Annotated in this window: 59 protein-coding genes, 1 other RNA gene and 1 pseudogene (2 of these 61 running past the window's edge); 24 read left to right on the top strand and 37 right to left on the bottom strand. The window is 48.6% G+C overall.

The window, feature by feature from the left end; all coding sequences use genetic code 11:
• The 4 genes in view from ASC40_RS08080 to mraZ are tightly spaced (each overlapping or abutting the next) and all read right to left on the bottom strand, a layout consistent with a single transcriptional unit that may run on beyond the window.
• Positions 1-1,308, bottom strand: partial view of a peptidoglycan D,D-transpeptidase FtsI family protein gene (locus ASC40_RS08080; protein WP_425415071.1) — the 5' portion only. Its footprint begins 435 nt before the window's first position; the window shows 1,308 of its 1,743 coding nt (coding positions 1-1,308); its start codon is at positions 1,306-1,308; the stop codon falls past the left edge of the window.
• Entirely contained in the window at positions 1,305-1,622 is a 318-nt protein-coding gene (gene ftsL, locus ASC40_RS08085) for a cell division protein FtsL (RefSeq protein WP_055439297.1), read from the bottom strand. The genes ASC40_RS08080 and ftsL overlap by 4 nt, the downstream gene beginning before the upstream one ends.
• Positions 1,612-2,562 (bottom strand): 16S rRNA (cytosine(1402)-N(4))-methyltransferase RsmH, encoded by a 951-nt coding sequence (rsmH, locus tag ASC40_RS08090; RefSeq protein WP_055439298.1) that lies wholly within the window; start codon positions 2,560-2,562, stop codon positions 1,612-1,614. Before rsmH ends, ftsL begins: the two co-directional genes overlap by 11 nt.
• Positions 2,562-3,020, bottom strand: a complete 459-nt coding sequence (gene mraZ, locus ASC40_RS08095) for a division/cell wall cluster transcriptional repressor MraZ (RefSeq protein ID WP_055439299.1) — start codon at positions 3,018-3,020, stop codon at positions 2,562-2,564. Before mraZ ends, rsmH begins: the two co-directional genes overlap by 1 nt.
• Before the next feature lie 526 nt (positions 3,021-3,546).
• Here mraZ and ASC40_RS12105 point away from each other — a divergent pair.
• Positions 3,547-5,358 (top strand): annotated as a pseudogene (locus ASC40_RS12105) (putative bifunctional diguanylate cyclase/phosphodiesterase); the annotation flags it as partial.
• A 95-nt stretch (positions 5,359-5,453) separates the two neighbouring features.
• On the opposite strand, the gene rnpB reads toward ASC40_RS12105, so the two are convergent.
• Positions 5,454-5,811: RNase P RNA component class A (rnpB, locus tag ASC40_RS08470), an RNA gene on the bottom strand.
• Positions 5,812-5,823: 12 nt separating this feature from the next.
• Positions 5,824-6,699: a 16S rRNA (cytidine(1402)-2'-O)-methyltransferase gene (gene rsmI / locus ASC40_RS08105; protein WP_055439301.1), complete on the bottom strand. Its 876-nt coding sequence runs from the start codon at positions 6,697-6,699 to the stop codon at positions 5,824-5,826.
• A 93-nt stretch (positions 6,700-6,792) separates the two neighbouring features.
• Between rsmI and ASC40_RS08110 the strand changes: the two genes are divergently transcribed.
• From ASC40_RS08110 to dolP, 4 genes are read left to right on the top strand one after another with little or no spacing between them, the layout of a single operon-like run.
• Positions 6,793-8,643: a penicillin-binding protein activator gene (locus tag ASC40_RS08110; RefSeq protein ID WP_055439302.1), complete on the top strand. Its 1,851-nt coding sequence runs from the start codon at positions 6,793-6,795 to the stop codon at positions 8,641-8,643.
• A gap of 38 nt (positions 8,644-8,681) precedes the next feature.
• Positions 8,682-9,032, top strand: coding sequence for a YraN family protein (locus tag ASC40_RS08115; protein WP_055439303.1), 351 nt, complete (start codon positions 8,682-8,684; stop codon positions 9,030-9,032).
• Between the two features lie 9 nt (positions 9,033-9,041).
• Positions 9,042-9,614: an SIS domain-containing protein gene (locus ASC40_RS08120; protein ID WP_055439304.1), complete on the top strand. Its 573-nt coding sequence runs from the start codon at positions 9,042-9,044 to the stop codon at positions 9,612-9,614.
• Entirely contained in the window at positions 9,611-10,189 is a 579-nt protein-coding gene (dolP, locus tag ASC40_RS08125; protein ID WP_055439305.1) for a division/outer membrane stress-associated lipid-binding lipoprotein, read from the top strand. Before ASC40_RS08120 ends, dolP begins: the two co-directional genes overlap by 4 nt.
• 17 nt (positions 10,190-10,206) lie before the next feature.
• Here dolP and ASC40_RS08130 read toward each other — a convergent pair whose 3' ends face one another.
• The 9 genes from ASC40_RS08130 to zapE all read right to left on the bottom strand — a co-directional run bounded on the left by ASC40_RS08130 (position 10,207) and on the right by zapE (position 17,885).
• Positions 10,207-10,647: a ClpXP protease specificity-enhancing factor gene (locus tag ASC40_RS08130; RefSeq protein ID WP_055439371.1), complete on the bottom strand. Its 441-nt coding sequence runs from the start codon at positions 10,645-10,647 to the stop codon at positions 10,207-10,209.
• An 11-nt stretch (positions 10,648-10,658) separates the two neighbouring features.
• The gene (gene sspA / locus ASC40_RS08135; RefSeq protein ID WP_055439306.1) at positions 10,659-11,288 is read right to left on the bottom strand and encodes a stringent starvation protein SspA; all 630 of its coding nucleotides are present in this window, start codon (positions 11,286-11,288) and stop codon (positions 10,659-10,661) included.
• Positions 11,289-11,303: 15 nt separating this feature from the next.
• Positions 11,304-12,050 carry a cytochrome c1 gene (locus ASC40_RS08140; protein ID WP_055439307.1) on the bottom strand — a complete coding sequence of 249 codons (747 nt, stop codon included), beginning with the start codon at positions 12,048-12,050 and terminating at the stop codon, positions 11,304-11,306.
• Positions 12,050-13,312, bottom strand: a complete 1,263-nt coding sequence (locus ASC40_RS08145; RefSeq protein WP_055439308.1) for a cytochrome b — start codon at positions 13,310-13,312, stop codon at positions 12,050-12,052. The genes ASC40_RS08140 and ASC40_RS08145 overlap by 1 nt, the downstream gene beginning before the upstream one ends.
• Complete coding sequence (gene petA, locus ASC40_RS08150) at positions 13,312-13,902, bottom strand: ubiquinol-cytochrome c reductase iron-sulfur subunit (RefSeq protein ID WP_055439309.1); 591 nt, start codon at positions 13,900-13,902, stop codon at positions 13,312-13,314. The genes ASC40_RS08145 and petA overlap by 1 nt, the downstream gene beginning before the upstream one ends.
• 205 nt (positions 13,903-14,107) lie before the next feature.
• Entirely contained in the window at positions 14,108-14,500 is a 393-nt protein-coding gene (rpsI, locus tag ASC40_RS08155; RefSeq protein ID WP_055439310.1) for a 30S ribosomal protein S9, read from the bottom strand.
• A 17-nt stretch (positions 14,501-14,517) separates the two neighbouring features.
• Positions 14,518-14,946: a 50S ribosomal protein L13 gene (gene rplM / locus ASC40_RS08160; RefSeq protein WP_055439311.1), complete on the bottom strand. Its 429-nt coding sequence runs from the start codon at positions 14,944-14,946 to the stop codon at positions 14,518-14,520.
• Between the two features lie 267 nt (positions 14,947-15,213).
• Entirely contained in the window at positions 15,214-16,767 is a 1,554-nt protein-coding gene (locus ASC40_RS08165; protein ID WP_055439312.1) for a Na/Pi cotransporter family protein, read from the bottom strand.
• Complete coding sequence (gene zapE, locus ASC40_RS08170) at positions 16,764-17,885, bottom strand: cell division protein ZapE (protein ID WP_055439313.1); 1,122 nt, start codon at positions 17,883-17,885, stop codon at positions 16,764-16,766. The genes ASC40_RS08165 and zapE overlap by 4 nt, the downstream gene beginning before the upstream one ends.
• A 76-nt stretch (positions 17,886-17,961) precedes the next feature.
• On the opposite strand from zapE, the gene ASC40_RS08175 reads away from it, so the two are divergent.
• From ASC40_RS08175 to ASC40_RS08185, 3 genes are all read left to right on the top strand, one after another.
• The gene (locus tag ASC40_RS08175) at positions 17,962-18,378 is read left to right on the top strand and encodes a Z-ring associated ZapG family protein (RefSeq protein WP_055439314.1); all 417 of its coding nucleotides are present in this window, start codon (positions 17,962-17,964) and stop codon (positions 18,376-18,378) included.
• Between the two features lie 190 nt (positions 18,379-18,568).
• A complete protein-coding gene (locus tag ASC40_RS08180; protein WP_055439315.1) occupies positions 18,569-19,912 on the top strand; it encodes a DegQ family serine endoprotease in 1,344 nt (447 codons plus the stop codon).
• Between the two features lie 107 nt (positions 19,913-20,019).
• Positions 20,020-21,066, top strand: coding sequence for a trypsin-like peptidase domain-containing protein (locus tag ASC40_RS08185; RefSeq protein WP_055439316.1), 1,047 nt, complete (start codon positions 20,020-20,022; stop codon positions 21,064-21,066).
• A 19-nt stretch (positions 21,067-21,085) separates the two neighbouring features.
• On the opposite strand, the gene murA is transcribed toward ASC40_RS08185, so the two are convergent.
• Genes murA through ASC40_RS08220 form a run of 7 tightly spaced genes read right to left on the bottom strand, consistent with a single transcriptional unit; the run spans position 21,086 to position 25,692 of the window.
• Positions 21,086-22,342: a UDP-N-acetylglucosamine 1-carboxyvinyltransferase gene (gene murA, locus ASC40_RS08190; RefSeq protein ID WP_055439317.1), complete on the bottom strand. Its 1,257-nt coding sequence runs from the start codon at positions 22,340-22,342 to the stop codon at positions 21,086-21,088.
• A gap of 10 nt (positions 22,343-22,352) precedes the next feature.
• Positions 22,353-22,613 (bottom strand): BolA family protein, encoded by a 261-nt coding sequence (locus ASC40_RS08195; protein ID WP_425415070.1) that lies wholly within the window; start codon positions 22,611-22,613, stop codon positions 22,353-22,355.
• Positions 22,614-22,641: 28 nt separating this feature from the next.
• Positions 22,642-22,947 (bottom strand): STAS domain-containing protein, encoded by a 306-nt coding sequence (locus ASC40_RS08200; protein WP_055439318.1) that lies wholly within the window; start codon positions 22,945-22,947, stop codon positions 22,642-22,644.
• On the bottom strand, positions 22,947-23,612 hold the full coding sequence (locus ASC40_RS08205) for an MlaC/ttg2D family ABC transporter substrate-binding protein (protein WP_055439319.1): 666 nt from the start codon (positions 23,610-23,612) through the stop codon (positions 22,947-22,949). Before ASC40_RS08205 ends, ASC40_RS08200 begins: the two co-directional genes overlap by 1 nt.
• 10 nt (positions 23,613-23,622) lie before the next feature.
• On the bottom strand, positions 23,623-24,090 hold the full coding sequence (mlaD, locus tag ASC40_RS08210; protein WP_055439320.1) for an outer membrane lipid asymmetry maintenance protein MlaD: 468 nt from the start codon (positions 24,088-24,090) through the stop codon (positions 23,623-23,625).
• A 5-nt stretch (positions 24,091-24,095) separates the two neighbouring features.
• Complete coding sequence (gene mlaE / locus ASC40_RS08215; RefSeq protein ID WP_055439321.1) at positions 24,096-24,872, bottom strand: lipid asymmetry maintenance ABC transporter permease subunit MlaE; 777 nt, start codon at positions 24,870-24,872, stop codon at positions 24,096-24,098.
• The gene (locus ASC40_RS08220) at positions 24,865-25,692 is read right to left on the bottom strand and encodes an ATP-binding cassette domain-containing protein (RefSeq protein ID WP_055439373.1); all 828 of its coding nucleotides are present in this window, start codon (positions 25,690-25,692) and stop codon (positions 24,865-24,867) included. The genes mlaE and ASC40_RS08220 overlap by 8 nt, the downstream gene beginning before the upstream one ends.
• Before the next feature lie 185 nt (positions 25,693-25,877).
• Here ASC40_RS08220 and ASC40_RS08225 point away from each other — a divergent pair, with 185 nt between their 5' ends.
• The 11 genes from ASC40_RS08225 to mgtE are packed head-to-tail and all read left to right on the top strand — an operon-like array spanning position 25,878 to position 33,890.
• Complete coding sequence (locus ASC40_RS08225) at positions 25,878-26,858, top strand: KpsF/GutQ family sugar-phosphate isomerase (protein WP_055439374.1); 981 nt, start codon at positions 25,878-25,880, stop codon at positions 26,856-26,858.
• Positions 26,858-27,427 (top strand): 3-deoxy-manno-octulosonate-8-phosphatase KdsC, encoded by a 570-nt coding sequence (gene kdsC / locus ASC40_RS08230; RefSeq protein ID WP_055439322.1) that lies wholly within the window; start codon positions 26,858-26,860, stop codon positions 27,425-27,427. Before ASC40_RS08225 ends, kdsC begins: the two co-directional genes overlap by 1 nt.
• Positions 27,424-27,999: an LPS export ABC transporter periplasmic protein LptC gene (gene lptC, locus ASC40_RS08235; protein WP_055439323.1), complete on the top strand. Its 576-nt coding sequence runs from the start codon at positions 27,424-27,426 to the stop codon at positions 27,997-27,999. Before kdsC ends, lptC begins: the two co-directional genes overlap by 4 nt.
• Entirely contained in the window at positions 27,956-28,489 is a 534-nt protein-coding gene (gene lptA, locus ASC40_RS08240; RefSeq protein ID WP_055439324.1) for a lipopolysaccharide transport periplasmic protein LptA, read from the top strand. The genes lptC and lptA overlap by 44 nt, the downstream gene beginning before the upstream one ends.
• Positions 28,470-29,195: an LPS export ABC transporter ATP-binding protein gene (gene lptB / locus ASC40_RS08245; RefSeq protein WP_055439325.1), complete on the top strand. Its 726-nt coding sequence runs from the start codon at positions 28,470-28,472 to the stop codon at positions 29,193-29,195. The genes lptA and lptB overlap by 20 nt, the downstream gene beginning before the upstream one ends.
• An 8-nt stretch (positions 29,196-29,203) precedes the next feature.
• Positions 29,204-30,577 carry an RNA polymerase factor sigma-54 gene (locus ASC40_RS08250; protein WP_055439326.1) on the top strand — a complete coding sequence of 458 codons (1,374 nt, stop codon included), beginning with the start codon at positions 29,204-29,206 and terminating at the stop codon, positions 30,575-30,577.
• 26 nt (positions 30,578-30,603) lie between these two features.
• Entirely contained in the window at positions 30,604-30,891 is a 288-nt protein-coding gene (gene hpf / locus ASC40_RS08255; RefSeq protein WP_055439327.1) for a ribosome hibernation promoting factor, read from the top strand.
• Between the two features lie 3 nt (positions 30,892-30,894).
• Positions 30,895-31,341 (top strand): PTS IIA-like nitrogen regulatory protein PtsN, encoded by a 447-nt coding sequence (gene ptsN, locus ASC40_RS08260; protein ID WP_055439328.1) that lies wholly within the window; start codon positions 30,895-30,897, stop codon positions 31,339-31,341.
• Positions 31,342-31,350: 9 nt separating this feature from the next.
• A complete protein-coding gene (gene rapZ, locus ASC40_RS08265) occupies positions 31,351-32,205 on the top strand; it encodes an RNase adapter RapZ (protein ID WP_055439329.1) in 855 nt (284 codons plus the stop codon).
• Positions 32,206-32,213: 8 nt separating this feature from the next.
• The gene (locus ASC40_RS08270) at positions 32,214-32,492 is read left to right on the top strand and encodes an HPr family phosphocarrier protein (protein WP_055439375.1); all 279 of its coding nucleotides are present in this window, start codon (positions 32,214-32,216) and stop codon (positions 32,490-32,492) included.
• A gap of 36 nt (positions 32,493-32,528) precedes the next feature.
• Complete coding sequence (gene mgtE / locus ASC40_RS08275; RefSeq protein WP_055439330.1) at positions 32,529-33,890, top strand: magnesium transporter; 1,362 nt, start codon at positions 32,529-32,531, stop codon at positions 33,888-33,890.
• A gap of 16 nt (positions 33,891-33,906) precedes the next feature.
• Here mgtE and pmbA read toward each other — a convergent pair whose 3' ends face one another.
• Positions 33,907-35,253 carry a metalloprotease PmbA gene (gene pmbA / locus ASC40_RS08280; RefSeq protein WP_055439331.1) on the bottom strand — a complete coding sequence of 449 codons (1,347 nt, stop codon included), beginning with the start codon at positions 35,251-35,253 and terminating at the stop codon, positions 33,907-33,909.
• Between the two features lie 145 nt (positions 35,254-35,398).
• On the opposite strand from pmbA, the gene yjgA reads away from it, so the two are divergent.
• Positions 35,399-35,902 carry a ribosome biogenesis factor YjgA gene (yjgA, locus tag ASC40_RS08285; protein WP_055439332.1) on the top strand — a complete coding sequence of 168 codons (504 nt, stop codon included), beginning with the start codon at positions 35,399-35,401 and terminating at the stop codon, positions 35,900-35,902.
• Here the strand turns inward: yjgA and tldD are convergent.
• From tldD to ASC40_RS08330, 9 genes are all read right to left on the bottom strand, one after another.
• A complete protein-coding gene (gene tldD / locus ASC40_RS08290) occupies positions 35,899-37,344 on the bottom strand; it encodes a metalloprotease TldD (protein ID WP_055439333.1) in 1,446 nt (481 codons plus the stop codon). The two genes, yjgA and tldD, sit on opposite strands and share 4 nt — an antisense overlap.
• Positions 37,319-38,149, bottom strand: a complete 831-nt coding sequence (locus ASC40_RS08295) for a carbon-nitrogen hydrolase family protein (protein ID WP_055439334.1) — start codon at positions 38,147-38,149, stop codon at positions 37,319-37,321. The genes tldD and ASC40_RS08295 overlap by 26 nt, the downstream gene beginning before the upstream one ends.
• Entirely contained in the window at positions 38,106-42,065 is a 3,960-nt protein-coding gene (locus ASC40_RS08300; protein WP_055439335.1) for a YhdP family protein, read from the bottom strand. Before ASC40_RS08300 ends, ASC40_RS08295 begins: the two co-directional genes overlap by 44 nt.
• A gap of 17 nt (positions 42,066-42,082) precedes the next feature.
• The gene (gene rng, locus ASC40_RS08305) at positions 42,083-43,552 is read right to left on the bottom strand and encodes a ribonuclease G (protein ID WP_055439336.1); all 1,470 of its coding nucleotides are present in this window, start codon (positions 43,550-43,552) and stop codon (positions 42,083-42,085) included.
• The gene (locus tag ASC40_RS08310) at positions 43,549-44,136 is read right to left on the bottom strand and encodes a Maf family protein (protein WP_055439337.1); all 588 of its coding nucleotides are present in this window, start codon (positions 44,134-44,136) and stop codon (positions 43,549-43,551) included. The genes rng and ASC40_RS08310 overlap by 4 nt, the downstream gene beginning before the upstream one ends.
• Positions 44,126-44,608, bottom strand: a complete 483-nt coding sequence (gene mreD, locus ASC40_RS08315) for a rod shape-determining protein MreD (RefSeq protein WP_055439338.1) — start codon at positions 44,606-44,608, stop codon at positions 44,126-44,128. The genes ASC40_RS08310 and mreD overlap by 11 nt, the downstream gene beginning before the upstream one ends.
• Positions 44,598-45,488: a rod shape-determining protein MreC gene (mreC, locus tag ASC40_RS08320; RefSeq protein WP_055439339.1), complete on the bottom strand. Its 891-nt coding sequence runs from the start codon at positions 45,486-45,488 to the stop codon at positions 44,598-44,600. The genes mreD and mreC overlap by 11 nt, the downstream gene beginning before the upstream one ends.
• A gap of 8 nt (positions 45,489-45,496) precedes the next feature.
• Entirely contained in the window at positions 45,497-46,540 is a 1,044-nt protein-coding gene (locus ASC40_RS08325) for a rod shape-determining protein (RefSeq protein ID WP_055439340.1), read from the bottom strand.
• A gap of 105 nt (positions 46,541-46,645) precedes the next feature.
• Positions 46,646-47,164: a type II secretion system protein gene (locus ASC40_RS08330; protein WP_055439341.1), complete on the bottom strand. Its 519-nt coding sequence runs from the start codon at positions 47,162-47,164 to the stop codon at positions 46,646-46,648.
• 127 nt (positions 47,165-47,291) lie between these two features.
• Between ASC40_RS08330 and ASC40_RS08335 the strand changes: the two genes are divergently transcribed.
• From ASC40_RS08335 to ASC40_RS08350, 4 genes are read left to right on the top strand one after another with little or no spacing between them, the layout of a single operon-like run.
• Entirely contained in the window at positions 47,292-47,816 is a 525-nt protein-coding gene (locus ASC40_RS08335) for a type IV pilus modification PilV family protein (protein ID WP_055439342.1), read from the top strand.
• Complete coding sequence (locus tag ASC40_RS08340) at positions 47,816-48,652, top strand: PilW family protein (RefSeq protein ID WP_055439343.1); 837 nt, start codon at positions 47,816-47,818, stop codon at positions 48,650-48,652. Before ASC40_RS08335 ends, ASC40_RS08340 begins: the two co-directional genes overlap by 1 nt.
• On the top strand, positions 48,642-49,106 hold the full coding sequence (locus tag ASC40_RS08345) for a hypothetical protein (RefSeq protein WP_055439344.1): 465 nt from the start codon (positions 48,642-48,644) through the stop codon (positions 49,104-49,106). The genes ASC40_RS08340 and ASC40_RS08345 overlap by 11 nt, the downstream gene beginning before the upstream one ends.
• On the top strand, positions 49,093-52,794 hold the full coding sequence (locus ASC40_RS08350) for a polymer-forming cytoskeletal protein (protein WP_055439345.1): 3,702 nt from the start codon (positions 49,093-49,095) through the stop codon (positions 52,792-52,794). Before ASC40_RS08345 ends, ASC40_RS08350 begins: the two co-directional genes overlap by 14 nt.
• A gap of 169 nt (positions 52,795-52,963) precedes the next feature.
• On the opposite strand, the gene ASC40_RS12060 is transcribed toward ASC40_RS08350, so the two are convergent.
• The 5 genes from ASC40_RS12060 to ASC40_RS08375 all read right to left on the bottom strand — a co-directional run.
• The gene (locus tag ASC40_RS12060; RefSeq protein ID WP_055439346.1) at positions 52,964-53,497 is read right to left on the bottom strand and encodes a prepilin-type N-terminal cleavage/methylation domain-containing protein; all 534 of its coding nucleotides are present in this window, start codon (positions 53,495-53,497) and stop codon (positions 52,964-52,966) included.
• A gap of 46 nt (positions 53,498-53,543) precedes the next feature.
• Positions 53,544-54,149 carry a type II secretion system protein gene (locus ASC40_RS08360; protein WP_072243420.1) on the bottom strand — a complete coding sequence of 202 codons (606 nt, stop codon included), beginning with the start codon at positions 54,147-54,149 and terminating at the stop codon, positions 53,544-53,546.
• 96 nt (positions 54,150-54,245) lie between these two features.
• Positions 54,246-55,469, bottom strand: coding sequence for a type II secretion system F family protein (locus tag ASC40_RS08365; protein WP_055439347.1), 1,224 nt, complete (start codon positions 55,467-55,469; stop codon positions 54,246-54,248).
• Entirely contained in the window at positions 55,456-57,216 is a 1,761-nt protein-coding gene (locus tag ASC40_RS08370) for a GspE/PulE family protein (protein ID WP_055439348.1), read from the bottom strand. The genes ASC40_RS08365 and ASC40_RS08370 overlap by 14 nt, the downstream gene beginning before the upstream one ends.
• Before the next feature lies 1 nt (position 57,217).
• On the bottom strand, positions 57,218-57,671 hold the end of the coding sequence (locus ASC40_RS08375; protein ID WP_055439349.1) for a tetratricopeptide repeat protein. It continues 680 nt past the right edge of the window; only the last 454 of its 1,134 coding nucleotides appear in the window; its start codon lies off the right edge, out of view — the gene reads right to left on this strand; its stop codon occupies positions 57,218-57,220.

The raw sequence follows: 57,671 nt of genomic DNA on the forward strand, positions 1-57,671 counted from the left end.
GGCACCTATAATGGCGTACATTTGCGCCAACTGCAGGGTTGTGGCTGACATGCCATAGCCGTACGACAGTGTTGCTATTTCAAAATCTGACCAGCGCTGCCGATTCTGCAGCACCCCAAAACTCTCACCCAACATGGCTACCCCTGTGTCGTTCCCAAAACCTACCGCGGCATAAGTATCCAACATGTTGTTGATACCTGTGTCTAACGCGATTTTGGCAGTGCCAACGTTGCTAGAGTTCTCTAAAATTTGTGTAATAGTGAGTTGACCACGATTACGTGGGTCACTAACCCGACGTCCACCTAAGCGCAACCAGCCTGGGCTGGTATCAATAACGTCATTTGGTTTAATGGTTCCAGCTTCTAAGCCGGCAATAACTGCCAACGGCTTAACCGTTGAGCCCGGTTCATAGGCATCGGTAATAGCGCGGTTACGCAGTCGGTGTGGCTGCAAGGTGTTGCGATTATTTGGGTTGTAGGACGGGCTGTTGACCATCGCCAGCACCTCGCCGGTTTTCACATCGACAATCACCGCCGAGCCTGAAGTGGCTTGGTGATAGCGCACGGCCTTTTTGACTTCAGCGTAGGCCAGTGATTGCAGACGTTGATCAATACTCAGCGTTAGTTGTTGTGGTTGTTGCGCTTCGGTGACACGAATTTCTTCAACAACCCGTCCTGCTGCGTCCTTACGGTAAACACGCTCACCCGGAATACCGGTGAGAACTTGATTATAAATAGCTTCTAACCCTTCAATACCGAGACCATCAATGTCGGTAAAGCCCACTACATGAGCAGCAACTTCACCGGCTGGATAAAAACGTCGTGACTCGGTTTTTAAATACACACCCGGAATTTCTAGCTGCCGTACAAACTCCGCCACACCTGGGGTAACTTTGCGCTCTAGGTAAACAAACCGGCGCATTGGGTCAGCTACTTTATCGAGTAATTCATTGACGTCGGTACGAAATACCTCGGCCAGCGCGAGCCAACGTTCACGATTTTCTAAACCATTGCCCTCGTGCACTCGCTTAGGGTCGGCCCATACAGTTTGTACTGGCACACTAACCGCTAATTCGCGGCCATTGCGGTCAAGAATGCTTCCACGTTGAACCGTGGTTGCGTCAGCCCGCAATGAACGACGGTCGCCTTCGTAAATTAAGCGCTCGGGCTCAATCAATTGAATATATGCGGCACGCGCCACCAAACTACCAAACACGCCAAGCACCACTAGCATGGCAAAATAAAACCGGCCTTTGCTTAAGTGTGGTTGCGCCTTTTTCACGGCGCGGCGGTTGGTCTTTGGTGTCATTGCCATGGCACGAGCACCTCTTGTTCAGCCTCAGCGCGCACCATATTTAGGCGTTCTTCAGCAATGCGTGCCACGCGGCTATGTTCGGTAAGCGTGTTTTGCTCAATTTGTAAATGACGCCATTCAATATCCAAATCGTCACGAGCGGAAAGCAGCTCGTCACGCTCACTGGTTAGTAAGCGATGACCGTGCGACACGTAAATAACCGACATAGCCGTTGCGATGACCGCCAAAAACAGCAAAACCAGCATCAGATGCTGGCGAAAATCATCAAACAAAACAGATACTAACGAAGGTACGCGGCTAGCTTTCATAATCTAACCTCGCAGCGATTCGTAGCACCGAACTGCGGGCGCGGGGGTTGAGTTTGGTTTCGGCGGCCGAAGGCTTAATGGCTTTACCTATTAACTTCAGGGTTTGGCCGCGATCAAAATCCGCATCGCGAATGGGCAGCCCAGCTGGTATATCTCGGCCCTTCGCTTGAGCGCGCATAAAGCGCTTCACCATGCGGTCTTCTAAGCTGTGAAAACTAATCACCGCTAACCGGCCGTCGGGTTTTAAACCACTTACGGCAGCGGTTAGCGCTGTTTCAATTTCATCCAGTTCACCGTTAATGTGAATTCGAATACCTTGAAAGCTGCGAGTAGCAGGGTGCTTGTGCTTGTCTTTAAATGGCACCGCTTTATCAATAAGGGTCGCCAGCTCGCGGGTGGTTTGTAGTGGCTGCTCATCGCGTTGCTGCACAATGGCCTGAGCAATGCGCCATGCAAAACGTTCTTCACCGTACTCACGCAGTACAAAGGCAATTTCGTCGGCGCTAGCGGTATTCAAAAAGTCGGCTGCAGTGGGGCCACAGCTGGTGTCCATGCGCATATCAAGTGGGCCTTCGCGCATGAAACTAAAACCACGGTCGGCGTCATCGAGTTGTGGGGACGAAACGCCAAGGTCAAATAAAATACCGTCAAGTTTGCCACGCAAATGCTGCGCTTCAAGCACCTCATCAAGTCGTGAGAACGGAGTGTGGATAATGGTAAAGCGTGGGTCATCGCGCAAGGCTTCAGCGGCTGCAATCGCGGTGGGGTCGCGATCGAGTGCGTATAATTTACCTTGAGCGTTTAATTGGGCCAGAATTGCGCGCGAGTGCCCCCCTCTACCGAAGGTTGCATCTAAATAAATTCCGTCTGGTTTGATCGCAAGAGCCTCGATGGACTCTTGTAACAACACCGAGACGTGTTGCGCTGCTTCTGTTGTCATTATAATGAGAAGTCTTGTAGTCGATCACTAAGGGCCAAGTCGTCTTGTTGCTCGGCAGCCATATCAGCTGCGATTTGTTCTTGCCATGCCGCTTCTGACCAAAGTTCAAACTTGTTGAGCTGACCAATAATCATGATCTTTTTGCTCAAATCCGCATGTTGACGCAACGTTGGCGCAATCAAAATACGGCCATTTTTGTCCATCTGGCAGTCTTCGGCGTGACCCAACAACAGGCGTTGAAGACGACGCTCTGCGGGGTTCATGCTTGATAAGGTGGTGAGCTTCTGTTCAATCAATTGCCACTGCGGCAACGGATACAGCAATAAACAGGGTTGCTTAATGTCAATGGTGCAGACCATTTGCCCGTCACAATCCAAAAGCAGACTCTTGCGATACTTTGCTGGTATCGCCAGTCGGCCTTTATCATCTAGACTGAGTGCTGCTGCGCCACGAAACATTGTTTTGATCCACTATTACCCACAAATCCCCACAATGTGACAGTCTAGGTGTCGATCTTTCTATCTGTCAAGGAAAAATCATGCCTTTGCGACATGCGACAGCTATTGACGGAAAGGATGATGTAAAGGATGATGCGAAGAGTATGTCATCTAGCATATAATTCTAATAACAAGCTTAATCATATAAATGAAGCAGATAGATGTTGTGAGTTTTCCAGATAAGTTCGGTAAGCAGTCTGAACGCTGGCGATTATTGCGCTACTTAGTGGTCGTTCTTTTTATTGCGTCAGCATTGCTGTATGCGGTGTACTTAGTGGTGGATAGCGAACGGCAACAACAACTCGAAGTTGAAAAGCGTCGCGCTAGTGAACACATGAGCGCCATGCGCGGCCAAATTGAACAACGTCTGCAATCCAACATGCTCGCCTTGCGCGCTCTGCGCCCTGAAATTCTCTGGCAAGATACCCCTGACCGCGTACGCTTACAGCACATTATGGACGAGTTCCTGTCGTCTGACCTCGACATTATGCACGTGGCATTAGCACCCGACTTAATTGTTAAGTTCGTCTACCCAGTTGAAGGCAATCAGTCGATGATTGGTTTCAATTACCGCCTAGACACCGACCAGTACGCGGGAATTTTGCGCTCAATAGCGGTTAAAGACGTGGTATTAACCGGGCCGTTACAGTTATTACAAGGTCGCGAAGCCTTAGTGGCACGTATGCCGATATTTCGTAATGACCGAACCTTATGGGGCGTTGCTTCATTAGTTATTGATCATGTGCACATGCTTGAAGGTGTACAATTCTATCAACACCCCAACTACAATTTTGCCTTGCGCCAAGCGGTTAACGATATCAACCCTGACTCAGTCGCATTTGCCGGTGAAAACGACGTATTCAAGCCCGACGCTTTAATTACTGAAATAAAATTTCCGCGTGGCCGCTGGGAGCTCGCAGCTTACCCGCGCGACGGGCAATGGGTGGCCACCAACGCAGACTTTTGGTTGCACTGGGCCATTGGTATTGGTTTAACCGCGGTTATTCTGTCCGCATTCTTAATGCTGATATTTACCCAACACAGGTTACGCGGCGCTATTTCAACCATTGCGTACCAAGCACGCTACGATGGCTTAACCGACTTGCCGAACCGTAACTTCTTTTCTGAGCAGCTTGGTGCAGATATTCGCCACGCGTTGCGCAACGAACAGAAATTTGCACTGTTGGTACTCGACCTTGACCACTTGCGCGAAATTAACGATGTGCTCGGTCATGAGGTTGGCGATGCTCTATTGCAACGTGTTGCTGAACGTATTCGAACTAGTATTCGCGAAGATGATTTGCTTGCACGTATTGGCGGCGACGAATTTGCCATTGTGCTGCGCGACTTAAACGACCCAAGCGAAGCCGAAATTCGTGCCAAAGCCATTATGAATGACTTGTTGCACACGCTAGATATAGAACACAACCACATTAATATGACCGCGAGCACCGGTATTTCTATGTTCCCGCACGACGGTCAAGAAGTGCAGCAGCTATTAAAACACGCCGAGTTAGCCATGTATGCCGCCAAGCAACAGGGTGCAATGAGCGTGCACTTTTTTGATGAGCAGTTGCGCCAAAGTACAGAGCGCGACATTAATTTGCACCATCAAATTATTAAAGGCATTGAAGCTGAACAGTTTGAAGTGCACTACCAGCCGGTTATTGAAACCGAAACTGGCCTACTCACTCGTTGTGAAGCGTTAATTCGTTGGACCCACCCAGAGCGGGGGGCTATTTCACCTGCTGAGTTTATTCCGATTGCTGAAAAAACTGGAGCCATTATTGGTTTAGGAGACTTTGTGCTACGCCAAGTGGTACGCGATTGGAAAAAAATGAACAGTGCCGGGTTAGACCTGTCGATAGCATTAAACCGCTCGCCGCGTGAATTTAACGACCGCCAAGCCGCGTCACATTGGTTGAATGTTATCGCCGCAGCTGACGTACCACCAAACCGACTTATGTTCGAAATTACCGAGTCGATGCTGATGCGCAACAAAGAGCGCCAGTTTGCCAACTTACGTAAACTGCGTGACGCTGGAATTACCCTAGCGATAGACGACTTTGGTACCGGCTACTCAAGCTTAAACTACTTGCGCTCGTACCCAATTGATGTGATTAAAATTGACCGTAGCTTCTTGCATAACGTGCCGCATCAGGGCCAACAAAAAGCCTTGGTTGAGGTGCTGATACGCATTGCCCACACACTAAACATGAAAGTTGTGGCAGAAGGTGTGGAACATGAACAGCAAGTAGAATTCTTGCAGCAACAGAAGTGTCACTTCCAGCAAGGCTTCCATTACGGCCGTGCCATGCCATTGAACGAGTTTATTCGCTTCACGCAGCAGTTTAACCGCAACGTTATGGAACAAGCGGGTATTGATGATAAAGTTTCGGGAGCCAGCCGGTAAGCCGGGTTCTGTCGTGGACAATCATTCGTCTAGCCGCTAAATCACTCTAGCGTTCAAGCAGTCTACCCGGGTTCAACGCGGGCCGCGCCAATGAACCCCTATTTGACCTTGCTCCGGGTGGAGTTTACCGTGCCACGAACTGTTACCAGCCGCGCGGTGCGCTCTTACCGCACCCTTTCACCCTTACCTGTGCCTGCCTAAGCAGGCCATCGGCGGTTTGCTCTCTGTTGCACTGGTCGTCGGCTTACGCCGCCCAGACGTTATCTGGCACCCTGCCCTATGGAGCCCGGACTTTCCTCCCCCTATGCACGCATAGGCAGCGATTGTCTGGCTGACTCCCGAGCGCGCATTCTACTGGTTATCTTGCGCAAGTGCTAGTTGATACAGTGTGTTTTTGCGAGCGCCGTGAATTTCAGCAGCCAGTGCTGCAGCTTTTTTGAGGGGGAGCTCTTTACGCAGCAAGTTTAACGTTTTCATTGCGGCGGGATTTACGTCGGCCTCGGCCGCCGCTTCGGCTCCGCTAATCATTAGTACCATTTCGCCACGTTGTTGGTTACTGTCGACTAACACTTGCTGCTGCACCTCGGCAATAGTGCCCGACAAGTAGGTTTCAAACTGTTTGGTTAACTCTCGCGCCATGACCATAGTACGCTCACCGCCAAACTCTGTGGCTAAATCAGCTAGGGTATCAACGATGCGGTGCGGTGACTCATAAAACACCAAGGTGCGTGTTTCATTCACTAATGCTTGTAAGGCTTTGCGGCGTTGTTGTGGTTTAGCTGGCAAAAAACCCTCAAAACAAAAACGATCGGTGGGTAGACCGGCGCCCGAAAGTGCCGTCACAAACGCACAAGCACCCGGCAATGCCGTAACTGTTATACCTGCCGCACGACATTGCTGAACCAAAACATAACCGGGATCACTAATCAGCGGCGTACCTGCGTCACTAATTAAGGCGATATTGTCACCTCGTTGCAGGCGCTCAATAACTTGTGGAGCTTTCTGCCGCTCGTTATGTTCATGCAACGCAAACAGTTCTTGCTTTATGCCCAAATGCTGCATTAGTTGTCCGCTATGACGAGTATCTTCTGCAGCGATAGCCTGACAATGCCGTAAAACATTTAACGCTCGCTCAGTCATGTCACCTAAATTACCAATAGGTGTCGGCACAATATACAAGGTACCAGTTTGTGCAGCAGACGTGTGTAAATCAGACGAAGAACTCATGTTAACCCCTTGTAAGAACCTGACAGCTTCGTTGTGATGCCTTGCCTGACGGTTTATAGTATGTTCCTAGAGTATGAACTGGATGGAACAAAAATGACGGTTGCTATTGTGCCAAAGAAGTTATTGCTATGCATGGTTATTCTTGCGTTGAGTGCTTGTAGTAGTGCACCGCAAAAACCAACATCAATGCCAACTAAACCAAGTCAAGAGTACACTGAAGTGCCTCTGCAGCAGCAAGAGCGCACTGCCAATCAATGGCTTGCCGTAGCACAAACGGTGGAAGGCGCAGAGCAAGTTGATGCGCTATTACAAGCGGCGGCTACCCTGCAACGCGATGAGCAGTGGCAAAAAAGTGCTGTGGTGGTGGGGCAAATTCAACGTCATTTTTCGAGTTCGCAACTCACGGAATCTCAGCAGCAATTAGTCGCGCTACTAGAAGCACGCTTTGCTGCACATGAAGCGCGTTGGCCCTATGTAGAGCGCCTTTTGCAGCCGTTGTTAACGCCGCGTTTAACAGCAGACTTTCCACAGCAGACTTTAGAATTGGCCTTGCAAGCAGCTCGTGCCCAGCAACACTGGCAGCAAGCAGCTCACTTTCAATTACAGCTGGTGAACATACGCCCAACAGAAAACAGTAGTGAAACTGCACAAGCGGTTTGGAACACCCTTAAATATGTCGACCAGCCTAGCGATGTGGTGTTACCACCAGCGTCGCAACGCTCTCGTGAGGTAGCTGGCTGGGCTGCTTTGATGCACACCTTGCATGAAATAAATCGTCAACCTGAAGCTTTACTCACTTTGGCAAATAGTTGGCTGGAGCAATTTAACGAACATCCAGGTCAATTTGTGATTGATCAGCTCATTAACCTAACCTCCACACCCCGTAACAACATCTTGGTGTTATTGCCTTTATCCGGCCAGTACCAGACTCAAGGGAAAGCCGTGCGCGACGGAATGGTTATGGCTTTGGCACGCCAACCTCAAGTTAAGGCAACCTTTGTCGACACAAATCAGTTTGATTTTGGCAGTTTGCCTGAGCTATTACAGCAGCATCAAGCTAACCTGTTACTTGGGCCGTTGCTGAAACCAAATGTTGCAGCGGTTGATGCCTCATTGCTGCCGGAAGACATGCCGTGGTTGACGCTTAACGAACAAGAGCAAACATTGCACACAATGCACGCATTGCAACATTATTTTGCCTTAGACAGTGAAACCGAAATTCGTCAAGCCGCCGCGCACATGGCGGCGCAAGGGCACCGTCACCCGGTTGTGTTTGCGCCAGATACAACGCGTGGACGCCAACAAGCTGAAGTATTTGCGCAAGCTTGGCAACAACAATTCGCCGATGACATGCCGCTAGAATCAGGCAGCTATAGCACCACCGATGAAATGAAAAGCGCCGTGCAGCAGCAATTAGGGGTAAGCCAAAGTGATGCGCGCATTTATCAAGTTAAAATTGCTGCTGGCAAGATTATTGTTGACGCAGAAGCGCGCAGTCGCGCTGACTTAGACTCGGTGTACTTGGTTGGTGGCATAGAACAAACTCGCCTGCTTAAACCCTTTATTGACGTAAACATTTCAGCCTTTCGCAAAGCGCTTCCAGTGTATGCTAATTCTGGCAGTCACACTTTAAGGAACAGCTTGAGTGAGAATGATCTCGACAACGTTCGATTCACTGAAGCGCCGTGGCTACTGCCGAATCATACGCAACAGCAAATGCTTAAAGATATGCTGCAGCTGAGAAGCGCTTGGGGCTACAACGATGCGCGCTTAGCTGCCTTCGGTCATGACGCCGTAATACTGAGTCAGCGTTTACCTTTGTTGCAGCTAATGCCAGGTATTTCAGCGGAAGGGCTTACTGGTAAACTACACGTTGAAGCACAACGCATAATTCGAGAGCTTCAATGGGCACGTTTCGATGAGCATGAGGTGGTCGCTCGATAGCACTATTATTAAACAATCCGAAAAATTAAGGACACGGAATGTCTCGAAAAGATATGGGCGACCACGGCGAGCAAGTTGCGCGCGCGATATTGGAGCAAAACGGCTTACAATTTATCATGAGCAACTATAGTTGCGACATGGGCGAAATTGATCTCATTATGCGCGACGGTGACTGTTGGGTATTCATTGAGGTAAAGTGTCGCAGCAACGAGCGTTTCGCTACCGTTGTGGAACAGATCACTCCTGCTCAGTGTCAGAGAATTAGGCGCTGTGCGCAATTATTCCTTTTACAACAAGACTTAAATGAGCATGTTACTCGCATGCGCTTTGATGTTGTTGCTATTGTCATTGATCATGATCAAGCACAATGGCTACAAGATGCATTTTAATGAGGCTTTATGCAAGACCCAATAAAAACGTTATTTGCTGAATGCATTCAAACCCAGATAGCTGCAGCTGATTTGCTGCAAGAGCCGTTAGAACGCGCTGCAGACTTGCTCGTTGAGTCGCTTCTGCATGGGCGTAAAGTCTATTGCTGTGGCGAAAATCTAGCCCATGCCACCTCGCGTCACTTTGCGCATATTATGCTGACAGGTTTAAGCTTTGAGCGGCCGCCGTTTCCTGTCACCTCGTTACATGCCGATTATGGTGCACTGCAGCATGAGCGTATGTTTGCGCAGCAAATTCAAGCGGTGGGTCAAGCTAGTGACGTACTCATGGTATTTAACGCGAGTACGCGAGCGCCACGCGTCAGCGCGGCAATGGAAGCAGCCTTAAGCCGCCAAATGTTAATTATTGCCATAACTCAAGAAGCAGATAACGACATTAGTGGACTACTTGGCCCCGATGATGTAGAAATTCGCATACCAACAACAAACACGGCCCGTGCAAGCGAACATTTATTGCAAATTTCGAACATGCTGTGCGCCGTAGCAGAACATCGTATTTTCCCACAGGAGAGTAACTCGTGAAAAAAACTAGGTTGTTGTCAATTAGTGCGCTAGCTTTGGCTTCAAGTTTAGCGCTATCAGGCTGTACAGCGTTGGTAGTTGGTGCCACCGCGGTCGGCATATCAGCGGCTACAGATACCCGCAGTGTGGGCACACAACTAGACGATCAAACCATTGAAGTACGTGTAATTACTGCCTTGCAAACCGACGACCGATTTGATGAGTCACGTATTCAAGTGGTTTCATTTAATCGTTCGGTATTATTACTAGGTCAAGTTGGCAACAGCTCGCTGCGAGATTTAGCGAGCCATGTGGTGCGTAATACTAAGGGCGTGGATCGTGTACACAATGAACTCAAAGTTGCGCCGGTTATTTCATTCGGACAAATTAGTAAAGACACTTATATAACAAGTAAAATTAAAGCTAAGTTCGTTGCTGACGACGTGATTAAAGCTTCTGATATAAAAGTTGTCACCGAAGGTGGCGAAGTTGCGTTAATGGGAATAGTCAGTCGCGATGTGGCTCAGCAGGCCATTGAAATTGCACGTAACATAAATGGTGTGACACGTGTTATTGATGCGTTCGATGCAAAATAACTTAAACGCTTTGGGTGTTATTTGATCACACGCAAATGAGAGCCGGAGGATTTCTTCGGCTTTTTTGTTTGCGATTCAGAATCTGTTGAGGTACTTGCTGGCTGCTCAGATTCTTCGGTGTAGGCAACCGGCTGCGGGTTGTCATAATGCGGCTCTGCGTCAAACATAGAACCAGCACCATTTTCACGCGCATACAACGCCATGGCCGCGCCCATTGGCACGATAACTCGGTGTGGGCTACCCGAAAAACGAGCGTTAAACTGAATGCTGTGGTTATCAATGACAAAATTGGTAACCGCTGTTGGAGAGATATTTAAGATAATTTGCCCGTCTTGGACAAATTGCCATGGCACCTGGCAACCCGGATAGTCAGCATCAACCACCAGGTGTGGCGTCAGCTGATTATCAAGAATCCACTCATACACCGCCCGCACAAGGTACGGACGGCGTGGTGTCATGGCTTGCTCACTCACCGACCTAAGTCTCGCTCAGCGTCTGTCAGTGATTCTTGGAATGACTCGCGCTCAAATACACGAACCATATAGGCTTTCACTGCTTTCGCAGCGGCGCCTTCAAGTTCGATGCCATAAAGTGGCAAGCGCCACAATAATGGAGCTAAATAGCAGTCAACCAAGCTAAACTCTTCGCTCATAAAGAACGGCGCATCGGCAAATAATGGCGCAAGTGACAAGATGCCTTCGCGTAACTCTTGGCGCGCTGCATCGGCACCTTTTCCACCAGCCAAAATTTTATCCGCAAGCGCATACCAATCGCGATCGATACGGTACATCATCAAGCGGCTTGTGCCACGAGCCACCGGATAGACCGGCATCAATGGCGGATGCGGAAAACGTTCATCAAGGTATTCCATGATGATGTGAGCGTTGTATAAAACGAGTTCACGGTCCGACAAGGTCGGTAACGCATCGGCATATGGGTTTAGCTGCATGAGGTCTTCCGGAAGATTATCCGGTTCAACAAAAGTAACCTCAACGCCAACGCCTTTTTCTGCCAAGACGATACGTACTTGATGGCTGCGTAAGTCATTTACGCCCGAATATAAGGTCATCACTGACCGTTTGTTTGCCGCAACCGACATGGTGTTCTCCATAAACTATTTCACGTCCTTAAAGAATTCGCGCTTCAGCAGTACCGCGAAAATTAAAAAGACTAAAAGGAAACCGAACACATACCAACCGATACGCTGCTGCTGCAGCATCATTGGTTCACCGGTGTAAACCAAGAAGTTAGTAATATCTAGTGCGGCTTGATCGTACTCAGCGTCAGTTAACATACCGCTGCCATCGGTTTTAATGCCGACGTAAACGTCCTGCATTTCGCCGTCAATCATGCGTTGCTCTGTGGTTTTGCGCGGAATGCCCTGAAGCTCTTCCAGCACATGTGGCATACCAACGTTTGGAAATACCGTGTTGTTCACACCAAACGGACGTGACTCGTCCACATAAAATGAACGCAAGTAAGTGTAAATCCAGTCAGCACCGCGTACGCGAGCCACCAACGTTAAGTCTGGCGCTGCGGTACCAAACCAGTTACCGGCATCTTCAGTCGCCATAGCATTGGTGATTAGGTCACCCACTTTTTCGCCGGTAAACTGCAAGTTTTCCATGCCCAGATCTTCAGGAATCTCAAGATCTTTAAATGTGCGGTTGTAACGTTGATACTGCATTGAGTGGCAACCCAAACAGTAGTTCATAAACAATTGCGCACCGCGCTGCAATGACGCTTTGTCATGCAAGTCAACTTTGGCTTCGTCCAGCGGAACCGTCGGGCCAGCTGCTAACGTAGCAACTGACCACAGTGATGCGGCAACTAAAAGAGTTGTTTTAATAAGCTGTTTCATCACTTAGTAATCCTCTCTGGAACTGGCTTCGTGTTTTCGTTTTTGCTGTAGAACCATAGCAATACGAAGAATGCGAAGTACAAGAAGGTGAAGATACGAGCGAACATGGTGTAAACCTCAGTCGCTGGTTTCAAGCCTAAATAACCCAGTGCAATAAAGCTGATTGCAAACACAGTCAGGTTTACTTTATGCAAGGTGCTACGGTAGCGCACTGAGCGTACTTTACCGCGGTCAAGCCATGGCAGTACAAACAATGCCACAATGGCACCGAACATTAAGATAACGCCAAGCAACTTATCTGGCACCGCGCGCAAAATAGCGTAGAACGGTGTGAAGTACCACACTGGCGCAATGTGCTCAGGGGTTTTCAACGGGTTTGCCGCTTCAAAGTTTGGTGGCTCAAGGAACAAGCCGCCCATTGCCGGGGCAAAGAAAATCACGTAGCAGAAGAAGAACAAGAAGATAGCCACGCCCACTAAGTCTTTCACGATGTAATACGGGAAGAACGGGAAGGCATCAACAATGTCGTACTTCTTGGTAAAGCGCTCATGGAAGGTAAACTTCGGTTTCTCTGACTCTGGTACAGAACCTTTCGGCTTCTTAATTGAAATACCTTCTGGGTTGTTCGAGCCCACTTCATGTAGTGCAATAATGTGCAAGAACACCAAGATAACCAGCACTAACGGCAGCGCAATAACATGCAATGCGAAGAAGCGGTTCAGTGTGGCACCAGAAATAACGTAGTCACCACGAATCCACAGGGTTAAGTCGTCACCAAAAACTGGAATGGCGCCAAACAACGAGATAATTACCTGTGCGCCCCAGTACGACATTTGGCCCCATGGCAACAAGTAGCCCATAAAGGCTTCAGCCATAAGCACCAAGAAGATAAGCATACCGAACACCCACAGCAATTCGCGAGGCTTCTGGTAAGAGCCGTACATCATACCGCGGAACATATGCAGATAAACCACCACGAAGAACGCAGAGGCCCCAGTGGAGTGCATATAACGCAGCAACCAACCGTACTCAATGTCACGCATAATAAATTCAACAGAGGCGAAGGCGCCTTCTGCTGACGGCACGTAGTTCATGGTCAACCAAATACCGGTAAGAATTTGGTTCACTAAAACCAACGTTGCTAGCACACCAAAGATGTACCAGAAGTTAAAGTTTTTTGGAGCTGGATATTGAGCTAAGTGGATATTCCACGTTTTGGTCATCGGAATACGTTCGTCAAACCAGGCAATGAGCTTATTCATTAGGCTTGCTCCCCATCTTCACCCACCAAAATGGTGTTATCGTTGATGTAGTAATGAGGCGGAACCACCAGGTTATATGGGGCTGGTACGCCTTGGAATACCCGACCGGCGATATCAAAGGTTGAACCGTGACAAGGGCAGAAGAAGCCCGACTGCGCGCCTTCAACGTATTCAGCCATTCCTTGATCTAGGAACTGCGGTGAACACCCTAAGTGCGTACAAATACCAACCGCCACAAAGTATTCTTCTTTGCGTGAACGGTGCAAGTTCTTCGCATACTCAGGCTGCTGTGGTTCATCAGAATTTGGGTCGCGAAGCTGATCGTTTACAGCTTCAAGTGACGCCAACATTTCAGGGGTACGACGTACCACCCAAACCGGTTGACCACGCCACTCAACTCGAATTAATTGACCCGGCTCGGCTTTTCCAATGTTCACTTCCACTGGGGCACCCGCGTTTTTAGCTTTTTCGCTCGGGTTCCACGACGCAATGAAAGGAACGGCAACGCCAACCGCACCCGCTGCGCCGACAACAGATGTCGCGACAGTTAGGAAACGACGGCGGCCTTTATCTACAGGCGCATTGCTCATCCACTTACTCTCCAGTTTGGACGCTTCGCGAGACATCGCCGCGAAGTCAGTAATTAGCTACTGCGATAGGCCCACCCAAACAGTACTAGGTGAGCGGCAATAAAAAAATGCTTTCAGATGATAAAGAAATGCCCTGATTTTTACAAGGATAAAGACAAAAAACCCGGCACAAAGGCCGGGTTTTTGACGTACTCGAGATTTCGAATTAACGCTTCGAGAACTGTGGACGCTTACGCGCTTTGTGCAAGCCGACTTTCTTACGTTCAACTTGACGTGCGTCACGAGTTACATAACCCGCGCGACGTAAGTCACCACGTAGAGCTTCGTCGTACTGCATCAGTGCACGGGTGATACCGTGACGTACTGCGCCAGCTTGACCACTTGAACCACCACCTTTAACAGTGATGTACAAGTCGAATTTTTCTACCATTTCAACTAACTCTAATGGCTGACGAACAACCATGCGAGCGGTTTCACGGCCGAAGTATTCTTCTAAAGTGCGGTTGTTGATGCTGATGTTGCCGCTACCTGGACGCAAGAAAACGCGTGCAGTTGAGCTTTTGCGACGACCAGTACCGTAGTATTGATTCTGTGCCATAGTCTTAATGCTCCGTCTTAAATTTCAAGTTGTTTTGGTTGCTGAGCAACATGGTTATGCTCTGCACCAGCGTACACTTTCAGTTTACGGAACATGGCACGACCAAGTGGACCACGAGGCAACATACCTTTCACCGCTTTCTGAATTACCATTTCTGGTTTCTTGGCGATCAACTTCTCGAAGTTGATTTCCTTGATACCACCTGGGTAGCCAGAGTGTGAATAGTAGATTTTGTCTTGCGCTTTGCGGCCAGTTACAGTCACTTTTTCAGCGTTAACAATGATGATGTAATCACCAGTGTCTACGTGAGGTGTGTACTCAGGCTTGTGCTTACCGCGCAAACGGGTGGCAACTTCAGTTGCCAAACGACCTAAAGTTTTACCTTCGGCGTCAATAACATACCAGTCACGTTGTACTGTTTCTGGTTTTGCAACAAATGTACTCATTGAGATTATCTCTTTTCTTAAGGTTCACGACAGTAGTTCCGGGCTTCCCCGCGAACCACAACAACCGCTGTGTCATGCAACGTTTGCTAGCCACTTTTGACGGTTAGTTGTACCTGTAACGTGGGCTGCGCGGATTATAGGGAAAACCGCTTAAAAGATCAACGACGTTATTAGCTATTAGATATTGGATATTAGAAAGAAACACGAAACATCATCGCTCATGCTCTTCGAATATCCGATATCCAATATCTAATATCGTCTATGCTTTTAGGTTTGTAAGGCGGTGATGAGTTCGGCGGAGCGTTCCCAGTGGCTTGCAAGTTGAATCAACACCGCTCCTTCGGTAGGCGATAGCTCATTGCGCGCTATTTGCTGCAGCCAAGTGCTGCGCAATAAGTTACGGGTGGCACGAATGGAGCTCACCAAAGCCTGCCAATTGGCTTGCGGGCGATCTTTCATTTCTGAGCCACTGAGTAATTCCAGTAATTGCGCACGCAGATCATGATTCAGGCTCGCGTCAATTTGCGTCGGCGTTGCGGCACGTAGTTTTTCGACCAATTCGCGCAGGTCGATCAGGCGTGACTGGTAGCTGTGTAGCTCAGCTAGTTGCAGTGCTTCATTGCCGTGCAGTGATTTGCTGCTTAGTTTTTGCAAATAGTCATTGATGTGCTGTAACAGTTCACCCGTAGCTATGTCTTCTTCGTTCGCGGCTGCTAACCGCGAGTCGCGCAACAATGTGCGTAAGCGAATTTGATATTGGCGTAACACACGACTTTGTTCTTGCTGCACCGCATTCAGGCCCATGGCTGGAATTTCTAACACGGTTTTATCTAAAAATCGTGGTGCGCCTGTGCGTAATGGCGGTAACTTGTACCAACGCTCTACAGCACGGAAAATACGTTCATCAAACAACCACATCAAGGCAATGCCAAGCACGTTAAACAGGGTATGAAATACCGCCAGTCCGGAGCTGATATTGGTGACTTGCTCACCACCGGATAACCACTGGGCCACCCACCACATAGGCGCTAGCAGAACTAATGCGGTCACGCCGGTTACGCTGTTCATGAGCACATGCACTGCGGCTAATCGCTTGGCGTGTGCGGTGGCGCCAAAGCTAGCAATGATTGCCGTTACCGTAGTGCCAATATTCGCTCCGACCACCACCGCGGCGCCAGCTAATGGCGAGAACAGACCACTAACCGATGCGGTCAATACAATGGCCAATGCAGCCGACGATGACTGCACCAGGGCGGTCAAGACGACACCAGCCAAGACAGCTAAAGCAATACCACCAGTGCCGGTGACATGTAGCTGCTCCACCGGCAGCATGGTCACCACATGTTCAAATGCATCGCGCAAGGTATCGAGCCCGACAAACAAAATACCGAAGCCGGCAATAGCGACGCCTATTTGGCCCGACAGCTTTTGCTTGCGAAACAGCTGCAGCAACATGCCAATGCCTATTAACGGCCAGGCAAAAATGCCGATGTTTATTTTGAGGCCAATTAACGCGACTATCCATGCGGTCATGGTAGTACCGACATTACTGCCAAACACCACCCACGCTGCTTGGCGTAGTTTCAACATGCCCGCGTTGGTAAAGCCTAGTAGCGCCACCACCACAGCACTGGATGATTGCACCACAGCGGTTACTGCGAAACCTGATGCCGCGGCGCGTAATCGTGTCTGTGTGGAGCGCTCTAAAAACTGTTGTAAATGGCCACCCGCGGCAGCTTTCAGCCCGTCGGTAAGCATTTGCATGCCAAGCAGCAATAAGCCGAGGCCGCCAAGGGCGAGTGTCCAATTGGTTAAGGTCATGGTTTGTGAGCTAACCCCAAATATTCGTGACTTTGCATTTCAAGTAACCGACTAACGCAGCGTTTAAATTCAAAATTTAACTTACCATCAGTATATAGCTCATTGAGCGGCGCTGCGCCCGACATAATGAGCTTAACCCGACGCTCGTAAAATTCGTCAACCAGGGCAATAAAGCGCCGTGCCGCATCGTCATTGTTGGCGCCCATTTGCGGTACATCGCTAATCAACACGGCGTGGTAGCACTGGGCAATTTCGATATAGTCGTTTTGCGAGCGTGGCCCACCACAAATAGCTTCGAATGAAAATAACACCACGTCATCACATTCCATACGCACCGGAATATTACGGTTATTCACGGTGATATAACCCTGCTCGTCGCGGTTGCAGTGATCCGGCGCTAGCTCGGTGAAATAACGCTGAAGGTTTTCGTCAGCTTGGCTGTCTGCTGGGGCGTGATAAATATTCGCGCGCGTTAAGGTGCGTAAGCGGTAGTCAATGCCGCTGTCGACGTTAATCACCTCGCAATTTTCCTTAATTAAGGCAATAGCAGGCAGAAAACGCTGCCGCTGCAAGCCGTTTTTGTACAAGTCATCGGGCACAATATTCGAGGTCGCTACTAACACCACGTTGCGTTTGAATAACTCTTGCATCAATGTGCCGAGAATCATCGCATCGGTAATATCTTGCACAAAAAACTCATCAAAACAGATGACCCGCGCTTCGGCAGCAAGCTTTTCCGCAATAATGGGAAGCGGATCGCTACGCCCCTTCAACTCCTTCAGTTCGTTGTGTACCCGGTGCATAAATCGGTGAAAATGCACACGCATTTTTGCCTCAAATGGCAACGTTTCAAAAAACGTATCGACCAAATAGGTTTTACCGCGCCCGACACCACCCCAAAAATAAATACCTTGGGGCGCTTTGGACTCGCTGCCAAAGAGCGTTTTTAATTTACTGAAAAAGCCAGTAGCACCGCTGTTCTGATGAAATAAGACCAGTTCGTCATACAGCCGCTGCAACGCCTCTACCGCCTTGCGCTGCGCGGCATCAGGCGTGAAATTGCCGGACGCGAGGTCCTGCTCATATTTTAAGATTGGGGTAAGCTTGTTCGTTGTCACTACCACTTCGACCCTATTCTAGATTATGCTATTGGTGTTTAGTTTATCATGCGAAACGCATTTTTAAGGAGTATTTATGAGCTGGATTATTGGCGTACTACTAGTTGTTGCTGGTGCAATTGTTGGCTTTTTTGTCGCCCGCTACTGGCTCGCCGAACATTCCGAGGAAGCCGAGCTTTCGCAACAAGTTAATCAAACCAAGCAGCAACTTGCAGATTATCGTCAAGAAGTTGCTGAGCACTTAGCAACTGCCCAAGCTTTGGTCGGCCAATTGGAAGAAACCCAAGACAAACTAAAAGCCTACTTGCACCACAGCGCCGATTTGCTACAGCGCGAGCAAGAACAACCTAGTTTGCCATTTTTTGCTGAAGACACCATGCGTGAGCTGCGCATGGCGAACAAAGTGAATGGCGAAAAACGTCGTTCAGATGATAGGGCGCCAAGCGATATGCCGCGCGACTACAGCGACAAAAAGTCCGGCCTTTTTAAGTAGCTGCAACGGCGATATTAGTTATTAGATATTAGAGAAGGTCGCCACTATCCGATATCGCGCTAATATCTAATATCAAATAGCTGATATCGCTTTAGCTTTTAAATTCACATCTTGAAACACTCTACTGCTGAACTTATTTATATCGAGTTAGTCTGTAATTACGATAACCATCATACAGGAGTTAACTCGAATGAAAGTGAAGTTGTTAGCGGTGTTGGCTTTAGCGAGTGCACTGACTGTTGCGCCTGTTTCAGCCGGTATTCCTTTCTTTGGTGATAAAGACGAAACACCTACGCTTGCGCCCATGCTGGAAGAAGTCACGCCTGCGGTTGTGAATATTTCCGTGAAAGGGAAGCGCGAGGTGCGTCAACGCATCCCCGATATGTTTCGCTTTTTCTTTGGCCCAAATGGTCCGCGTGAACAAGTTCAAGAACGTCCTTTTCAGGGGCTTGGCTCTGGCGTCATCATTGATGCAGACGAAGGTTACGTCGTTACCAATAACCACGTGATTGACGGCGCATCAGAGATTCTGGTTACGCTCAAAGATGGTCGACAATTCGATGCAACAGTGATTGGCACCGATGACCGTTCAGATGTTGCCCTGCTGAAAATTAAAGATGGCAAAGATTTAACAGCCATTGAAATTGGTAACTCGTCGAAATTACGTGTTGGCGACTTTGTCGTGGCTATTGGTAATCCGTTCGGTTTAGGGCAAACCGTTACCTCGGGTATTGTTAGTGCGCTAGGCCGCAGTGGCTTAGGCATTGAAGAAATTGAAAACTTTATTCAAACCGATGCGGCCATTAACAGCGGTAACTCTGGCGGCGCTTTAGTCACTCTTGACGGTAAGCTCATTGGTATTAATACCGCTATTTTAGGCCCCAATGGCGGTAATATCGGTATTGGTTTTGCCATTCCGGCCGACATGATGCAAAGCCTCGTTCATCAATTAATTGAGTTCGGTGAAGTGCGCCGCGGCGTATTAGGTGTACGCGGTAACGACTTAACTCACGAAATTGCTAAAGCGCTTGATTTGAAAGCTAACCAAGGTGCATTTATTGCCGAGGTTATTCCAGAAGGCGCGGCAGAGAAAGCAGGTTTGCAATCGGGTGACGTGATTGTCGCAGTTAACGGTGAACGTATTCGCACCTTTGCTGACTTAGGTGCTCGGGTGAGTACTTTGGGAGCGGGTAAGGAACTGAAACTCACCGTGTTGCGCGATGGTAAAGAACGAAACTTTGACGTTGTGCTTAGTGCTGACGACCAAGCGGTGACCGCTGCTTCTTTACACCCAGCCTTAGATGGTCTAACACTTGCACCAACTGACAAAGGCGGTCTTGAAGTGACAGAAATTGCCGAAGGCTCTCTAGCAGAGCGCTATGGGCTGCGTAAAAACGACGTTATTATTGGTGTGAACCGCACGCCTATTAACAGCATGTCGGAGCTTCGCGAGTCACTGTCAAACGCGGGCGACGTTATTGCGTTAAATATTCGCCGCGGTAATTCGCAATTGTATTTAGTGTTACGCGGTTAATCAGCGGTACTGGGTACCCCTAATCAGAAGAAGGCAGCAAATGCTGCCTTCTTTTTTAAACAGTGTTATGCTTTTGCTTATATTTTAATTCAATAGGTTACTTTCAAATGCAGCTTGGCCAAACGTTTTGGTATGTCACACGCTCTGTCTTACTTGGCTTGGTGGTAGCTGCCATTGTGATTGTCGCTTTACCTTATTTTCAAGGTAAATCTACGCCTGGAAACAGTCAGCAACAGCCGTTTAGTTTTGCCAAGGCGGTTAATCGCGCTGCTCCGGCTGTCGTCAACATATACAGTATTGGTACTTCTCGTACCTCGTATTACTCACGTCGCCCCAGTACCGTAGTACGTTTAGGTTCAGGCGTGATTATGGATAATCGCGGTCATATTTTAACCGCCTATCACGTTGTAGCGGACGTTAACGAAATTCAAGTAGCGCTACAAGATGGCCGTAACTACAGTGGTCAAGTAATAGGTTATGACCAGATTACTGATTTGGCGGTGGTGCGTATTGAGGCAGATAACCTGCCGATTATTCCACAAAGTCAAAGCTTACGAACCCAAGTGGGTGATGTCGTATTAGCCATTGGCAACCCACACAATTTAGGCCAAACCATTACGCAAGGCATTGTGAGCGCAACCGGTGGACGCATGGGTATTATTCATTCACATGCTGATTTAATTCAAATGGATGCGGTAATTAACGAAGGAGCTTCTGGTGGCGCCTTGGTCAACAGCGAAGGTTATTTGGTTGGTATCAATAACGCTCAATTTCGTGATGCACGGGGGCAAGGCATCGATGGTATTTACTTTGCAGTACCCTACCCCTTGGCTTATTCAGTCATGGAAAGCTTAATTCGCGAAGGCGAAGTAGTACGCGGCTATCTTGGCGTACAGGTGGGTGAAGTGCCACAAAACAATCCTTATTCTCAACCTGGCATTTATGTTTCAGGAATTGATGCCAATAGCCCAGCTGAGCGAGCCGGTTTACAGGTTGATGATTATATTACTGAAATAAATGGTAAGCGGATGTCCTCAGCGGCCGAAGGCCTTGCAACAGTGGCGCAAACTAAACCCGGTACACCAATCGAAATACGGTTTTTGCGTGATAATCAAGAACAGTCAGTTACTGTGACGATTACTAGATTTCAGTAACCCAAAATCAGCGCGTGACTTAACTCACGCGCTTGATGTCAGCACCAAGCGCTGACAATTTCTTTTCAATAGCTTCGTAACCACGGTCGATATGATAAATACGCTCGACGACGGTTTCACCTTTTGCCACTAAACCTGCAATAACCAGCGATGCCGATGCACGCAAATCGGTACACATAACTTGTGCGCCGGTTAGTTGCTCCACACCTTTTGAAATGGCGGTATTGCCTTCTAGTTCAATATTTGCACCCATACGGCGTAATTCAGGAACATGCATAAATCGATTTTCAAAAATCGTTTCGCGTACCCAGCCGGCGCCATCTGCGATGGCATTTAAGGTGCAGAACTGAGCTTGCATATCCGTTGGAAACGCTGGGTGTGGTGCCGTTATAATCTTCACTGGTTGCGGGCGACAGTTCGCCTGCACACGTATCCAGTCATCGCCTTTAGTGATCACTGCGCCAGCTTCGGTTAATTTTTTGAGCACCGCGTCAAGCATGCTTGGATCTGTGTTGCGACAGGTTACATCGCCACCTGTCGCCATCGCTGCCACCAGAAAAGTACCGGTTTCTATACGATCTGGCTGCACACTATATTTACCACCGTGTAACGCCGGTTTTCCATGAATGGTAATGGTATCAGTGCCAGCTCCATGAATATCTGCGCCCATGTCATTTAAAAACTGAGCAAGGTCTTCCACTTCAGGTTCACGCGCAGCGTTCTCGATAATGGTGACACCGTCGGCTAGGGTTGCCGCTGCCATGAGGTTTTCGGTACCGGTAACGCTAACCGTGTCCATTAAAATAGTTGCACCACGCAAACGGCCCTCGACTTTGGCGTTGATATAACCATTTTCGACCGTAATGTCAGCACCCATGAGGCGTAAGCCCTCAATGTGCAAGTTAACTGGGCGTGCGCCAATTGCACAGCCGCCAGGTAGAGATACTTGAGCTTCACCAAAGCGCGCCAGCAGAGGGCCTAACACCAAAATGGAAGCACGCATGGTTTTCACCAAGTCATAACTTGCCACATGATTGTTGATGCCTTGTGGATGTATTTTATAGCTATTTGGCCCCAAAGCTTCACTTTGAATACCTAACTCACCAAGTAGCTTCAGGCTTGTACGCACGTCTTGTAAGGCTGGTACGTTGTGCAACTCAACCGTTTCACACGGTAAAATAGCTGCCATTAGAATGGGTAGCGCAGCATTTTTCGCGCCAGAAATAGTCACCTCGCCGTTTAGAGGCCGGCCACCCTGAATAACCAATTTTTGCATTGCGCGTCTCTTAGCTGAGCATGGCGAGTTTCTTCTCGCGTTGCCATTCGGTCGGTGTATAGGTACGAATTGATACGGCGTGCAATTCACCGCTAGCAATTAACTCTTTCAACGGAGCATAAACCACTTGCTGCTTTTTAACCCGCGACAAGTCGCTAAATAGTTCACCAACAACGGTGATATTGGCGTGACCACCATCAAGCTTAACGAGCACTTCACTTACGTCGAGCTCGTCTAAAAGACGTTGTTGAATCGAATCAGATGTCATCATAAATTTTCTTCATTGAATTTTGAGAGTTTTAACTACCGAGTGTCAGCAGTGTATCGACACCACTGACTTTTAGCATGGCTTTAAATTGCTGATTTGCATTGACAATAAGTAGCTCACGATGGGTATCTCGCAACGCCCGCTTAATTTGTAATAGCATGGCAATACCGGCGGAGTCGACTTTCTCAACCGCATCTAAGTCAACCGTCAACGCTTCATGCTCACCCGCTAGCCAGTTTCGACGATTTGCCCATATGTTGGGCACCGTATTACGAGTTAGTTGGCCGCTTAATGCCACACGGCCACCGTCGTAACATTGCAGTTCACATTGGTCCATTACTCACTGCCTTCTATACCATCATGTTCTTTGACAGTTTCTTGAGCTTTTTCACGCAATAAAGCAATGGTTCCGTCTATGCCATTACTACGAATAACAGCATTAATTTCAGCTTGTTTGCTATTGAGCAAGCTTACGCCTTCAACCACCAGATCATATGCTTTCCATAGGTTGTCGTCTTTGTCGAAGCGCATTTTAAAATCCATGCGCACAGGCGGCCCGCCTTCTTGTAACAGACGTGTATTAACCACCACCATTTTACTGTTCGGGTCAAACCGCGAAGCGTCGCCAAATTGAATGGTGTGCTTGGTTTCATCAAACTGCGTGAAAGCACCAGCGTAGGTGGTAATTAAATAATCACGAAACACGGTATAAAATTCTTGGCGCTGTTCTTCGGTGGTTTGTGTTAGGTTGCGCCCGAGCACACGCTTTGCCGCATAGACATAATCAACATATGGCATCATTTCTTCACGAATAACCACTCGAATATGATTGATGTCTTGATCAATCAACTCGCGATCAGCTTTGATGCGCTCAAGTGTATTGCTGGCAAGTTTCTCCAACAAAATGTACGGATTATCGTCACGAATTAACTCCGCTTGGGCGTTATGAACGCCAGCTAACGTGAACAAACTAATACAGACTGCCATGAACCACTTTTTCATGCTGAACTCCTTAGTCGTTGCCTTGGCCGAATAAGAACTGGCCAATCAAGTCCTCTAGCACTAATGCTGATTTGGTGTCGTAGATATAATCACCATCTTCGAGCATCTCAACCGTGTCATCAATAAAGCCAGGGTTTAAGCCAATATACTGCTCACCCAATAAGCCCGACGTTAATATTGAGACCGACGTTGTGTCAGAAAATTCATTGTATTTTTGGCTAATGGTCATTTCGACCAACGGCTCGTAATAATCGCCCACTAATGAAATTTTGCTGACGCGGCCAACTACCACACCGCCTACTTTTACCGGCGAGCGCTCTTTTAAGCCACCGATGTTGTCGAATTTTGCGAATAATTTATAGGTTTCACCGTTTGTTAACACATTGGTGTTAGCGGCTTTTAAACCTAAAAATAACAAGGCCAAAATACCAATGATGACAAACAACCCAACTGCTAATTGTGTATTTCTTGATTCCATGGTCTTTATCCAAACATCAATGCGGTTAAAACAAAATCGAGCCCCAGAACTGCTAAGGACGCAGTCACAACAGTCGATGTGGTTGCTCGGCTAATACCGACCGACGTCGGTGTACATTGAAAGCCTTTATGCAACGCTATCCAAGTAACAACGAAGGCAAACACTAAGCTTTTGATGACGCCGTTAAGAATGTCTTGTCCCCACTCCACGTTCGACTGCATAACCGACCAGAACGCGCCGTCGTCAACACCTAACCAACGTACGCCAACTAAATAGCCGCCGTATATGCCTACCGCTGAAAATACCAGCGCCAATATAGGCATGCTGTAAAAGCCGGCCCAAAAACGTGGCGAAATAACGCGCCGCAACGGGTCTACTCCCATCATTTCTAGACTGGACAGCTGTTCGGTTGCTTTCATTAAACCAATTTCCGCGGTTAACGCTGAGCCTGCGCGGCCAGCAAATAAAAGCGCCGTAACCACTGGCCCTAACTCACGCAACAACGACAAAGCGACCATTGGCCCAAGCGACTGCTCAGCTCCAAAATCAACTAAAATCGTATAGCCTTGTAGACCAAGTACCATACCAATGAACAAACCGCTGACTACTATAATTAGTAACGAAAGCACTCCCACTGAGTACATTTGTTGCATGAGCAAAGGCCATGACTTACGTAATTGGGGCTTACCAATTAAGGCGCGCATTAGCATAAAAAATGCGGCACCGGCGCCGGCAACCGAATCTAAGGTCGCTTTTCCTAGCGCAGCAACACGATCAAGCATGGTCGCTCCCTAACAAATCATCTTCTAATGTTGACGCCTTATAATGAAATGGCACTGGCCCGTCTGCTTCACCATGTAAAAACTGATGAATGAGCGGATCATCCGACTGCTTCAACTGCGCCGGAGTTCCGTGCCCCACTACCTGTTTGTCCGCCAAAATATAGACGTAGTCTGCAATGGTCATTACTTCTGCTATGTCATGAGTCACCACAATGCTGGTTAAGCCTAACGACTCATTGAGCTCTTTAATAAGCTTAACAATGACACCCATTGAGATAGGATCTTGGCCGGCAAATGGCTCATCGTACAAAATGAGTTCAGGGTCTAGCGCAATGGCTCGCGCTAAAGCAGCACGCCGCGCCATGCCACCAGACAGCTCGGCCGGCATTAAATCGCGCGCACCGCGCAACCCAACGGCCTCAAGCTTCATTTTGACAATAGTGTCGATAATTTCTTCAGGAAGTTGGCTATGTTCACGCAGCGGAAAAGCAATGTTGTCGTACACTGTCATGTCAGTAAATAGTGCACCGCTTTGAAACAGCATGCTCATGCGCTTTCGCAGTTCATAAAGGTCACGCCGATTAAGCTTGTGCACGTTATGCCCCGCAAACTCAATACTGCCTTGCTGCGGATACAGCTGGGCACCAATGAGCCGCAGCAATGTTGTTTTACCAATGCCACTAGGGCCCATTACGGCGGTGATTTTTCCGCGCGGAACGCGCATGGAAAGGTTTTGATAAACTTGGTGTGCGCCAAAACTATGCGCGAAGTGCAAGTTATCAATCACCACAAGGGCATCATCTAAAGCAGAATTTTCCACTTGTCGCACGCCTTTAATTCTCCTTAAACAAGCCCGCGAGTGTAACAGATTTGGGCCTTTTTCTACACCTTAAGGCGGTAAAATTTGTGACAAATCGTTTATTTCAGTGCTTTTTACGTCTGCAATTCGGTTTTCGATCGGGTATTATTGTAAACAATCTTATTTTGGCGGAGCTATTCACAGTTATGAGCAATTCCACCACCCAATCATTTCGTCTGTTGGGCGAACGAGTCATTGATATCGAAACAGCCGCGGTGAGCGGCTTGAAACGCTTTTTGAATGACAGTTTTGAGCAAGCCTGTGAATTGTTGTTAGCCTGTGCCGGGCGCGTCATTGTCATTGGCATGGGTAAATCGGGACATATTGGCGGTAAAATTGCCGCCACACTTGCCTCAACCGGCACCCCGGCCTTCTTTGTTCACCCCGGTGAGGCTAGCCATGGTGATTTAGGCATGATCACCGCCCAAGACGTTGTTTTGGCCATTTCTAATTCAGGTGAAACGGGTGAGCTGCTTGCCATAGCGCCGCTTATTAAGCGTCGTGGTGTTAAATTGATCAGCATGACCGGCAACCCTAATTCAACCTTAGCCGATATTGCCGATGTGCATGTGTGCATTGCAGTTGAACAAGAAGCTTGCCCGTTGGGGCTAGCACCCACATCATCAACCACCGCCACATTAGTTATGGGTGATGCACTAGCCGTGGCGCTATTGAATGCACGTGGTTTTACTGCAGATGACTTCGCCATGTCGCACCCTGGCGGCAGCTTAGGCCGTCGGTTGCTATTGCATATTCACGATATTATGCACAGTGGCGAGCGCATTCCACTAGTGCCCGAACAGGCAACCATTTCCGAAGCCCTACTTGAAATGTCACGCAAGGGTTTAGGTATGACTGGCGTGACGGATAGCCAAGGCAAATTAGCAGGAATATTTACCGATGGTGATTTGCGCCGCATTTTAGACCAGCGCATGGACTTACACACTACTGCTATTGCCAAGGTCATGACCCGCAATCCAGTCACTATAGGTCCAGATGTTTTGGCTGCCCAAGGTTTGAAGCTAATGGAAGATCGCAAAATCAACGGGTTGTTTGTCACTGACAAAAACGGCATAGCGCAAGGCGCATTAAATATGCATGACTTGCTTAAAGCGGGGGTTATGTAATGACGCTTAACAACTGCGAATATATCAGTACTTGGTATGGCGATATTGCGCAACCGTTATTCGAGCGTTTTACCACTATAAAACTAGTGGTATGCGATGTTGATGGCGTTTTTTCTGACGGTCGTATTTACTTAGGGAATAGCGGTGAAGAACTCAAAGCTTTTCATACGCGCGATGGTTTTGGCGTAAAAGCTCTCATTAATGCTGGTATTGAAGTGGCTGTGATTACTGGGCGGCGTTCGGCAATTGTTGAAAATCGTATGACGGCATTGGGGGTAAAACATATTTTCCAAGGTCAAGAAGACAAACTAAGCAGCTTTGAAAGCCTCGCTAACTCGCTTGGTTTTGCGACGCACGAAATAGCCGCTATTGGTGATGACATTCCTGATTTAGACATGCTAAAAGCCAGCGGTTTAGCTGTAGCAGTACAAGACGCCCACCCGTTTGTGCAACAGCATGCACAGTATGTCACGGCGCAGCGTGGCGGATTTGGCGCGGTACGTGAACTTAGCGATCTTATTCTTATGGCGCAAGGCCAATTGCAATTACACGGAGGCGTTAGCCTGTGAACCGTAACTTGGTGCTGATTATTAGCGGAATTTTTGTCATCGCAGCACTGCTATTTTGGCGGCCATTTGCCGACAACAATGATGAGCAAGAGCAACAAGGCTACCGCGAAATAAAACCTGACTTTACCGCACAGGGTTTAATCGTGAGGGTTTATGATGCCAATGGCGAGCTCGATCACCGTATTGCGGCCGACGAAATGACTCACTATAGCCCCATCGGTTTAACCGAGCTTACTGCGCCTACCTATATAACGCAGATAGATGACCAGGGGGCGCTGTGGCAGGTGCAGGCAGAGCAAGGCTCATTTTATGCCGATAAAAGTTTGGTTTTAGAACGAAATATTGAGATGATCAGTCTCTCTGCTACAGAATTTATTGAACGTATTGAAACGAGTTACCTGACTATTGATACATTGCAAGAAACTGTAGAAACTGAGCAGCCGGTGGTCATTTATGGCCGCGATTTTACGGTAAAAGGCGAAGGTATGCGCGCTGATATGCGCGCTCAAACATTGGAAATGACACGACATGTTGAAACAATTTATACTGGTCGTAGCCCTGCTCGCCCTTAGTGCTGTTGCCGCTAGCGTGGCACAAGCACAAGGTCGTGACGACTTTAACAAACCTATTCAAATAAATGCCGAAAGCGATTGGTTTGACGTGGCGAATAAAATTGCAGTGTTTGAAAACAACGTTGTTATTCAGCAAGGGACGTTACAAATTCGTGCTGACCACTTAGAAGTCAAACGCGGTGACGACCAATCTGATGTATTTACCGCAACTGGCACCCCTGCTGTTTACCAACAGCAATTAGATGATGGCTCGCCAATTTCAGCCGAAGCCAATAGCATTAGTTATGACCAAGCAAAGCAAATTTTAACCTTGTCGGGCAACGTCAAAGTTTCACAAAATAACAGTGTCGTGCAGGGCAGTGAGATTATCTATAATTTTGCCACCCAACAGATGACAGCAAATCGTGGTGAGTCTGACAGCGACCGCGTCACTACCATATTTATGCCAAAGAAAAAGAGCGACAATAATAATGAGCCGACTAATCGCTGAGCATTTAGCTAAGTCATACAAAAGCCGACAAGTGGTGAAAGACGTCAGCTTAACAGTTGAGTCGGGGCAAATTATTGGATTGCTCGGCCCCAATGGTGCCGGCAAAACAACCACGTTCTACATGATTGTAGGTTTGGTCAATAATGACAAAGGCCGCATCATGATTGATGACCAAGACATTTCATTGCTACCTATGCATGAACGAGCACGACGAGGAATTGGTTATTTACCGCAAGAGTCGTCAATTTTCCGCAAGCTCACCGTGCGTGACAATATCATGGCCATTCTTGAAACTCGTAAAGACCTCGATGCGAACGGACGAGAAGAGCGCCTTGATGGGTTGCTAGAAGAATTTCATATCGGTCATATTGCTAATAGCCTAGGTATGAGCTTGTCGGGCGGGGAGCGACGCCGGGTTGAAATTGCACGCGCCCTTGCTGCTGACCCAGCATTTATTCTGTTAGACGAACCCTTTGCTGGGGTCGACCCCATTTCGGTTTTAGACATTAAAAAAATTATCGAGCATCTGCGCAATCGCGGCATTGGCGTTTTAATTACCGATCACAACGTTCGGGAAACTCTATCTGTGTGCGAACATGCTTATATAGTTAGCCACGGGGAGTTGATTGCCAGTGGTGACGCCCATACCATCTTAAATAATCAACACGTTAAAGATGTTTATTTAGGTGAGCAGTTCACCTTGTAGGTGGTGGTATGAAACAAAGCCTGCAGTTTAAATTTTCACAACAGCTGTCAATGACACCGCAGCTGCAACAAGCAATTAAACTGCTGCATTTATCCACGCTTGAGTTACAGCAAGAAATTCAACAAGCGTTAGACGAAAATCCGCTGCTGGAACTTGAGCAAAACGACGCCGAGGGCGAAACTTCAGTTATTGAAGACAATGACCCGTGGGAGCAGTCCTGTTCGGCGGCGCTCGGCCAATCAGCCGCCGTTTACGACGGCGAGGATGCGGTTTATCAAGGCGAAACTCAACAAACGCTGCAGGACCATTTAATTTGGCAAATGCAGTTGTCTCATTTTACTTCAACAGATGAATTAATTGCCTTGTCAATTATCGATGCGATTGACGACAGCGGTTATTTAACAGTTAGCCTTGATGATATTCTGCGCGCCGTAAATCAACAAACCGATGAAACCATTGAAGCCGACGAAGTTGCTGTGGTGCTTAAACGCATTCAACACTTTGACCCTATCGGCGTTGGGGCGCGTGACGTTGGTGAGTGCTTACTGCTACAGCTTCAGCAATTAGCTGAGGATACCCCATGGCGAGAGCAAGCAGTGCTTATCGTACGTGAGTATTTGGCGTTATTAGGTACTCGCGATTATCGTACTTTAGCGCGTAAATTGCGCGTATCCGAGCCAGAGCTAAGCGCGGTCATCGAGCTCATTCAAACGCTGCAGCCACGCCCTGGTGAAGGCTTCGGCACCACCGACGATGACTATGTGATTCCTGACGTGTTGGTGCGCAAAAAAAATAATCGTTGGACCGTTGAGCTAAATCCGCAAAGTGTGCCTAAACTAAAGGTAAATGAGAGCTACATGCAACTTTGCCAAGGAACGCGACAAACCGACGACATGCACTATATTCGCCAGCAAACCCAAGACGCCAAATGGTTTATTAAAAGCCTAGAAAGCCGCAACGAAACACTTTTGAAAGTAGCCAGCGCTATTGTTCTGCGCCAGCAAGGGTTCTTTGAGCATGGTGAAGAAGCCATGAAACCCATGGTACTTGCAGATATTGCAACTGCAGTAGACATGCATGAGTCAACTATTTCGCGAGTAACCACGCAAAAGTATATGCATTCACCGCGCGGTGTGTTTGAATTGAAGTACTTCTTCTCAAGTCAGTTAAACACTGACAATGGCGGAGAAGCTTCATCAACGGCCATACGTGCGTTGCTGAAAAAACTAGTTGCTGCGGAAAACCCTAAAAAGCCGCTGAGTGACAGCAAATTGACTGAACTCCTCGCTGAACAGGGTATCCAAGTAGCTAGACGGACCATTGCGAAGTATCGTGAGGCGCTAAATATCCCGCCCTCGAGTCAACGCAAACGTCTTATCTGAATCTTGGACAAAAGAAGGAAGATGTTATGCAAATTAATCTGACTGGTCATCATGTAGAAATCACTGACGCGCTACGCGAGTATGTTGATACTAAATTTAGTAAGCTAGAACGCCACTTTGACCATATAAATAACGTCCATGTCATTTTAAATGTTGAAAAGTTAACGCAAAAAGCGGAAGCTACGCTCCATTTGAATGGCGGCGAGGTTTTCGCTGATTCGGAGCACCAAGACATGTATGCCGCCATAGACGGGCTGATTGACAAACTTGATCGGCAGGTTATTAAGCATAAAGAAAAGATGAAACGCCACTAAATCATGGATTTATCCACTTTGTTAAGCCCCGACTGCACACGTCGTGCAGTCGACGGCTCAAGTAAAAAGAAAGTACTTGAGCTCATTGGCCAACTGGCCGCCACTCGTTTGTCAGGCACCACCAGCTTTGACGTGTTCGAGAGCCTGCTGAACCGGGAGCGGCTCGGCAGTACTGGCATTGGCTTGGGTGTTGCGATTCCACACGGTCGCTTAAGTTCAGCCAATAAGCCTGTTGCTATTCTCATGACGCTACAAGAGCCCATTGACTTTGATGCCATTGACAATCAACCGGTGGATATAATTTTTGCGTTATTAGTGCCAGAAGATCAGCACGAGCAGCATTTACAAACTCTCGCGGCAGTTGCTCAACGTTTGAATGACAAAAATTGCACTCGAGCGTTACGCGACGCAGACAGCGATCAGGAACTCTACAACATCTTTACGGGGTAGCCAGTAACAATGCAGTTGATTATCGTCACAGGCCGTTCTGGCTCAGGTAAAACGATTGCACTAAGAGTCCTTGAAGACTTAGGATACTACTGTGTCGATAATATTCCGATTACGTTACTGCCGACACTTGTTCACGCGGTTATTGAGCAATACGACAAAGTTGCCGTAAGTGTCGACGTGCGCAACCTACCCGCTGATCAAAACGATTTAACCGAAGCACTCGACTTTTTACCCAGTAAAATCCAACCTGAAATTCTTTATATAGACTCATCAGATAGCGTGTTACTGCGTCGTTTCGGTGAAACTCGTCGCTTACACCCTCTGTCACTTAACGAACTACCGTTAGCCGATGCCCTAGCAACAGAAGCTGCTATGCTTGAGCCCTTAGCTGAGCGAGCGACCTGGCGTATTGATAGTAGCGACTTGAGTGTGCACCAACTTAGCGAACAAGTTTCCGAGCGAGTGTTAGGTAAAGCAGCTTCACGTTTAATCGTCGTTTTTCAGTCTTTTGGCTACAAATATGGTTTACCTCCAGACCTAGACTACGCCTTTGATGCGCGAATTTTACCCAACCCACATTGGGAGCCTGAGTTGAAGCCGCTAACGGGCAAAGACCCTGCCGTGCAACATTTTTTTGCGCAACAACCACTGGTGACCAAGTTTATTCACCAACTCGAAGTGTTTTTAGAAACCTGGCTCCCGTACTTTCAGCGTAGCAATCGTAGCTATTTAACTATTGGTATTGGTTGCACCGGGGGCCAACACCGCTCGGTTTATATTGCTGAACAATTAGCCCAACGCTTTGCTGAGCAACCTTTCAAAGTACAGGTTCGCCACCGCGAAGCTAGCCGCCACAAGAAGTGAGATTGACCGTGTCTGATGTTGTTCGCCGTACCGTCACTATTCGTAACAAACTTGGTTTGCACGCGCGCGCCGCAACCAAGCTCGCCAAACTAAGCCACCAGTTTCAAGCGAAAGTTCAGATTGTACAGGGCGAACAACAAGTCGATGCTTCAAGCGTTATGTGTTTATTGCTACTGGCAAGCGGTCAGGGACGGGAAATTGACGTCGTTGCACAAGGTGAAGATGCGGTTGAGGCCGTGGATGCAATTGCGAACTTAATTGAATCACGCTTTGACGAAGAGCAATGATGCGGTAAACTTCTCAAATTATTGAGGGGTTTATCTATGCTAGCTGAAGTTGCCGACAAAGAATTTGCCGAACAACGCATTCAGGAAGTTTCTGAATCGTTAGCCCGTGGCATGTTCGTACAGGCGCGCCGCCAGCTACACAACCTACCCGCTTGGGATGTCGCCCTCCTATTAGAATCATCGCCACCTAAAGCGCGTGCCATTATTTGGCAGTTAGTCGATGCCGATGAGCACGGCGATATTCTTGAAGAACTCTCTGAAGAAGTTCAAAAATCGGTTATTCGCCAAATGGCGCCGGAAAAACTCGCGGCCGCCACCGAAGGCATGGACACCGATGACTTAGCGTACGTTCTACGTGGCTTGCCAGAGCAAGTTTACCAAGAAGTACTGAAGTCAATGGACGAGCAGGACCGTCAACGGGCCGAGCAAGCTTTGTCATACGCCGAGGAAACCGCCGGCGGTATGATGAATACCGACACTATTACCTTGCGCCCAGACGTTACCATTGACGTGGTTCTGCGTTACCTTCGTTTAAAAGGTGAGCTGCCAGAAGCAACCGACAAATTATATGTGGTAGACCGCGACGACAAATTCATTGGTGAAATTGGCATTAGCCGCTTGCTCACTGTTGACCCCAGTAAGCTGGTGCAAGATGTGATGGACCCTGACATTCAGGGCATTAACGTTGACATGGACGAAGTGGAAGTTGCCAAACTGTTTGAACGCCAAGACTGGATTTCAGCACCGGTTATCGATGACGAGAACCGTCTACTTGGTCGAATTACCATTGATGACGTGGTTGATATTATTCGCGAAGACGCACAACACTCCATGTTGAGCATGGCCGGTTTAGATGACGACGAAGATACCTTCGCGCCGGTTTTAAAAAGTACCCGTCGCCGCAGCGTTTGGCTAGGGGTAAACTTGATCACCGCGCTGTTAGCTGCAGCCGTAAGCTCCATGTTTGAAGATATTTTGGCGCAAATGGCCATATTGGCTATTTTGAATACCATTGTACCTAGCATGGGTGGTATTGCCGGTTCACAAACGCTCACGCTGGTTATACGGGGTATGGCACTGGGCCACATTGGTACCAGTAACCAACGCTGGCTAATTGGTAAAGAACTAGCCATCGGCGCGCTGAACGGTGTCATTTGGGCAATTATTGTTGCCGGCGTGGTGGCCTTATGGAAACAAGACTTGGTTATTGGCGGTATTATTGCCTTCGCCATGATGGCCAACTTACTTGCCGCTGGCTTAGCCGGTGTTACCGTGCCGCTTATTTTGAAGCGCTTTAATATTGACCCCGCGCTAGCCGGCGGGGTCATTCTCACCACAGTCACCGATGTGGTTGGTATATTCGCATTTCTTGGTACCGCAACCCTTATGCTTGGGTAATTCTTGCTGGGGTAACTTACACCCCAGCAATTCGCATTTCTTCAAGCAATACCGAGCCGGTGCGTACACCGTGTCGCAAGTCGACATCACCCGATATCGCCACAATATTGCGCAGCATATCTTTTAAGTTGCCAGCGATAGTGATTTCTTCAACTGGGTATTTAATTTCACCGTTTTCCACCCAAAAGCCGGCGGCGCCACGTGAGTAATCACCATTAACGATGTTGACCCCTTGGCCCATCAGCTCGGTCACCAATAGCCCGGTACCCATTTGGCGGCATAACGCTTGTAAGTCTGGTACTTGCGAGCTTACTTCCCAGGTATGAATGCCACCGGCATGCCCGGTTGGGCTCATACCGAGCTTGCGCGCTGAGTAACTGGTGAGTAGATAGGTTTGCAATACGCCATCACGAATAATATCACGCTCGTGTGTTGCTAAACCTTCATGATCAAACGGGCTGCTGGCCAAGGCGCCACGCAAGTGCGGCCGCTCAGTTACCGTCAGCCACTCTGGCAATACTTGCTTACCTAGATGATCAACTAGAAAGCTTGATTTGCGATATAAACTACCGCCACTAATACCTGCGACTAAATGGCCAAACAGACTATTAGCTACGTCTGAACGAAAAATAACTGGAACTTTGGCAGTGGCAATTTTTTGCCCGTCTAAACGCGCTATAGTCGACTGTACGGCGTCTTCGGCTACCTGAGCGGGTGACCATAGGTCGTCACGGTTTCGTGCCACAGAATAGCTGTAGTCACGTTGCATGGCATCGCCGCTTTTGGCAATTAACGAACAGCTTAGACTATGTCGTGACTGCAAATAGCCGGCCACAAAGCCATGACTATTGCCATAAACACGATAGCCCACGTGACTACTGTAGCCGGCGCCGTCTGAATTTACGATGCGAGGGTCCAACTGCAGTGCGTGCTGCTCACAAGCCAAAGCTTGCTCGAGCGCAAACTCGGCACTTTGGTCAGCTGGGTGACACAAGTCGAGATCCGGAATATCGGTTGCCATTAACTCGGCCGGCGCTAGTCCAGCAAACGGGTCAGGCGAGGTAAAACGTGCAATATCATTGGCTTTTTCAACCGCAGCGCGAATGGCATTCGCCGTCAAATCAGTAGTCGACGACGACCCCTTCTGTTGACCTCGGAACACGGTAATTCCCAATGCACCATCTTGGTTAAACTCAACCGTTTCAACCTCACCAAGCCGAGTACCTACGTTGATACCGCTGCTGCGGCTCATGGCACACTCGGCCGCGCTCACGCCGAGTTTTTCAGCATATTTAATGGCGTCGGCTACGGCTTGTTCAACGTCATGAAGGTCGTGTTTTAGTGCATTAATATCAGGAATCATTACCTCTCCTTTGAAAACCAAGGACGCTATCAGCTATTGGATATTAGATATCAGCTAACATTGCTCACGCGCTTCTAAGATCTAATATCCAATAGCTAATATCGCTTTTGTATTTTACAATTCGCGCAAACCATAGGGGTCTGTTATGAGCGAAATTGAACGCGACGACGATATCGTCAGCAAATCTGAACTAAAACGTGCCGCCGAGCAGCAACAACAACTTGGCGAGCAACTGGTTAGCCTTGCCGAGGGCAAGCTGGCCAAAATTCCACTCGACGAGGAACTGCTTGATGCCATTTTATTGGCGCAGCGTATTCGCAATACGCGCGAAGGCTATCGACGCCAGTTACAACTGATTGGCAAAATGATGCGCAATCGCGATACTGGGCCTATTCAGCAAGCGCTAAGCGAGCTTGAAAATGCACACCATGCGCAAAATGCCGTATTTCATGCGCTTGAAAAGCATCGTGACCAAATTTTGGCGCAAGGCGACGACGCTATTCAGCAATTTATTGATGCCTACCCGCATGCTGACCGCCAGAAGCTACGCCAGCTATATCGTCAAGCGAACAAACAAAGCCAACAAGGCAAGCCACCAACTGCGGCGCGCGAATTATTTAAGTATTTACGTGAGGTGGCCACCGTTTAATCAGTGCCACCTACTGTTAGGGCATCTAGTTTCAAAGTTGGCTGCCCTACTCCAACAGGCACGCTTTGCCCGTCTTTGCCGCACACGCCGACGCCTTGATCAAGCTCTAAGTCGTGACCAACCATTGACACTTGGCGCATTGCGTCAGGGCCATTACCAATCAATGTTGCACCCTTTACGGGCGCGGTGATTTTACCGTCTTCAATTAGATAAGCTTCTGACGCTGAAAAGACGAACTTGCCAGAGGTGATATCAACTTGTCCACCGGCAAAATGCGGCGCGTAAATACCTTTTTTCACACTCTTGATAATTTCTTCTGGGTCATGTTCGCCAGCTAACATATAGGTGTTGGTCATGCGCGGCATTGGCAAGTGCGCATAGCTTTCGCGACGGCCATTGCCGGTTGGGTCAACGCCCATAAGCCGAGCATTCAACTTGTCTTGCATGTAACCAACTAAGCGGCCTTTTTCAATCAGTACGTTATAGCCGGCCTGCGTGCCTTCATCGTCAATAGCCAGCGAGCCGCGACGATCATTGATAGTGCCGTCATCAACAATAGTGCAAAGTTCAGACGCGACCATTTCACCAATTTTGCCGGCATAGGCTGAAGCGCCCTTGCGGTTAAAGTCGCCTTCAAGCCCATGACCAACGGCTTCATGTAGTAATACGCCAGGCCAACCAGCGCCAAGTACAACCGGCATAGTACCCGCCGGCGCTGGACGTGCTTCTAAGTTAACTAGAGCTTGGCGTACGGCTTCATCGGCAAAGCTTTTCCAACGGGGCTGGTCACCAATAATTTGCGAGAAATACAGATAATCCACTCGTGCGCCACCACCTGCACTGCCGCGTTCACGGCGGCCATTTTGTTCAACGAGCACGGTGCAGTTTACGCGCACTAAAGGCCGAATATCGGTTGCAAAAGTGCCGTCGGTAGCTGCTATTAACACTTCGTCGTAACTACCACTAATGCTTGCAATAACCTCAACTACGCGGCTATCTAAGCTACGCGCGTAAGCGTCCATTTCGCGGAGTAAATCAATCTTCGCTTGTTCGTTTAAACTTGCTAATGGGTTAACGGCAGCGTAACGCACCACATTTGGCGCAGCACGAAATGCTTGAACCTGCTTGTTGGCGCCAGCTTGACTAATTCCTCGGGCGGCGGCAGCGGCTTGTTGTAATGCTTGCGGCGAAATATCGTCGGCGTAGGCAAAACCGGTTTTTTCACCATGTACGGCACGTACACCAAGGCCTGCTTCAATATGAAAGCTTCCCTCTTTGACAATGCCATCTTCAAGCACCCAAGACTCGTTAATACTGCTTTGTAAATATATATCAGCGAAATCAATGTCGCCGGTGTACAACTGGTGTAGCGAACGATGCAGGGCATCGGCATCCAGTTGATATTGCGTGAGAAGATTATCTTGTACGCTTTGTGCTTGCATGAAGAACCTTTTGACTACTTTGAATATGTTGCGCCACCGGAATATCGCGGCGAATCGGGTCGAGTTCGTGCATATCGGCAACGTTACTGACTAGTTGAGTTTTCAAGTCAGTTGCTTCTGCTAATATGCGGCCCCAGCCATCAATAACAAGGGCATGCCCATAAGTTTCTCGACCATTGGCATGCTCACCAACTTGTGCCGCAGCCACCATAAAACATTGCTGTTCAATGGCCCGGGCGCGGGTCAGCACATGCCAGTGCGCCTGACCAGTCACCTGAGTAAATGCAGAAGGCAGCACCAAAATATCAGCACCCTTAGTTCGCAACGCGCGGAATAACTCAGGAAAGCGCACATCATAGCATACCGCCAAGCCTAAGGTGCCGAATTCCGTGTCTACGGTCACTACCTCGTTGCCGGGCGAAGTCCAGTGCGATTCACGGTAACTGCGCGTGTTATCGGCAACATCAACATCAAACAAATGTATCTTGTTATACCGCGCAACACAGTCGCCCTTAGGGTTAAACACCAAACTTGCGGCGGTAAACTTGTCTGCTTCTGGGCTATCAATAATAGGCATAGTGCCGGCAACTAGCCAAATACCATGCTGTTTGGCTAACGCCGCAAGCCGTTGTTGTAGCGGCCCCGCTTTGAACTGTTCAGCAAGCTCTCGCTGACGCTGGTCGCCTGCACCAAAACATAAACAGGCTTCGGGCAACACCACCAGCTGTGGCCGCTGTGGTGGTAGCTGAGTTAAAAGCTGTTCAATTGTTTTCAGGTTGTCTTGTGGGCTCGCGCTGCTGGTCATTTGAAGCGCCGTCAGTACCACTTTGCGGTTGTTCGTTGTTGGACTGGTTAGGGTCGACATTGTCACGTACCTCCGGTGGTATTGGCGCTGCTCGGCTATCGCGCGCCACCTCTTTAATGGTTGGATCATCCATGGTGCCTGAAATTTCATATTCAAGCCGGCTAATAACCTTAGCATCATGCAGCATGCGGTCAATCACCAAGGCAGCTAAACCAGAAGGCGGATTAATCATCCATGCCAAAATAACTGGCAAGCTCGATGTCACTTTCGGCACAAATTGTAAGTCATAATCTAGCTGTCGGGTTATTAGGTTCGTACTGCCTTTCACTTCCATATCACCGGCGGCGCCATTGAGTTGTGTATTACTGGTATTCACAATGCCGCTTGCAATATTAAAGTCACCCGAGAAATTGGTGTAGAACAAGCCATTGGCGAAAACGTCACGAAAATCAAAGCGCAGCTTACGTAATATGCCATCAAGACTTAACAGTGAAAACAGTCGCGCACCTCGGTCACTCACTTCGTTTAAATAGCCTTGACCCAAATTCCATTTCACCGTTCCATTAAGTGTTTTCGAGTCGAAGCTGTAGGGAGCAGCAAGAAAACGCAAGTCAAAATCTATTGTTGCGCTACTGTCGCGTACCATTGAAGTCACATTGTAGGTTTCTAAGAATTCACCAAAGTCGGCCGATTTGAACGTGCCTGTAAGGTGCGTTTGCGGGTGTTTTGTGTTGGTTTCTAAAGCCCAACTGCCATTAGCAACGATATCGTGGTTACGATGCTTTGCACTAAAGCGCTCTAACGTTAATACCTTATCAGCCGCACTTAAATGCAAGCTCACTTCGCCTAAATCGTAATTATCAAACTGACAGCGCTGACAGTCTATATAAATATCAGGCAGGCCGGTAAAGCTTTCCGGTGCTTGTCGGGTTGTTGCTTCTGGCGCGGGCGTGTCGGCTTGCTCAATCGTATTTTCTGACGCCGCAATACCTGAGTTTAGTTCAATATAGTCTGCGCGAATCTTTATTGCATTATTGTCTGCTTTATTTGCTTGCCAGATAACGTCCATTAATATTTGTTGTGACTCAATACGAGCCTGCCACCCCTCGGCACTAGGCCATGCAACCGCAGTAACGTCATCAAGGCTTACTACATCGTAATTAAGACTGTCGGTTGTTAGCTGAATAAAGTCGGGGCGCAGTCGTGTCGCCCAAGCCGATGCTGCTGTTTTTTCTGGAATGAGCTGTTGCAGGCTCTGGTAAGTTTGCTGCCAGGCTTCTAAATCCATCTGCTTAATGTTTACATCGACCATAAAACGCGGGTTTAGGCGCACAACGTTTGGGCTTGGTGCTTGGGAGAACTCGTTACCAATGCGCATGTACCCTGACTGCAAAGACTGCTCCTCGCTGTCGAGTTGCAACTCAAGCAATCCAAAGTCGTCAACTTCTGCATTCACTAAAATAGATTCTTGGTCGCCAGACACCATAAGCTGAAAGCTGCCTTCGGTGCCGCTTTCGCGGTAAAAAGGTGCCGGTGCTTGCACGTTGATCTGACGAATATCGGCCGTTTGTTGCCAGCGGAACGCGTAACCCCCTACCGTAGGTAAGCTTAAGTTAAAATTAGCTTGCCAAGGCAGGGCGCCGCTAAGCAATGGTTGGTAGCGCTCAAGTGCCCAATTGCCAACGGCGCTAACATCTACATAGAAATCCTCTTTACGCTGCTCGGTTTTTAGCGTGGCTTCAATTGGAAAGTCATTCCAACGCATGGCAAGGTCATCGCTTTCCACTTTGTCATTACGAAAGCGCACTCGCCCGCTAATGTCCGTAAAGGTTTCGCCTAAGCTCTCCACTTTCATGGTCACATTGCTCAAATCGGCATAGCCTTCAGCCAAAACAGCGGGTGCATCGGTTAACGGAATGGTCAATTGCAATTGGCTCGTTAACGGCCCACTTAGCTGTAGCTCTGTAAATGTGGTGCCTAAACTACCGGCCAACGGGCTATCATTAAAAATTGGTTGTAACTCTGTGGCATTGCCAGCAATGCTAGCTTGAATATCTAGGTAAGCGTCTGGGCCAGATAAAATATCGGGTATTACCACATCGACACGCTGGGCATTGATGTTAGCGAGCTGCCCGTCGGTTGCGACAATATGCATACGCTCGTTATTGAAATTAACCACCACATTGGCGTCATATACAGGGCGCCAATCGGGCTGAAACTTAAAGTTCATGCCTGTTAGCCGTGCTCGCGCCTCAAATTCACCCTGTTTATTGTGGTAAGGGAAGTCAGCGATGGTGCCGCGCCAGCTCATGGCAAGCTCATGCGCTACACCGTCTTGAATTGCGACGGTTAAATAGTCGTGCAGATTATCTCCCATAACCACCGGCAAATGCTGACGCAGCACCGCAGCTGGAATGGGTTGTTCATTCACGGAGTTAGCACGCGCATTGACCATGACACTGCCGTCAACTGGCTGCAACCGTGCTTGAAAAGCAATGGGTAACCCCTCAAGTTCTATGCGGCTACCTGGTGCAATATACAATTGCCAGTCTTGCTGGTTATGCCAGACAAAATCGCCTGACACATTAATATAGGGTAACGCCCAAGCGTCATCATAATCTAACGCGTCACTTTGAAACGACGCATTGTTACCGTCTAGGCGCCAGGTAAGACGATTTTCTTGCCCTTGCAAGCTCAGGTTAACATTCGTTAGCCCAGGTACCCCTGCTATCTGCCCCCAGCTAAGTTGCTCACCCTTAGCGAACCAACGCAATGGCTGTTCTAGACTTTGTTGCAAAGCAATATCCATAGTGCCCTGCGCAGAGCGGTTGGCTAATTGCTCACTGACGGCTGCTCCTTCACTGCCTAGCAGGTTCAAAAGTTCCAGCATTGGAGCCAAAGGCACATCAACAAAACTCATTGCTGTTGAGCGCGGTGTTTGTTCCCAACTGAACGTCGGCAGTATCCAGCTGTCGTTATTGTGCTCAATCGTGAGAGGGTTTGAGTTAACACGCCAGCCACTGTTGCCATATGGGCGCAGCTTTAACTCGCCGTGTGGTATACGAAGTGAGTGCTGGTCTTGACCAACTTGCCAAGTAAGTGCTTGCTCACCTAGCTGTAGCAACCCTTCTGTAAACTGATTTTGGGCGAAGTTTAGCCACAAATGAAGGTTAAACTCAGCTTGATTTATTTGTGTGTCAACAACCTGTTGCTGTACCCAGGGTGAGATATCAAGTTTATGTGCGTTCACATAAACTTGCCCCGTTAGCGCGCTAACATCATTGCCTTTAATATCAATAATAAAGTCGAGGGTGTTGTCGGTTACTTCAGAGAATGTCAGCGTACCCACGCCTTGGTGGCGCTGCTCTCGGTTCATCCAACGCAAGTCTTGAATGTCTATCGCTCGCTGAATACCGAGTAGATTTACCAATTCAATGGTGCTGTCTGTCACCTCAATGTGATCTAGTTGATTCAGCAGTAAATTGGTTAAGTTATCCGATAGGACAATGCCGCTGCTGGCATCATCTAATTCGGCGTCACGCATATCGTAATGCAGCACCAGTTGGTCTAACTGCACTTGGTCATACTGCAATGATAACGAGCCGGCGCTTTGCCAAAAGTTCAACAAAATACGGGCTTGTTCAATATCGACTCGCGTGGCTTTGTCAGCTGCGGGCTGAACGCGTAACTGATGCAGCACTAACTCTGGGCCATTACGCCCCCAATCGGCACTAATACTGCCAAGTGAGGCCTCAACCCGAAAGCGCTCCTTAAAAATATTCTCTAGCTGATCAGTCACATCAGGCAATTGTGGCAGCAGATAGCGTAACGCGCTAATAAATAACGCGAATAGCACCAGTACAATCGCAAAGCTATAAAGTACCGTTTTGTATATGAACCCAAACGTTCGTTGCATAATGGCTCTATCTGAAACTACATCATCACTACATCAAACTGCTCTTGATGATACAGCGGTTCGACCAGCACCTTTACTTGTTTGCCAATAAAAACCTCAAGCTCTGCCAACGCATGCGACTCTTCGTTTAACAGCATCTCGGTAACCGCAGCTGAAGCGTAGACCATGAAATGATCGGCTGCGTAGGCCCGGTTTACTCTAACAATCTCACGCATGACTTCATAACACACGGTTTCTACCGTTTTCATAGAGCCACGCCCGCTGCAAACCGGACACTCTGAACACAAAACATGCTCTAAACTTTCACGTGTGCGTTTACGCGTCATTTCGACAAGACCGAGGGTAGTAAAGCCGTTAATTGAGGTTTTGGCACGGTCTTTGGCGAGCGCTTGCTCTAGGCTATGCAACACGCGGCGACGATGATCGCTATTTTGCATGTCGATAAAGTCAATGATGATAATGCCGCCAAGGTTACGTAAACGTAGCTGCCGTGCAATGGCTTGAGTTGCTTCTATGTTGGTGTTGAATATGGTTTCTTCAAGATTGCGATGACCGACAAAACCACCGGTATTAATATCAATGGTGGTCATGGCCTCGGTTTGGTCAATAATAATTGAACCACCCGATTTCAATTCAACTTTGCGATCAAGCGCACGCTGCACTTCGTTTTCAACATCAAACAAGTCAAAAATTGGGCGCTCACCAGCATAATATTCCAAGGCGTCAGTAAGCTCAGGAATAAACTCTTTCACGAACTCACTAAGCAAGTCATAAGTGACGCGTGAGTCCACCCGTATACGCTCAATTTGCTCGCCCACAAAGTCACGCAAAATACGGCACGACAAGTTGAGGTCTTCATACACCAAGCCAATTTTGCGCATGCCTTTGCGCCGTTTTTGAATGGTATCCCACAGCCGGCGCAGAAATTTAGCATCGCGCTGTAACTCGTCGTCACTGGCACCTTCGGCGGCGGTGCGCACAATAAAACCGCCTTCTTCGTCGCAATACGGCATAGCCGCTTGCTTTAGGCGGTTACGCTCTTTTTCGTCTTCAATGCGTTGCGAAATGCCCACGTGCGGCGACTGTGGCATGAGTACCATGTAACGCGAAGGAATAGTGATATCTGTTGTTAAACGCGCGCCTTTGGTGCCGAGTGGGTCTTTGACCACCTGCACCAATATCTGCTGCCCTGGTCGCACTAACTGTGCGATATCTGCTACGGGCATGGTGCCATGCGCAATGTCTTCAGCTTGCTCTATTTGTGTAACTATGTCTGAGGCGTGCAAAAATGCGGCTTTTTCTAGCCCAATATCAATAAATGCTGCTTGCATGCCTGGCAAAACGCGCGACACTTTACCCACGTAAACATTGCCAACCAAGCCTCGCTTGGCTTGTCGCTCAATGTGTATTTCTTGCAAAATACCATTTTCAATCAGTGCCACCCGCGTTTCTGTGGGCGTCACGTTCATTAAAATTTCTGCACTCATGGGCGCCCCTCTATGTCATTGATTAACGCAACAATGAGCTGTTCAGTTTCGTACACGGGCAAGCCAACCACAGCAAAGTAGCTGCCCTCAATATGTGTCACAAACTTGGCTGCACGCCCTTGAATACCGTAACCACCTGCTTTGTCATGTGGTTCGCCGGAGCGCCAATAGTCGGCTATTTCTTCACGACTAAGCGGCTTAAACGTTACTTTTGCACCACTAACAACTACTCGCTCAATGCCTTGGCATACTGCCGCAACCGCCGTAATTGCTTGGTGTGTTTGCCCAGACAATTGCTGCATCATGCCGGCAAAGTGCTCAAAGCTTGTTGGCTTTTCAAGTACCTGATTATCTGCCACAACAATAGTGTCGGCGCCTAACACCAGCGCATCAGCGCTAGTTAGCGAAGCCCCTGCACGAGCTTTATCAAGCGCTAGCCGCTTGACGTAATCTGTCGGTAATTCAGTAGCATTACGCTGCTCGACAACGTCAGGACGCACCACAGTAAAGGGCCGGTCAAGCAACTGCAGTAACTCAAATCGGCGTGGTGAGCCAGAAGCTAAAACGAGCGAATTAACGGACAAGGTAGTGCCTCCGATATTTGCGCAAAATTAAATACACCCACGGCCACGCAACGGTTGATGAAATAACTGGGTACAAATAAGCCAGTTGAAATACGGCGTCGTTCAATACATGTTCAAGCTCATAAACAATGACCCGTTTTATCAACACTAACATTGCGATGACAATAGCCTGCTGAGTAAATGAGTAATTGCGAATGCGCTGAAAATGACGAATCGCAGGGTACGCCATAATCAATAGCGCCGTCGCATAAATACCAAACACCGACCCCATGAGAATGTCAGCCACCAAGCCAAGTACCAATACACTTCCCATACCGACGCGATGCGGCAATGCCATCACCCAGTAAATAATCACCAAACTAAGCCAGTCTGGGCGCCACGGTTCCATAAACGCCGGCATTGGCATGACCATGAGAACCAAAGCGACAATATAACTCGCAAGCAGCGGCAGCAAACCTGACTTAATCCACATTGGTGTTCTCCTCGCCCGCACTTGAAGACTTCACTTCATCGTACACCGGAGTTTCAGTAGCTGATGAGGGCCATAACAATAACACTGTGCGTATTCGGTCTAGCTGCGCATAAGGGCGCGCTAAAACGCGCGCATACTGCAAACGTTCATCGCGGTTCAATGAGGTTATTTCAGCTACAGGGTAGCCTTCTGGAAATACGCCACCCAAACCAGAAGACACCAGCTTGTCACCCACCTCGAGTTCACTTGAATGCGGAATATACATCAGCTCTAGCTGCTGCAAGTCGCCCGTGCCACGCGCAAGCACGCGTATGTCATTACGCTCAGCACGCAACGATATTGCATGACTTTGGTCAGAAATAAGCAGAACCCGCGCGGTACCGCGGCCAACACTAATTATCTGCCCCACAATGCCACGATTATCTAATACAGGTTGGCCTTCATAAACACCGTTCGCGCTACCCTTGTTAATCACCACTTGGTGAGAAAATGGGTCGGTTGCTACCGACACCACTTCGGCGGCCATGCGACGGCTTTCTTGACGCACATCAGAGCCCAGTAACTGGCGCAGGCGGTCGTTTTCATTTTCCAGAAAGTTTAATCGCTGCACGGCCATTTCAAGCTCTTGCAGCTGTTGTTTAAGTTGAACGTTTTCTTCGCGAAGCGTGGTGCGCGTGGTAGATAGATAAACGAGGCGGTCGATAACTTCTTGCGGCAGAACGGCTAAATATTGAACTGGGGCTACAACGGTCGATAAAAACGAACGCACCGGCTGCATGGTGTTCAGCCGGTGGTCTAAAAACATCAACGTGGCGGCGCAGATAAGCGCCATAACCAGTCGTGTGAGAAGGGTTGGCCCCCGTTCAAAAAGCGACTTCATGCGGCCGCTTACTCATAACTGAACAGGTCACCGCCGTGCATATCGATCATCTCGAGGGCTTTACCGCCACCGCGAGCTACACAGGTCAGCGGGTCATCCGCGACAATGACTGGAATACCGGTTTCTTCCATGAGCAAACGATCAAGGTCGCGCAGTAAGGCGCCACCACCGGTTAATACCATGCCGCGCTCAGAAATATCTGATGCCAGCTCTGGTGGTGATTGCTCAAGCGCAACCATAACCGCACTAACAATACCCATTAACGGCTCTTGCAGTGCTTCTAAAATTTCGTTGCTGTTTAGTGTGAACGAACGCGGTACACCTTCAGCAAGGTTACGACCACGCACCTCGATTTCACGTACTTCTTCACCTGGGAACGCAGAACCAATTTCGTGCTTAATACGTTCAGCGGTTGCTTCACCAATAAGTGAACCAAAGTTACGGCGAATATAATTGACAATGGCTTCGTCAAATTTGTCGCCACCAATACGTACTGACGATGAATAAACGACGCCGTTTAACGAGATAATTGCAACTTCAGTGGTACCGCCACCAATATCGACCACCATTGAACCGGTCGGCTCAGATACCGGCAAGCCGGCACCAATTGCAGCAGCCATCGGCTCATCAATAAGATGCACTTCGCGTGCGCCCGCACCGAGCGCTGACTCACGAATAGCACGTCGCTCTACTTGCGTTGAACCACAAGGCACACACACCAATACGCGCGGACTTGGACGGAAATAATGGCTGTCGTGCACTTTCTTAATAAAGTGCTGCAGCATTTTTTCAGTCACGTAAAAGTCAGCAATAACGCCGTCTTTCATCGGGCGAATGGCTTTGATGTTCCCTGGCGTACGGCCAAGCATTTGTTTGGCCGCGTGGCCCACAGCAGCGACGCTTTTCGGCCCGCCTGATTTTTCTTGACGAATAGCGACTACCGACGGCTCGTTCAACACGATGCCTTCGTCTTTCACGTAGATAAGTGTGTTTGCTGTACCCAAGTCAATGGATAGATCGTTGGAGAAGATGCCGCGTAACTTCTTAAACATGAGGGGATGTTCCCTTACTCGTAATTTGGTGGACTGAAAAACCGTGTAACTTTACCAAGCGCAGCCCTTGTGGGCAAGCGCGCATGTGCATTATCTACACAGAACTTAACTGCAAGCTCCGGGACGAATATAACCTTGGCTCTGTACACAAATTTGGCGTGCATTTGCACCCGTAATTTGAATTTCGACACTACTTTGACCACAGCTTTCAGCAACGGTTGCATGACTCGTCGAAACTGGGCACCCCAAGGAATTAAAATAAAACCCTGTGGCTGCCCCACTAATGCTAGACACCACATTAATAGTGTTGGTATTAGGTACCTGTATTAGTCGTGCAGCATTAATGCTCGCACCACATTCATAAGGGCTTATTTGCGCGCTGGTCATACTAATGCCATAACAAGGGTTTGCCATGTCCTGCATAGCCCGTTGTTGTTGAAGCCGCAGTAAACTAATAAGTTGACGCTCTGTCACCACTTGATCAACACCGCCAGAGCCGAAAATTCGAGGGCCTGCAGTTACTGCCAAAATTCCGACCAATACAATAACAATAATCAGCTCAACCAGCGTGAAACCTTGCTGATAATTTACATTCTGGTAGCTGTTTTGGCGGCGTATTAGCATGTTTTTACAAGCTCAAAGTCATGATTGGTAATTAACGAACAATATATGCAGTGTAAACTAAAAAAGTGTAGTATACAGAACAATATATCAACAAATTATAAGAAAAGTAGCGCCCTTGGAGTTACACATGCAGCGCGGTTTTACCTTAATTGAGATAATTATCGGCATTGTGGTACTGGCAATTTCAATTGTCTTACTCACGGTATTGGTATTTCCGCAAGCGCAGCTCAGTGCCGAACCTTTGCTGCAACAGCGTGCGGCAGCACTTGGCGAAGCGTTTATTCAAGAAATTAGCGGCAAGTCTTTTGATGAAAACAGTGACCGCAGTGGCGGCGCGCTGCGCTGCGGCGAAACCGGCGCACCAGCCTGTACGTTGCCGACTAATTTAGGCCCCGACAGTGAAGCACGCAATGACTTTGACGATGTCGATGACTACCATGAGTTACAAATAACTGCCCCCACACTAGCTGACGCCATGGGTTCTGACTTAGCCACGCGCTACCCAGGCTTTGAGTTTGCTATTAGCGTTTGCTATAGCGATGCCAACGGCGTTTGCCAGTCAGCGGTAACCCTATACAAAAAAATAGAAGTGACAATTACTACCGCATTTGGTCAGAACTTTACCTTTGTCACACTGCGAGGGAATTACTAATGACGCGGCGCGGCGGTTTCACACTCGTTGAATTAATTATTGTCATCGTGCTGTTAGCCATAGCTGGCTTATTTGTTTTCAACTATTTGGGTTTTGGCGCGAAAATATTTCGTGATACCACCGAGCGCGACCAGCTGGTGTCGCAGTCGCGTTTTGCGCTAAACCGATTAAGCAGCGAACTGCAGGGCGCGGTGCCAAGAAGTGTTCGTGTATCAAGCACCGACTCTCAGCGCTGCGTAGAGTTTATGCCAATACTAGCCAGCAGCTTGTACCTTGACATACCGCGGCCAGGGCCCACCAATAGTGACCCATTTATTGCCGTAGAACCCATGGCAAATTCGAGCTTAGTGGGGGGCTACTTACTGGTTTACGCCACCAACCCCAGCTACATTTATGGCAATAACGTACAACGCCGCAAAATAGTCACTAGCATTGCCGCCACCTCGCCCGTGCAAGACAATCTTGTTGAAATAGACTATTCAACCACTCCAGCATTTTTCGGCGCCGAAAGTCCGGCTCGTCGTTATTATATCGGTGGACAGCCAATTAGCTGGTGTTATGACGACACCTCAAATCGCATTTATCGCTTCGCTGGCTACGGCCTACAAAACGTGCAACGTAGTTTTAGCCAATTGCAAACCATTGGTGCCGCAAGTGCTGAAATAATGGCCGAAGACATCTACAATGACTTGAACAACAATGAGTTTCCGTTTTATGTTTTTGAAGCCACATTGCAACGCAATAGCCTAGTACAACTAGACTGGCGCTTTAGCCGCGAAGCAGGCTCCGAGCCGCTACAAATTGTTCATGAGGTGCATATTGCCAATGTTCCGTAGTCACAGCCCATCACTAGTTAAACAACGCGGTGCCGCATTGGCGGTCGCGGTGTTTATTATTGTGGTTATGAGCCTAATTGGAATGGCTATGGTGCGCATTTTGGGCGACTCGTCACAGGCCATTGTCGGTGAAGTTTACGGCACGCGCGCGCAAGCCGCAGCACGCACTGGCGCTGAGTTGTTTTTAACCGAGTTATTCCCACATGACGCACCTGCTGCCAGTGGATTATGCCCCGAGCGCACCGCGTCTCCGCCTCCTGAGGTTCGTGCTGAGCAGTCTTTTGCTATTGCGGGTTTAACGAACTGCTCAACCACGGTGTATTGCGACCGTGCTGATTTAACCAGTCCCTACAGCGGCACACATTTTCGCATTATTACTCAGGGCGCTTGTCAAGCCGGTGACATAACCTACTCAAAAGAATTAATGCTGGAGGCTAGCGATGGGGTTTTATAGGTTTTTCGCTGTCTTTAGTTTATTTATTCCGAGCTTAGCGTTGGCTAATTGGACGCTACCCGCCGATGCGATTAACAACACTGGCGACTTTGCCAGTTGCACCTTCGATGGAAGTTCAACGGTAACTTGTGCTAACGCTGTTAATTTAAATGCGACCAATGCAACATTGACACTTACGCAAGACTTAACGTTAATCATTAATGGCGGACTTAATACCCCCGATGCCATTACCATAAACCCGAATAATAGCTATAACTTGGTCATTGATCTGGGTGCCAATAGCTTTAACACCAATGGCAATAACGCCACCATCAACGCAGACATCATTGCTGGAAGTATCAGCATTAACGGTGTTGAGACGGTCGTGAACGGCGATTTGGTGAGTAGTGGCGGAATCACTATCAACTCTGGCCCACTTGTTAATGGCAATGTCACCGCCAGTGGCTCGATAACCAACAATAGCGTTATTGAAGGCAAAGTAACCACAGGCGGCAGTTTCACCAATAATTCGGGCGCTGTGGTTAGTGGCCGTGTCGAAGCTGCCGGTACGGTAATGAACAATGGTACAGTCACCTCAAACATTGATGCTGCAGGCTCGGTTACCAACAACAGCGGCGCCATTGCGGGAAGTATTAACTCCGATGCTTCGGTGGTGAATAACGGCACAGTACTTGGCTACATTAACGCGCCTGTCATCAGCAACAACGGTAGTGCGCCCTACACCTGCGATATCAACAGTAACCTTGGCCCTTGTGCGGGCGCGCAAGACCCAGAGTTTGATTACTGCAGTGAAGTCACACTATTAACCACCTACGGTGTTGTCGGCTCCGGCGGGTTCACCTTTGGTAATGGCTCCGAGATTAATGGCAACACTATTGATGGCACCGGAAATACCCCGACTCCAGTTGGCCAAGTAGATACTGTGGATTTGGAATACCCGCCTCTGGATCCGCTTATTTTCCCAAGTTTTAGTGGCGGCGCCAGCCTTGATATCAGCAAGAACAACGACCCGAATGACATTCCCCCAGGCACTTATAGCACGATAGATGTTGCCGGTGGCCAAAATGGTAACTTTCTTGGTGGTACGTACTACATTGATACCCTAGAAGTGGGTGCTAAAGGCAGCGGAACCGGCATTACACTCGGCCCTGGCGATTACTTTATTCGCAACATTATATTTCATAGCGGAATATATCTGAATACGACAGGCGGCGGCCCAGCTCGGCTATTCATTGAAAATGGTATCGGCGAGTCAAATGCCAACCAACTTGAATTAAACAGCAGTGGTTCGGCCGGTAACCTACAAATCTACCTGTACGAAGGGGCAACGATTTCTTTGGGTAACGGCAACATGGGCGCTAATAAAGAAACGCTTAACTTTAACGGAACGATTTATGGCCCATTCCCTGATAACGATATTACGTTAGGCAATAACAACACGTTGCAAGGCAGTATTTTAACAGCTGGTACCATCGATGTTGGTACCGACACCGTATTTAATTATAGCCCCGAAGTGCAAGCCGAAGTGACCGCCTCGTTGGGGTGTGCTCCAGTTGATGCCGAAGTGCACCATTACCGAATACTTCATCCACAAGTTTTAGTGAGCTGTTACGCCGCATCTGTCGAAGTTATCGCTTGTGCTGACGAGACCTGCTCGGCAACCTATGACGACCCCGTAACTGTTACTGTGAGCTCAAGTGATGCGGACAGCACTTGGCAAGGCGGCAATCTCGACTCAACAACTAGCGCAGACGTCAACTTACTATTTAGCAATGGCAGCGGCCTTAGCGGATTACGCAATACCAATGGGGGCACAGCGAACCTAGCATTGAGCAATGCCTCGCCAACAGCGGTTGATGCAACACAATGTTTTGATAGCAGTGGTACCACAGCAACCAGTTGCGATGTCGTTTTTAACACCGCTGGACTAATTATCACCGACACGGACGGAGTTAGCCCACTGCCAGCGACCTTCGCTGGTATTGGAGCCAGCGCCGACAGCGCTGGTTTGAGCCTTCCCGCCGCCTTACGTGCAGTGCAAACAAACACCACCACCGGCGCCTGTGAAGCAAGGTTAACCGGTACTCATACCGTTAACCTCGGCATGCAGTGCTTAAACCCTGGAACTTGCCAAGCAGGTCAGTCCTTTACCGTGAACAACCAAGCGATTGGTTTAAACGCCGCCGGTAACACGGCCAACACAAGCTCACTGTCGTTAACATTCGATGCCAACGGACGGGTCGCAACCGATTTACAGTTGCGCTATTCAGACGTGGGTCAGGTGCGGTTGTTCGCATCATTACCGCTCACTGAAGCGCCAGCTGCACCCGACCCAACTATTAGCGACCCTGATGTTGAGTTAGTTGGCACCAGCGTTAACGACTTTGTCGTTAAGCCATACCGCTTAGTAACTCGGGCGTTAGATGACGCCAACAACTTATGGACCAGTACCTTGGCCTCAGGCCCTGGGTTCAAAGCCGCTGGAGAGCCATTTAGCATGGTTATTCAGTCACTGAATACCGCGAACGAACCGACCCCTAACTTTGGCTTGGAATCTAGCTCTGCGGCGGTGCAAGTTCAATTTGATAGTATGGCATATCCAACACCAGCGGCCGCTGGCAGCGATGCGTCAAAATTAACATTAAATAACCCGTTCACCATTGATGGTAATTATGCCGGTGCGAAGCGCACAACAGGCGCTATTTGGAACGAGGCAGGCACGGTTAACTTGCGCGCTCGGTTACTGGGCGATGATTACCTAGGTTCAGGTGACGCCTTCGAGCGACCACCTAGCCCGGTTGGCCGTTTTTATCCCCACCGCTTTGCGGTTACGCCTGGAAGTGATCTCGTTAGCAACGCCTGCAGCACATATACCTATATGGGCCAAAACGCTATTGCCGTTGACTATATTGTTCAAGCTTTAAACCTTGGTGGTAATGTTACTCGCAATTATGGTTTGAACTATAGCAACACAGCGGCAGTTGAGTTGGTGGCTGCCCACACCAGCCCAATTGACGAAGCCACTGATGAGTTTGATCAGCGTCTTGCGCCTTTCACCCAAAGTACCTGGGTAGATGGCGAGCTTACTTTTAGTAATTCAAGCATCGCTTTTGCGCGGCGGTCTGATGAGCTGCCTGATGGCCCATATCCAAACTTGCGCATTGGGTTGCAGGCCACAGGTGATATCGATAGCCGCAACTTTGCGAGCTCCGATTTGAGCTTGGTGAGCCAACGCGGCGACGCTGTGCCTATTGGTGGTACGCTAAATTTACGCTATGGCCGCATGGTACTCGAGAACACCTATGGCCCTGAAAACGAGCCGTTACCGGTGGTGATGCGCGCGGAGTATTGGGACGGCAACCGATTTTTACTGAACGACCTCGATTCATGCACGGCAACCACCGCGACATCTCTGAACATACTGGAAAACCCAAGCGCGTTGACGACGACTGGAGCCGGTGTTGATAGCGATTTGCTTACCGGTGAGTTGTTACCCGACAGCCTGTATTGGACACCGCCATCACCGACGGCTACCGGCGAATTCTTGTTTGAATACCAAACCGACAGCTGGTTGGAATACCCGTGGCTTGACGAAAATGGCGCCAGCCATCGCTTTCCACGTGCTGAAGCTGGCTTTGGGCAGTATCGGGGGAATGATCGGGTGATTTTTTGGATGGAGCGCCAGTAATCCGGCAATAGCCGGATTACCGTAGTGAATGCCGTTCGTTATTCGTGCGCTTCGCCGTTCGTTATTCGTACGCTTCGCTGTTCGTGCGTTCGCTGCGCTCACTGTTGGGTAAGGCACTAGACAATAAAAAAGCGCCCGAAGGCGCTTTTGAAAAAGTATTACATTTGAATTATGAATTACAACCCGTGGTCACTACAGTCAATGTATAACCTTGGTTAGAAGCTGGACCTGACGCTTCAATGTACTGCAAATAACAGTTTGTCGCGGTAACTTCAGTAATACCGTAACCGGTAGCGTCAATTAACGCTGCAGGTGCAATATAGATCATATCTTGTGGACCACTCGTATCACGAGTGAATACAAAATCACCTGCTAGACTAGTATTATCCGGTGCCACATTAATATTTGCTGCTGTAACAATACCTGCAACAGTTGCGGTGGGGTAACCGTAACTTGTCGGAATACTATCTACTGCAGGCGTTGGCGTATCGCTACGCGACAAGCCGATTTCTGATTCGATTGCCGACTTACCATATACGATTTGTGCTGCCGAATTAATCGCTCCTTCAACACCTTTAATTTGTGACAAACGCGCATCGCCAGCGAAGTTAAAGAACTGTGGTGCGGCGGTTACGGCTAAGATGCCGAGTACGACGATCACGATGATCAATTCGATTAAGGTAAAACCTTTTTGTGTTTTCATAACGCTATTCCCTTGTTAAAAATTACGGGTATTCCCCAAGTTTAAACTAATTATTGCTAAAAATACTTACCCCACCGGTACGCGGGTTGTAAACAAACACGTTACCGACGGACAAATAGTCGGTTCCACTTGGCGCAGAAGCCAAGTTTTTAATGGTATTTGCTAAATAATACACGCAAATATCATTAACACCGTTATTTTCGCGAGTAACGTAATAACGGTTTTCACCCAACAGGGTAAAACTGGTTGTAGCGGTTGGTGCGCCTTGCAGTATGGCCTGCATAATGGTGCGGCAGTCTTCGCTAGATATGTTTAAATCATGGGCGTCTAGGTTGTTATCGCCACTGACAGGGTAACCCGTGCTGCCGTCGACATTAACACTAATGCCATCCATAACCACTACGGCGCCAGCGCCATCAACGTTGCCTTGCGGTCGGCCACGCAGCTCCCACTCGGCGCGCACAAGCCCTACCGCGCTGGCAAAGCCACCGGCCACGCCTTCAACGGCAGCGTCTTCAGCGTCAGCTGTCACGCTGGTAAAACGCGGTAATGCAGAAGCTGCTAATAACCCTAGAATGACCACAACAATGATCAATTCAATGAGGGTAAAACCTGACTGTCTTTTTGTTATAGTGTGTTGCACAGCTAACATCCCTTATTCCCCATATGGTTATTATCTTGTATGCTGATAATTCCCGCAAATATTAAAGGTTAACGCCGATTGTTAATTTTTCGTAAACAAAAGCCTTTAACGCCCTCGGTACGCATCCATCATTTCCCACATTGGCAAGAATACACCCAATGCCATAATTGTGATAATAATTGCCACAAAGACTAACATAATTGGTTCTATTCGTGCGGTTAGGCTCTTCAGGTCATAGTCGACTTCGCGTTCATAATATCCGGCTACTTCAAACAACATTTCATCGACTCGCCCGGTTTCTTCACCAACCGAAATCATTTGTAATACCAGCGGTGTAAACAATTCACTGCTGCGGGCTGTGCGCGTTAGGCTTTCGCCGCGCTCAATATTACGTCGCATATCGTTAATACGACCGCTCATCCAAGCGTTATCAACTGCCTCTGCAACCAAGCCAAGGCCTTGTGTTAATGGCACACCGGCTTGCAGCATAACCGCAAAGGTTCGCGCAAAACGCGCCAGTAGCGAGCGCATAATAATGTCGCCCACTACCGGCATGCGGGTTTTAAACTTATCCCACGCCAATTTCCCGGCTGTGGTTTTTACGTAATTCACCGCGCCAGCTATGGCTACCACGAAGGCGCCAAGCATAAGCGGCCACCAACTTACAAAGAAATTTGAGGTTGCCAGAATAATTCGCGTGGGTAACGGCAGTTCCACATTAAAGTTGGCAAACATTTGTGCAAATGGCGGTATCACCCAAATATTAATAACCACCACGGCGGCCACTAAAGCCATCATTATGAACATAGGGTAACGCAGCGCTGCTTTAATCGCTTTGCGGGTTTCTTGTTCTTTCTCTAAATATTCAGAAAGCTGCAGAAACGCGCCTTCAAGCTCACCAGTGTTTTCGCCCACATGCACAATCGCAACCAACAAGCGCGGGAATACTCGTGGGTGAGAAGCCATTGCTGATGACAACTGCCGACCGCGCTCTAACTGGTCAACTAAATCATGTAAAACCGTACTGAAACGTTTGTTACTGGTATTTTCGGCTAAGCCTTCCATTGCACGAAGTAGTGGAATTCCGGCTTTGGTGAGTGAATACATTTGTCGGGTAAAAATAATCAAATCAACGTGGTTAATACGTTGTTCGAACAAGCCCTTTTTCTCAGGGTTGGCTTTGGTGGTGGCCGATTCAACATTTATTGCCAGAGGCGTGACGCCTCGACGCAATAGGCTTTCGGCAGCAGAGCTTTCGCTAGCCGCTTCGATAACCCCTTGAACTACTTGGCCGCCAGTATCGCGACCGCGATACTTATAATTCGCCATTTTCACCTGCTGTTGCGCTGGTTACGCGCAATTCTTTTTCTTCCACTGTTTCTGCCAAAAATAGTACTTCGTCTAACGACGTAACACCTTCGCGGGCATATTCTAACGCCACGTTTGCCAAAGGTTTATAGCCTTCTGACTGTCGTGCCGCTTGAGCAAATTCACGCATGTTACTGTCGCGCAGCGCGTCAATCATGCTTTCATTCATTTCTAATAATTCAAACACACCAATTCGGCCTTTGTAGCCGGTATGGTTACAGCTTCGACAGCCTTTGCCGCGCACAAACCCGCTACCGTCAGCCGGAATAGATGGGTCCATGCGACGCAACAACGTTAATTCTGCCGCTTCAGGTTGGTCAGCGGTTTTACAGTTATCACAAACCCGGCGTATTAACCGCTGCGCCAACACGCCTCGCAACGCAGCACCAACCAAGTACGGTGCGGCACCCATGTCGATTAAACGCAAGGCACTAGTTATTGAGTCGTTGGTGTGCAGCGTGGTTAGCACCAAGTGACCGGTAATTGCGCCACGCAGACCAATTTCAACAGTCTCATGGTCACGCATCTCACCCACCATGATAATGTCAGGGTCTTGGCGCAATGTGGTACGTAGTACGTTGGAAAAACTTAGCCCAATTTTGCTGTTTACTTGTACTTGTGAAATACGCGGCAAACGGTATTCAACTGGGTCTTCTACGGTAATAATTTTCTTCTCGGCTTGATTTAACTCGCTAAGCGCACCGTACAACGTGGTAGTTTTACCGGAACCTGTAGGACCGGTCACAATGAGCATGCCATATGGGCGATGAATTAAGCGCCGAACTCGCTGCAGTATATGCTCTGGCATACCGGTTTGTTCAAGGTGCAATAAGCCGGCTGATTGGTCTAGCAAACGCATAACGCACGACTCACCGTATTGCACGGGCATGGTCGACACCCGCACATCAATGCTGTGGTCGCGTACTTTGATATTAAAACGGCCGTCTTGTGGTAAACGTTTTTCCGAAATATCTAGCCCGGCCATTAGCTTAAGGCGCAACAACAAGGCATTGGCAATGTTGGTTTCGGTAAGCACGTTTTCTTGCAACACCCCATCAACCCGCATGCGAATACGCAACGCGCGGTCATCGGGTTCGATATGAATGTCTGACGCGCGTACCTGCACGGCATCGGCAAAAATAGACTGTAGTAATTTTGCAACGGTGGCTTCGTCGTCATCGTCATCTAACGATAACGCACCTAAATCAAACTCGGCGCCGTCTTGAGTTTCGGTTTGTAGCTCTTTCGCAAACTGCGCAATGTCTTTGGTGCGGCGATATAAATTGTCGAACGCTTCAAGTAAATCTGCGTCAGGCACCACGGCAAGCTTAAGTTCTCGTGGCTGCAGGTATTGCGAAATCGCGTCTACTGCAGCCAAATCTGCAGGGTCACTCATTCCTACCAGTGCTGAGGTATCGTCCGCTTCAATCACGAGTGCACGATGACGCCGAGCTTGTACCTCTGGAATTAAATTAACGACATTTTCTGGAATCTTTCGGTCGTTTAACGCAATTAAAGGAATATTAAGTTGGCGTGCCAAAAACTCGAGTAGTTCATGCTCTTTAATGAACCCCAGATCAACCAAGGTAACACCCAGCTTACGGCCATTTTGTTTTTGATCGCTCAGCGCCTGCTGAAGTTGACTGCTGGAAATCATGCCATCTTGAACTAACAGGTCGCCTAAGCGCATTTTTAAACGAGGACGCATATTAATAGCCCTCCAAAATAGCTAAACGCTGTTCCACGTACTCGCGGGCGTCATTGCCTAAGTCTCGGCTTTGCAAGGCCTGCTGATAACAGCGCACTGCAGCTTCAAGGTTATTGCCATCTTCATGCGCAACCGCTGCTGCCAACCACCAACGGCCCTCGCCGAACTCGCTAGCCAGTACGGTGTAGTCTGCGGCCGCTTCATTAAAATAACCAAGTTGCGTGGCAGCCGCAGCACGTAACTTCATAAGTTCTGGCGCTTCTGGTGCATCATCTCTAATATTCAACAACGCGGTGTAGGCCTGCTCTACGCGACCAATGCGCTCTAAAATTCGAGCAAACAACAACTGCCACTCTGCTTGTTGCGGGCGCATATCTAAGCCCTGCTGCAATAAAGTCAACGCGCGAGTGGTCATGCCTCGGCCGTACCAATACGCAGCTAACTCACTGCGAACT

The organism is Pseudidiomarina woesei (genome assembly GCF_001418345.1).
Taxonomy (GTDB): domain Bacteria; phylum Pseudomonadota; class Gammaproteobacteria; order Enterobacterales; family Alteromonadaceae; genus Pseudidiomarina; species Pseudidiomarina woesei.

Bases quoted from the DNA above. Each gene is read 5' to 3' on its own strand.
- ftsL (WP_055439297.1), bottom strand. From the start codon at position 1,622: ATGAAAGCTAGCCGCGTACCTTCGTTAGTATCTGTTTTGTTTGATGAT.
- rsmH (WP_055439298.1), bottom strand. From the start codon at position 2,562: ATGACAACAGAAGCAGCGCAACACGTCTCGGTGTTGTTACAAGAGTCC.
- mraZ (WP_055439299.1), bottom strand. From the start codon at position 3,020: ATGTTTCGTGGCGCAGCAGCACTCAGTCTAGATGATAAAGGCCGACTG.
- rsmI (WP_055439301.1), bottom strand. From the start codon at position 6,699: ATGAGTTCTTCGTCTGATTTACACACGTCTGCTGCACAAACTGGTACC.
- ASC40_RS08110 (WP_055439302.1), top strand. From the start codon at position 6,793: ATGACGGTTGCTATTGTGCCAAAGAAGTTATTGCTATGCATGGTTATT.
- ASC40_RS08115 (WP_055439303.1), top strand. From the start codon at position 8,682: ATGTCTCGAAAAGATATGGGCGACCACGGCGAGCAAGTTGCGCGCGCG.
- ASC40_RS08120 (WP_055439304.1), top strand. From the start codon at position 9,042: ATGCAAGACCCAATAAAAACGTTATTTGCTGAATGCATTCAAACCCAG.
- ASC40_RS08130 (WP_055439371.1), bottom strand. From the start codon at position 10,647: ATGACACCACGCCGTCCGTACCTTGTGCGGGCGGTGTATGAGTGGATT.
- sspA (WP_055439306.1), bottom strand. From the start codon at position 11,288: ATGTCGGTTGCGGCAAACAAACGGTCAGTGATGACCTTATATTCGGGC.
- ASC40_RS08140 (WP_055439307.1), bottom strand. From the start codon at position 12,050: ATGAAACAGCTTATTAAAACAACTCTTTTAGTTGCCGCATCACTGTGG.
- ASC40_RS08145 (WP_055439308.1), bottom strand. From the start codon at position 13,312: ATGAATAAGCTCATTGCCTGGTTTGACGAACGTATTCCGATGACCAAA.
- petA (WP_055439309.1), bottom strand. From the start codon at position 13,902: ATGAGCAATGCGCCTGTAGATAAAGGCCGCCGTCGTTTCCTAACTGTC.
- rpsI (WP_055439310.1), bottom strand. From the start codon at position 14,500: ATGGCACAGAATCAATACTACGGTACTGGTCGTCGCAAAAGCTCAACT.
- rplM (WP_055439311.1), bottom strand. From the start codon at position 14,946: ATGAGTACATTTGTTGCAAAACCAGAAACAGTACAACGTGACTGGTAT.
- ASC40_RS08165 (WP_055439312.1), bottom strand. From the start codon at position 16,767: ATGACCTTAACCAATTGGACACTCGCCCTTGGCGGCCTCGGCTTATTG.
- ASC40_RS08175 (WP_055439314.1), top strand. From the start codon at position 17,962: ATGAGCTGGATTATTGGCGTACTACTAGTTGTTGCTGGTGCAATTGTT.
- ASC40_RS08180 (WP_055439315.1), top strand. From the start codon at position 18,569: ATGAAAGTGAAGTTGTTAGCGGTGTTGGCTTTAGCGAGTGCACTGACT.
- ASC40_RS08185 (WP_055439316.1), top strand. From the start codon at position 20,020: ATGCAGCTTGGCCAAACGTTTTGGTATGTCACACGCTCTGTCTTACTT.
- murA (WP_055439317.1), bottom strand. From the start codon at position 22,342: ATGCAAAAATTGGTTATTCAGGGTGGCCGGCCTCTAAACGGCGAGGTG.
- ASC40_RS08195 (WP_425415070.1), bottom strand. From the start codon at position 22,613: ATGATGACATCTGATTCGATTCAACAACGTCTTTTAGACGAGCTCGAC.
- ASC40_RS08200 (WP_055439318.1), bottom strand. From the start codon at position 22,947: ATGGACCAATGTGAACTGCAATGTTACGACGGTGGCCGTGTGGCATTA.
- ASC40_RS08205 (WP_055439319.1), bottom strand. From the start codon at position 23,612: ATGAAAAAGTGGTTCATGGCAGTCTGTATTAGTTTGTTCACGTTAGCT.
- mlaD (WP_055439320.1), bottom strand. From the start codon at position 24,090: ATGGAATCAAGAAATACACAATTAGCAGTTGGGTTGTTTGTCATCATT.
- mlaE (WP_055439321.1), bottom strand. From the start codon at position 24,872: ATGCTTGATCGTGTTGCTGCGCTAGGAAAAGCGACCTTAGATTCGGTT.
- ASC40_RS08225 (WP_055439374.1), top strand. From the start codon at position 25,878: ATGAGCAATTCCACCACCCAATCATTTCGTCTGTTGGGCGAACGAGTC.
- kdsC (WP_055439322.1), top strand. From the start codon at position 26,858: ATGACGCTTAACAACTGCGAATATATCAGTACTTGGTATGGCGATATT.
- lptA (WP_055439324.1), top strand. From the start codon at position 27,956: ATGTTGAAACAATTTATACTGGTCGTAGCCCTGCTCGCCCTTAGTGCT.
- lptB (WP_055439325.1), top strand. From the start codon at position 28,470: ATGAGCCGACTAATCGCTGAGCATTTAGCTAAGTCATACAAAAGCCGA.
- ASC40_RS08250 (WP_055439326.1), top strand. From the start codon at position 29,204: ATGAAACAAAGCCTGCAGTTTAAATTTTCACAACAGCTGTCAATGACA.
- hpf (WP_055439327.1), top strand. From the start codon at position 30,604: ATGCAAATTAATCTGACTGGTCATCATGTAGAAATCACTGACGCGCTA.
- ptsN (WP_055439328.1), top strand. From the start codon at position 30,895: ATGGATTTATCCACTTTGTTAAGCCCCGACTGCACACGTCGTGCAGTC.
- rapZ (WP_055439329.1), top strand. From the start codon at position 31,351: ATGCAGTTGATTATCGTCACAGGCCGTTCTGGCTCAGGTAAAACGATT.
- mgtE (WP_055439330.1), top strand. From the start codon at position 32,529: ATGCTAGCTGAAGTTGCCGACAAAGAATTTGCCGAACAACGCATTCAG.
- pmbA (WP_055439331.1), bottom strand. From the start codon at position 35,253: ATGATTCCTGATATTAATGCACTAAAACACGACCTTCATGACGTTGAA.
- yjgA (WP_055439332.1), top strand. From the start codon at position 35,399: ATGAGCGAAATTGAACGCGACGACGATATCGTCAGCAAATCTGAACTA.
- tldD (WP_055439333.1), bottom strand. From the start codon at position 37,344: ATGCAAGCACAAAGCGTACAAGATAATCTTCTCACGCAATATCAACTG.
- ASC40_RS08295 (WP_055439334.1), bottom strand. From the start codon at position 38,149: ATGACCAGCAGCGCGAGCCCACAAGACAACCTGAAAACAATTGAACAG.
- ASC40_RS08300 (WP_055439335.1), bottom strand. From the start codon at position 42,065: ATGCAACGAACGTTTGGGTTCATATACAAAACGGTACTTTATAGCTTT.
- rng (WP_055439336.1), bottom strand. From the start codon at position 43,552: ATGAGTGCAGAAATTTTAATGAACGTGACGCCCACAGAAACGCGGGTG.
- mreD (WP_055439338.1), bottom strand. From the start codon at position 44,608: ATGTGGATTAAGTCAGGTTTGCTGCCGCTGCTTGCGAGTTATATTGTC.
- mreC (WP_055439339.1), bottom strand. From the start codon at position 45,488: ATGAAGTCGCTTTTTGAACGGGGGCCAACCCTTCTCACACGACTGGTT.
- ASC40_RS08325 (WP_055439340.1), bottom strand. From the start codon at position 46,540: ATGTTTAAGAAGTTACGCGGCATCTTCTCCAACGATCTATCCATTGAC.
- ASC40_RS08330 (WP_055439341.1), bottom strand. From the start codon at position 47,164: ATGCTAATACGCCGCCAAAACAGCTACCAGAATGTAAATTATCAGCAA.
- ASC40_RS08335 (WP_055439342.1), top strand. From the start codon at position 47,292: ATGCAGCGCGGTTTTACCTTAATTGAGATAATTATCGGCATTGTGGTA.
- ASC40_RS08340 (WP_055439343.1), top strand. From the start codon at position 47,816: ATGACGCGGCGCGGCGGTTTCACACTCGTTGAATTAATTATTGTCATC.
- ASC40_RS08345 (WP_055439344.1), top strand. From the start codon at position 48,642: ATGTTCCGTAGTCACAGCCCATCACTAGTTAAACAACGCGGTGCCGCA.
- ASC40_RS08350 (WP_055439345.1), top strand. From the start codon at position 49,093: ATGGGGTTTTATAGGTTTTTCGCTGTCTTTAGTTTATTTATTCCGAGC.
- ASC40_RS12060 (WP_055439346.1), bottom strand. From the start codon at position 53,497: ATGAAAACACAAAAAGGTTTTACCTTAATCGAATTGATCATCGTGATC.
- ASC40_RS08360 (WP_072243420.1), bottom strand. From the start codon at position 54,149: ATGTTAGCTGTGCAACACACTATAACAAAAAGACAGTCAGGTTTTACC.
- ASC40_RS08365 (WP_055439347.1), bottom strand. From the start codon at position 55,469: ATGGCGAATTATAAGTATCGCGGTCGCGATACTGGCGGCCAAGTAGTT.
- ASC40_RS08370 (WP_055439348.1), bottom strand. From the start codon at position 57,216: ATGCGTCCTCGTTTAAAAATGCGCTTAGGCGACCTGTTAGTTCAAGAT.